This is a genomic window from Actinokineospora globicatena, assembly GCF_024171945.1.
GTDB lineage: Bacteria > Actinomycetota > Actinomycetes > Mycobacteriales > Pseudonocardiaceae > Actinokineospora > Actinokineospora globicatena.
In genome coordinates this window covers 692,060-749,730 of sequence record NZ_JAMTCR010000004.1, presented here as the reverse complement: position 1 = coordinate 749,730, position 57,671 = coordinate 692,060, and the positions used below count along the sequence as shown (strand labels likewise).

General features: G+C 70.7%; 54 protein-coding genes and 1 riboswitch (2 of these 55 running past the window's edge). Of the genes, 23 read left to right on the top strand and 31 right to left on the bottom strand.

The genetic code is table 11. From position 1 onward, the window contains the following. Window positions 1-603, bottom strand: partial view of a MerR family transcriptional regulator gene (locus LV79_RS22290; protein WP_253840122.1) — the 5' portion only. 294 nt of this gene lie to the left of the window's left edge; only the first 603 of its 897 coding nucleotides appear in the window; it begins with the start codon at window positions 601-603; the stop codon falls past the left edge of the window. Between the two features lie 55 nt (window positions 604-658). Next, entirely contained in the window at window positions 659-1,456 is a 798-nt protein-coding gene (locus LV79_RS22285) for a metallophosphoesterase (protein ID WP_308208956.1), read from the bottom strand. 214 nt (window positions 1,457-1,670) lie between these two features. Between LV79_RS22285 and LV79_RS22275 the strand changes: the two genes are divergently transcribed. Beyond that, a complete protein-coding gene (locus tag LV79_RS22275; protein ID WP_253840121.1) occupies window positions 1,671-3,239 on the top strand; it encodes an ABC-F family ATP-binding cassette domain-containing protein in 1,569 nt (522 codons plus the stop codon). Between the two features lie 87 nt (window positions 3,240-3,326). Further along, entirely contained in the window at window positions 3,327-4,442 is a 1,116-nt protein-coding gene (locus LV79_RS22265) for a MerR family transcriptional regulator (protein WP_308208955.1), read from the top strand. A 1-nt stretch (window position 4,443) separates the two neighbouring features. On the opposite strand, the gene LV79_RS22260 is transcribed toward LV79_RS22265, so the two are convergent. Then, entirely contained in the window at window positions 4,444-5,733 is a 1,290-nt protein-coding gene (locus tag LV79_RS22260) for an NlpC/P60 family protein (protein WP_372495393.1), read from the bottom strand. Window positions 5,734-5,961: 228 nt separating this feature from the next. Here LV79_RS22260 and LV79_RS22255 point away from each other — a divergent pair, with 228 nt between their 5' ends. The 4 genes from LV79_RS22255 to LV79_RS22240 all read left to right on the top strand — a co-directional run bounded on the left by LV79_RS22255 (window position 5,962) and on the right by LV79_RS22240 (window position 13,340). Continuing rightward, window positions 5,962-6,441: a hypothetical protein gene (locus LV79_RS22255; RefSeq protein ID WP_253840120.1), complete on the top strand. Its 480-nt coding sequence runs from the start codon at window positions 5,962-5,964 to the stop codon at window positions 6,439-6,441. After that, window positions 6,438-7,898 (top strand): proline-rich domain-containing protein, encoded by a 1,461-nt coding sequence (locus LV79_RS22250; protein ID WP_253840119.1) that lies wholly within the window; start codon window positions 6,438-6,440, stop codon window positions 7,896-7,898. The genes LV79_RS22255 and LV79_RS22250 overlap by 4 nt, the downstream gene beginning before the upstream one ends. Before the next feature lie 287 nt (window positions 7,899-8,185). After that, on the top strand, window positions 8,186-11,005 hold the full coding sequence (gene acnA / locus LV79_RS22245; RefSeq protein ID WP_253840118.1) for an aconitate hydratase AcnA: 2,820 nt from the start codon (window positions 8,186-8,188) through the stop codon (window positions 11,003-11,005). Between the two features lie 469 nt (window positions 11,006-11,474). Then, on the top strand, window positions 11,475-13,340 hold the full coding sequence (locus LV79_RS22240; protein ID WP_253840117.1) for a P-loop NTPase family protein: 1,866 nt from the start codon (window positions 11,475-11,477) through the stop codon (window positions 13,338-13,340). Between the two features lie 444 nt (window positions 13,341-13,784). Here LV79_RS22240 and LV79_RS22235 read toward each other — a convergent pair whose 3' ends face one another. From LV79_RS22235 to egtA, 5 genes are all read right to left on the bottom strand, one after another. After that, on the bottom strand, window positions 13,785-15,386 hold the full coding sequence (locus LV79_RS22235; RefSeq protein WP_253840116.1) for an alpha/beta hydrolase: 1,602 nt from the start codon (window positions 15,384-15,386) through the stop codon (window positions 13,785-13,787). Between the two features lie 237 nt (window positions 15,387-15,623). After that, window positions 15,624-16,604 carry an L-histidine N(alpha)-methyltransferase gene (gene egtD, locus LV79_RS22230; protein ID WP_253840115.1) on the bottom strand — a complete coding sequence of 327 codons (981 nt, stop codon included), beginning with the start codon at window positions 16,602-16,604 and terminating at the stop codon, window positions 15,624-15,626. Then, window positions 16,585-17,370 (bottom strand): ergothioneine biosynthesis protein EgtC, encoded by a 786-nt coding sequence (gene egtC / locus LV79_RS22225; RefSeq protein WP_253840114.1) that lies wholly within the window; start codon window positions 17,368-17,370, stop codon window positions 16,585-16,587. Before egtC ends, egtD begins: the two co-directional genes overlap by 20 nt. Window positions 17,371-17,374: 4 nt before the next feature. Continuing rightward, a complete protein-coding gene (gene egtB, locus LV79_RS22220) occupies window positions 17,375-18,679 on the bottom strand; it encodes an ergothioneine biosynthesis protein EgtB (protein WP_253840387.1) in 1,305 nt (434 codons plus the stop codon). A 47-nt stretch (window positions 18,680-18,726) separates the two neighbouring features. Then, complete coding sequence (gene egtA / locus LV79_RS22215) at window positions 18,727-20,079, bottom strand: ergothioneine biosynthesis glutamate--cysteine ligase EgtA (RefSeq protein ID WP_253840113.1); 1,353 nt, start codon at window positions 20,077-20,079, stop codon at window positions 18,727-18,729. 176 nt (window positions 20,080-20,255) lie between these two features. Here egtA and LV79_RS22210 point away from each other — a divergent pair, with 176 nt between their 5' ends. From LV79_RS22210 to LV79_RS22180, 7 genes are all read left to right on the top strand, one after another. Then, a complete protein-coding gene (locus LV79_RS22210) occupies window positions 20,256-20,855 on the top strand; it encodes a TetR/AcrR family transcriptional regulator (protein WP_253840112.1) in 600 nt (199 codons plus the stop codon). Window positions 20,856-20,933: 78 nt separating this feature from the next. Then, window positions 20,934-22,118, top strand: coding sequence for an MFS transporter (locus LV79_RS22205; RefSeq protein ID WP_253840111.1), 1,185 nt, complete (start codon window positions 20,934-20,936; stop codon window positions 22,116-22,118). Window positions 22,119-22,128: 10 nt separating this feature from the next. After that, window positions 22,129-22,701, top strand: a complete 573-nt coding sequence (locus LV79_RS22200) for a TIGR03086 family metal-binding protein (protein ID WP_253840110.1) — start codon at window positions 22,129-22,131, stop codon at window positions 22,699-22,701. 194 nt (window positions 22,702-22,895) lie between these two features. Further along, the gene (locus tag LV79_RS22195; protein ID WP_253840109.1) at window positions 22,896-24,218 is read left to right on the top strand and encodes a hemolysin family protein; all 1,323 of its coding nucleotides are present in this window, start codon (window positions 22,896-22,898) and stop codon (window positions 24,216-24,218) included. Continuing rightward, the gene (locus LV79_RS22190) at window positions 24,215-25,264 is read left to right on the top strand and encodes a hemolysin family protein (protein ID WP_253840108.1); all 1,050 of its coding nucleotides are present in this window, start codon (window positions 24,215-24,217) and stop codon (window positions 25,262-25,264) included. Before LV79_RS22195 ends, LV79_RS22190 begins: the two co-directional genes overlap by 4 nt. Then, window positions 25,251-26,138, top strand: a complete 888-nt coding sequence (locus tag LV79_RS22185) for a 3-methyladenine DNA glycosylase (protein ID WP_253840107.1) — start codon at window positions 25,251-25,253, stop codon at window positions 26,136-26,138. Before LV79_RS22190 ends, LV79_RS22185 begins: the two co-directional genes overlap by 14 nt. Then, window positions 26,119-26,523, top strand: a complete 405-nt coding sequence (locus tag LV79_RS22180) for a DUF1801 domain-containing protein (RefSeq protein WP_253840106.1) — start codon at window positions 26,119-26,121, stop codon at window positions 26,521-26,523. Before LV79_RS22185 ends, LV79_RS22180 begins: the two co-directional genes overlap by 20 nt. Before the next feature lie 56 nt (window positions 26,524-26,579). Here the strand turns inward: LV79_RS22180 and LV79_RS22175 are convergent, their stop codons facing one another. The 8 genes from LV79_RS22175 to gcvP all read right to left on the bottom strand — a co-directional run bounded on the left by LV79_RS22175 (window position 26,580) and on the right by gcvP (window position 36,604). Then, complete coding sequence (locus tag LV79_RS22175; protein WP_253840105.1) at window positions 26,580-27,308, bottom strand: PaeR7I family type II restriction endonuclease; 729 nt, start codon at window positions 27,306-27,308, stop codon at window positions 26,580-26,582. Then, window positions 27,305-28,975 (bottom strand): Eco57I restriction-modification methylase domain-containing protein, encoded by a 1,671-nt coding sequence (locus LV79_RS22170; protein WP_253840104.1) that lies wholly within the window; start codon window positions 28,973-28,975, stop codon window positions 27,305-27,307. The genes LV79_RS22175 and LV79_RS22170 overlap by 4 nt, the downstream gene beginning before the upstream one ends. A gap of 306 nt (window positions 28,976-29,281) precedes the next feature. Further along, entirely contained in the window at window positions 29,282-29,815 is a 534-nt protein-coding gene (locus LV79_RS22165; RefSeq protein ID WP_301321565.1) for a sugar O-acetyltransferase, read from the bottom strand. A gap of 28 nt (window positions 29,816-29,843) precedes the next feature. Continuing rightward, on the bottom strand, window positions 29,844-30,287 hold the full coding sequence (gene rnhA / locus LV79_RS22160) for a ribonuclease HI (RefSeq protein WP_253840102.1): 444 nt from the start codon (window positions 30,285-30,287) through the stop codon (window positions 29,844-29,846). Then, window positions 30,284-30,838 (bottom strand): SecDF P1 head subdomain-containing protein, encoded by a 555-nt coding sequence (locus LV79_RS22155; protein ID WP_253840101.1) that lies wholly within the window; start codon window positions 30,836-30,838, stop codon window positions 30,284-30,286. The genes rnhA and LV79_RS22155 overlap by 4 nt, the downstream gene beginning before the upstream one ends. A 54-nt stretch (window positions 30,839-30,892) precedes the next feature. Then, entirely contained in the window at window positions 30,893-32,620 is a 1,728-nt protein-coding gene (locus tag LV79_RS22150; RefSeq protein ID WP_253840100.1) for a vWA domain-containing protein, read from the bottom strand. A 153-nt stretch (window positions 32,621-32,773) separates the two neighbouring features. Further along, the gene (locus LV79_RS22145; protein ID WP_253840099.1) at window positions 32,774-33,601 is read right to left on the bottom strand and encodes an aldo/keto reductase; all 828 of its coding nucleotides are present in this window, start codon (window positions 33,599-33,601) and stop codon (window positions 32,774-32,776) included. 129 nt (window positions 33,602-33,730) lie between these two features. Further along, window positions 33,731-36,604 (bottom strand): aminomethyl-transferring glycine dehydrogenase, encoded by a 2,874-nt coding sequence (gcvP, locus tag LV79_RS22140; protein ID WP_253840098.1) that lies wholly within the window; start codon window positions 36,602-36,604, stop codon window positions 33,731-33,733. Window positions 36,605-36,789: 185 nt separating this feature from the next. Beyond that, window positions 36,790-36,891: riboswitch (glycine riboswitch) on the bottom strand. A 79-nt stretch (window positions 36,892-36,970) separates the two neighbouring features. Between gcvP and LV79_RS22135 the strand changes: the two genes are divergently transcribed. Further along, on the top strand, window positions 36,971-37,750 hold the full coding sequence (locus tag LV79_RS22135) for a GNAT family N-acetyltransferase (RefSeq protein WP_253840097.1): 780 nt from the start codon (window positions 36,971-36,973) through the stop codon (window positions 37,748-37,750). A 12-nt stretch (window positions 37,751-37,762) separates the two neighbouring features. On the opposite strand, the gene LV79_RS22130 is transcribed toward LV79_RS22135, so the two are convergent. The 8 genes from LV79_RS22130 to LV79_RS22095 form a co-directional block, all read right to left on the bottom strand. After that, window positions 37,763-38,323 carry a MerR family transcriptional regulator gene (locus tag LV79_RS22130; protein WP_285469915.1) on the bottom strand — a complete coding sequence of 187 codons (561 nt, stop codon included), beginning with the start codon at window positions 38,321-38,323 and terminating at the stop codon, window positions 37,763-37,765. 266 nt (window positions 38,324-38,589) lie between these two features. Further along, entirely contained in the window at window positions 38,590-39,063 is a 474-nt protein-coding gene (locus LV79_RS22125; protein WP_054046144.1) for a bifunctional nuclease family protein, read from the bottom strand. Window positions 39,064-39,237: 174 nt separating this feature from the next. Continuing rightward, a complete protein-coding gene (gene ftsR / locus LV79_RS22120) occupies window positions 39,238-39,945 on the bottom strand; it encodes a transcriptional regulator FtsR (protein WP_253840096.1) in 708 nt (235 codons plus the stop codon). 6 nt (window positions 39,946-39,951) lie between these two features. Next, a complete protein-coding gene (gene garA / locus LV79_RS22115; RefSeq protein ID WP_253840095.1) occupies window positions 39,952-40,404 on the bottom strand; it encodes a glycogen accumulation regulator GarA in 453 nt (150 codons plus the stop codon). A 143-nt stretch (window positions 40,405-40,547) separates the two neighbouring features. Continuing rightward, complete coding sequence (gcvH, locus tag LV79_RS22110; RefSeq protein ID WP_253840094.1) at window positions 40,548-40,928, bottom strand: glycine cleavage system protein GcvH; 381 nt, start codon at window positions 40,926-40,928, stop codon at window positions 40,548-40,550. Between the two features lie 40 nt (window positions 40,929-40,968). After that, window positions 40,969-41,502, bottom strand: coding sequence for a cardiolipin synthase ClsA (clsA, locus tag LV79_RS22105; RefSeq protein WP_372495423.1), 534 nt, complete (start codon window positions 41,500-41,502; stop codon window positions 40,969-40,971). 219 nt (window positions 41,503-41,721) lie between these two features. After that, window positions 41,722-41,940 carry a hypothetical protein gene (locus tag LV79_RS22100; RefSeq protein WP_253840092.1) on the bottom strand — a complete coding sequence of 73 codons (219 nt, stop codon included), beginning with the start codon at window positions 41,938-41,940 and terminating at the stop codon, window positions 41,722-41,724. 140 nt (window positions 41,941-42,080) lie between these two features. After that, window positions 42,081-42,638: a type 1 glutamine amidotransferase domain-containing protein gene (locus LV79_RS22095; RefSeq protein ID WP_253840091.1), complete on the bottom strand. Its 558-nt coding sequence runs from the start codon at window positions 42,636-42,638 to the stop codon at window positions 42,081-42,083. Window positions 42,639-42,696: 58 nt separating this feature from the next. On the opposite strand from LV79_RS22095, the gene LV79_RS22090 reads away from it, so the two are divergent. Together LV79_RS22090 and LV79_RS22085 are read left to right on the top strand one after the other, a co-directional pair. Further along, window positions 42,697-44,085, top strand: coding sequence for an FAD-binding oxidoreductase (locus tag LV79_RS22090; RefSeq protein WP_253840090.1), 1,389 nt, complete (start codon window positions 42,697-42,699; stop codon window positions 44,083-44,085). Between the two features lie 37 nt (window positions 44,086-44,122). Further along, window positions 44,123-44,788, top strand: a complete 666-nt coding sequence (locus LV79_RS22085) for an SAM-dependent methyltransferase (protein ID WP_253840089.1) — start codon at window positions 44,123-44,125, stop codon at window positions 44,786-44,788. Here the strand turns inward: LV79_RS22085 and LV79_RS22080 are convergent. Together LV79_RS22080 and LV79_RS22075 are read right to left on the bottom strand one after the other, a co-directional pair. After that, window positions 44,777-46,474 (bottom strand): AMP-binding protein, encoded by a 1,698-nt coding sequence (locus LV79_RS22080; protein WP_253840088.1) that lies wholly within the window; start codon window positions 46,472-46,474, stop codon window positions 44,777-44,779. The two genes, LV79_RS22085 and LV79_RS22080, sit on opposite strands and share 12 nt — an antisense overlap. 65 nt (window positions 46,475-46,539) lie before the next feature. Further along, window positions 46,540-47,358, bottom strand: a complete 819-nt coding sequence (locus LV79_RS22075) for a crotonase/enoyl-CoA hydratase family protein (protein WP_253840087.1) — start codon at window positions 47,356-47,358, stop codon at window positions 46,540-46,542. A 128-nt stretch (window positions 47,359-47,486) separates the two neighbouring features. Here LV79_RS22075 and LV79_RS22070 point away from each other — a divergent pair, with 128 nt between their 5' ends. From LV79_RS22070 to LV79_RS22060, 3 genes are all read left to right on the top strand, one after another. Then, window positions 47,487-47,651 (top strand): hypothetical protein, encoded by a 165-nt coding sequence (locus LV79_RS22070; protein ID WP_253840086.1) that lies wholly within the window; start codon window positions 47,487-47,489, stop codon window positions 47,649-47,651. Window positions 47,652-47,746: 95 nt separating this feature from the next. Beyond that, on the top strand, window positions 47,747-48,268 hold the full coding sequence (locus LV79_RS22065) for an ArsR/SmtB family transcription factor (RefSeq protein ID WP_253840085.1): 522 nt from the start codon (window positions 47,747-47,749) through the stop codon (window positions 48,266-48,268). Next, window positions 48,265-49,494: an MFS transporter gene (locus LV79_RS22060; protein ID WP_253840084.1), complete on the top strand. Its 1,230-nt coding sequence runs from the start codon at window positions 48,265-48,267 to the stop codon at window positions 49,492-49,494. The genes LV79_RS22065 and LV79_RS22060 overlap by 4 nt, the downstream gene beginning before the upstream one ends. A gap of 652 nt (window positions 49,495-50,146) precedes the next feature. On the opposite strand, the gene LV79_RS22055 is transcribed toward LV79_RS22060, so the two are convergent. Beyond that, window positions 50,147-50,608 (bottom strand): MarR family winged helix-turn-helix transcriptional regulator, encoded by a 462-nt coding sequence (locus LV79_RS22055; protein ID WP_253840083.1) that lies wholly within the window; start codon window positions 50,606-50,608, stop codon window positions 50,147-50,149. 90 nt (window positions 50,609-50,698) lie between these two features. Here LV79_RS22055 and LV79_RS22050 point away from each other — a divergent pair, with 90 nt between their 5' ends. After that, window positions 50,699-51,346, top strand: a complete 648-nt coding sequence (locus LV79_RS22050; protein WP_253840082.1) for an FMN-dependent NADH-azoreductase — start codon at window positions 50,699-50,701, stop codon at window positions 51,344-51,346. 6 nt (window positions 51,347-51,352) lie between these two features. Here LV79_RS22050 and LV79_RS22045 read toward each other — a convergent pair whose 3' ends face one another. Next, complete coding sequence (locus LV79_RS22045; protein ID WP_253840081.1) at window positions 51,353-51,601, bottom strand: hypothetical protein; 249 nt, start codon at window positions 51,599-51,601, stop codon at window positions 51,353-51,355. A 293-nt stretch (window positions 51,602-51,894) separates the two neighbouring features. On the opposite strand from LV79_RS22045, the gene LV79_RS22040 reads away from it, so the two are divergent. Continuing rightward, window positions 51,895-52,500, top strand: a complete 606-nt coding sequence (locus tag LV79_RS22040; protein ID WP_253840080.1) for a hypothetical protein — start codon at window positions 51,895-51,897, stop codon at window positions 52,498-52,500. 144 nt (window positions 52,501-52,644) lie between these two features. Here the strand turns inward: LV79_RS22040 and uvrB are convergent, their stop codons facing one another. Both uvrB and LV79_RS22030 read right to left on the bottom strand, forming a co-directional pair. Beyond that, complete coding sequence (uvrB, locus tag LV79_RS22035) at window positions 52,645-54,819, bottom strand: excinuclease ABC subunit UvrB (RefSeq protein WP_253840079.1); 2,175 nt, start codon at window positions 54,817-54,819, stop codon at window positions 52,645-52,647. Window positions 54,820-54,867: 48 nt separating this feature from the next. Beyond that, window positions 54,868-56,010, bottom strand: a complete 1,143-nt coding sequence (locus LV79_RS22030) for a DUF5685 family protein (RefSeq protein ID WP_253840078.1) — start codon at window positions 56,008-56,010, stop codon at window positions 54,868-54,870. A 129-nt stretch (window positions 56,011-56,139) separates the two neighbouring features. Between LV79_RS22030 and LV79_RS22025 the strand changes: the two genes are divergently transcribed. Together LV79_RS22025 and LV79_RS22020 are read left to right on the top strand one after the other, a co-directional pair. Next, a complete protein-coding gene (locus LV79_RS22025) occupies window positions 56,140-56,721 on the top strand; it encodes a ribonuclease FAU-1 family protein (RefSeq protein ID WP_253840077.1) in 582 nt (193 codons plus the stop codon). Between the two features lie 144 nt (window positions 56,722-56,865). Then, on the top strand, window positions 56,866-57,384 hold the full coding sequence (locus tag LV79_RS22020; protein ID WP_253840076.1) for a ribonuclease FAU-1 family protein: 519 nt from the start codon (window positions 56,866-56,868) through the stop codon (window positions 57,382-57,384). Here the strand turns inward: LV79_RS22020 and coaE are convergent. Then, window positions 57,381-57,671: the 3' end of a dephospho-CoA kinase gene (gene coaE, locus LV79_RS22015; protein ID WP_253840075.1), read on the bottom strand. Its footprint extends 882 nt past the window's final position; the window shows 291 of its 1,173 coding nt (coding positions 883-1,173); its start codon lies beyond the right edge, outside the window; its stop codon occupies window positions 57,381-57,383. The two genes, LV79_RS22020 and coaE, sit on opposite strands and share 4 nt — an antisense overlap.

The window sequence follows — 57,671 nt, the reverse complement described above, 5'->3', positions numbered from 1 at the left end:
GGTCACCGCCATCTGCCGGACCCGGCGTTGGAAGTCCTCGTCGGCGACGAGGCCCGCGAGTTCCACCCAGGCGTCGACCTGGGCGTCGGTCGGGTCGTCGGGCAGGTCCGCGGGCAGTTGCCGCATGGCCGTCGCGATGCCCGCGCCCGGTGCGCCCTCGTCGACCCCGGCGAAGGTGCGGTCGACGAACTCGTCGATCACGCGCTGCCGCTCCCCCGCCGACAACCTGGCCATCTCGTGCATCAGTCTCATCTCCTCGGTTGTGCTTCCCCGGCGGGCGACCGAGCGCAGGACCGCGCGCCGGACCCGCAACGCCCGGATCTCGGCGTCGATGGCCCTGGCGTGCGCCGCCGCCACGTCGGCGACGGTGACCTGGCGGTGCAGCACGTCGCGCACCGTGTCCAGGTCCAGTCCAAGTTCCCGCAGCGTCCGCACCAGGTCCAGCCGCGCGACCGCCTCGGCGTCGTAGAGCCGGTAGCCCCCGTACGACCGGGTCGTCGGCGGGACCACCCCGCTGTCGGACCAGAAGCGGATCGTGCGCACCGACAACCCGGTGCGCGCGGCCAACTGCCCGATGGTGAACAGCTCGCTCGGATCACCCATGGCAGCAGCGTCCACCCTCCACCGACTGGAGACTCAACCCGATTCGAGTATCGGCCTACTCGACCAACGTGGCACCGGGCAGGACCAACGGGTGCCACCGCTCAGCGCCGGTCCGCCCGTGCCCGGGGTCGACGCCGGTGAACACCCGCCCACCGACGCGCACCCGCACGTGCCGCGCGTCCCAGTCGACCGCCGCGCGCTGTCGCACCCGCCCCGTCACCCGCCACCCCCGATCGGCGAACCGGACCACCGTCGAATGCCCGTGAACCTGGCCGAACGGCACCACACCGGCATACCCCATCCACGGCTCGTGCAGCGCCGCCCCCGATTCCGCCCACAACGGACCCGCCGCCGCGTCCCGCCCGTGGTCACCGACGCGCCAAATCAGGTCCGGCCGCCGATTGAGCACCTCCGCCGCCTGCCCCGCCGACCCGGGCTCCGCCAGCTCCTGCCACCCCGCGAGAGTCAACCCGGCGTGGGTGATCAGCAGCTCGTCCCCCTCAGCCGTGCGCACCGCAGCGGCCACCCGCAGACGCCCGTCCGCCCACCACTGCCGCAGCCGAGTCACACCGTCGTCACCGAGCGGGTCGGCCCAGAACACCTCGCCACCAGGCAAGTACTGCGCCTCATGGTTGCCCGTGAGCTGAATCCACTGCCCCGGCTGGCGTTCCAGAAACCCAGCCACAACGCCAAGCACACCCTGGCTGTCCGGTCCACGATCGACAAGATCACCAACCTGGACCACCACCACCCCCGGCGGCAGCACCCCACCTCCAGCACCAAGGCGCTCCAACGCCCCCCGCAACTGATCCGGGTGTCCCCCGACATCCCCGATGACAGCGACCAGGCCCATTCCCACTCCCCGAAGACGATCGGCAAGACCAGCCTACGGATCGACGAGGGTGACGCGGGTGCACCGGAAAACCGGGTGTGCGGCGCGTGGGCGCCGCCTACCCTGGGCCGGGTGACGCAGCAGCTGTTCTTCCTCTGAGGGGCGACGCCTCCACCGGTGCCCGGCGCACCGGGGTTCGCCCTTCCCTGCTCATCACCTCCGGAGGCACGTCTCCATGTCAGCTGTCCTCGTGCGCGCCGCGCACGTCCGTCTCAGCGATGTCCACGTCTCGTTCGGTGGACGACCCGTGCTCGCCGGTGTCGACCTCGTCGCCGCCGCGGGCGACCGGGTCGCCATCGTCGGCGAGAACGGCCGCGGCAAGACCACTCTGCTCCGGGTGCTCGCCGGTGACCTCCCGGTCGACCGGGGCGAGGTCCACCGCGCGGGCTCGGTCGGTGTCGCCGACCAGCAGATCCGGCTCACCGCGACCGACACCGTCGGTGCCCTGGTCGACCTCGAGCTGACCGCGGCACACGCCGCCCTCGCCCATCTCGATGAGGCCACGGCCGCGCTAGCCGAATCCCGTCCCGGTGCCGACGACTCTTATGCTGCCGCGCTCGCCGAGGTCGAGACTCTCGACGCTTGGGACGCCGAGCGGCGAGTGGAGGTGTCACTGGCCGCGCTGAATGCCATCAACGACCGCTCACGCCCTCTTGGCACTCTCTCAGTCGGGCAGCACCACCGCGTGCGTTTGGCCTGTCTGCTCGGGGCAGGTCATCCCGTCCTGCTGCTAGACGAACCGACGAACCACCTGGACGCGAGCGGCCTCGCGCACCTCACCGAACGACTCCGCGCGCACCCGGGCGTGGTCGTCCTGGTCAGCCACGACCGCGCGCTCCTCGCCGACGTGGCCACGACAGTCGTCGACCTGGACCCCTCCAGCGACGACCGACCCCGCGTCTACGGCGGCGGCTACTCCGCCTACACCGAGGGCCGGCAGGCTGAACGGGCCCGATGGGAGTCGCTGCACGCGGACCAGGTCGCTGAACACCAACGCCTCGCGGATGACCTCGCCGCGGCCCAGAACCGGCTGCGCGACAACTGGCGTCCCGGCAAGGGCCACGGCAGGCACACCCGCGCCACCCGCGCGCCCGGTCTGGTCCGAGCCGTGCACCGGCGCCAAGAGGACCTCGCGGAGCACGTGGTCGCGGTCCCGCGGCCACCGACCCGGTTCACCATGCCAGACCTGCCGCGCCACCCGTCGCCGCTGCGGGCCGCCGCTGTGAGCGTCAAGGGCAGACTGGCGCGCCCGGTGGACCTCACGCTGGCCCCCGGCGATCGGCTGGTGGTGACCGGTCCCAACGGCGCGGGCAAGTCGACCCTCCTGGCCGTCTTGGCAGGCGACCTCACCCCGACCACCGGCACCGTCACGCACGCTCCGCCGGTCCGAATCGGACGGTTGGCCCAGGAGCCCGACCTGCCAGGCGACCGCACCGCGGCGCACTTGTGCGACCAGGTCGAGCCCGGCTTCAGCCCGACCGACCTAGGACTGCTCAGCGCACACGACGCCAACCGCCCCACGGCTGAGCTGTCCGTGGGTACTCGCCGCAGGCTGGACCTGGCACTACTGCTGGCCGCTCACCCGCACGTGCTCCTGCTCGACGAACCCACCAACCACCTCTCCGCCGCCCTCGTCGACGACTTGTCCGCCGCCCTCCAGGTCACCCCGGCCACCGTCGTCATCGCCACCCACGACCGGCAACTCCTCCGCGACACCAGGTCGTGGCCCCGACTCGCGCTCTAGCGCGAACGACGCCCAAACGTCCATTGTGGAGTAGATCGCGCGGGAGGTGCTTGACCCTCACCCGACGTGATGCCCCATGGTCACACCATGGAAGAGCACCTGACCGTGGGGCGAGTGGCCGACCTGGCCGGTATCAGCGTCCGAACGCTGCATCACTACGACGAGATCGGCCTGGCGCGCCCGTCCGCACGGACAAGCGCCGGGTACCGGGCCTACTCACCAAGTGACGTGGAGCGGCTGCGCGAGGTTCTCACCTACCGCCGGTTGGGGTTCGGGCTGCGCGAGATCGCGGACCTAGTCGACGACCCGACGACCGACACGGTCGCGCACCTGCGAAACCTGCGCAGCCTGCTACACGAACAACGCGACCGCACCGCCGCGATGGTCGAGGCGATTGACCGGGAACTGGAGGCAAGGGCGATGGGAATCAGGACGACGCCAGAAGACCAGCTGAAGCCGCTCGGCGCGCGGCTCTACGACGACATCGGACACGCCTACCCGGTCACGCGCCGCACCGAGCCGCGGATCGCCGCGCAGGTCTGGGCCGCGTTGGGGGACGCGCGGACGGTGCTCAACGTCGGCGCGGGTACCGGCTCCTACGAACCGTCCGACCGCGACGTCACCGCGGTCGAGCCGTCGGCGGTGATGCGGGCGCAACGGCCCCCGGACGCGGCGCCGTGCGTGGCCGCGACCGCGGAGAACCTGCCGTTCGCGGACCAGTCCTTCGACGCGGCGATGGCGTTCAGCACCGTGCACCACTGGCGGGACCCGATCGCCGGGCTGCGGGAGTTGCGCCGGGTGGCCAGGCGGGTGGTCGTGTTCACCCACGACGACAGCGACGCGGGGTGGCACCGGCGGTTCTGGCTCAGCCGCGACTACCTGCCCGAGGTCGCCGACCTGGTCACCGGCAGGCCGTCGGTGGACGAGTTGGCCGCCGCGGTCGACGCGCGCATCGAGCCGGTGCTCATCCCGTGGGACTGCGCCGACGGGTTCTTCGAGGCGCACTGGCGCAGGCCCGAGGCCTACCTGGACGAACACGTGCGACGCGCGGTGTCGGTGTGGACGAGGGTCGGGCCGGAAGCCGAACGCCGTGCGGTGACCCAGCTCCGCGAAGACCTCACCACCGGCCGGTGGGCCGAACGCAACCGAGAGCTCATCCACCTGCACGCGGCGGAACTCGGACTGCGCCTGCTCGTGGCCTGAGCTACAGCACCCGGGTCGCGTGCGCCACGATGCCGCCGTAGCGCACGGGCGAGATGCGGACGACGGACCCCGAGTACGGGGCCTCCACCATCTGACCGTCGCCGATGTAGAGGGCCACGTGGTGGATCCGGCCGTCAGTGGACCAGAACAGCATGTCGCCGGGCTGCATCTGCGACAGCGGGACCTGGCGGCCGGACGTGGCCTGGTAACCGCTGTAGTGCGGCAGGGGGACGCCCACACCGGCGAAGGCGTAGATCATCAGGCCGGAGCAGTCGAAGCCGACCTTGGCGAAGTCCCCGTAGGAGTCGGCGACACCACCGTCGCGGATGCCCCGGGTGGGCCCCTTGCTGTTGCCGCCGCCCCAGGCGTACTCGACGCCGAGCTGGGACAGTGCGCGCTCGATCACCGTGCGCGCACGGCCCGCCGAGGGCCCTGCTGTGGGACGGCCGGAAGCCGCCTGGCGCGCGTTCTCCTCGTCCTCCCGCTGCTTGGCCGCGAGCCAGCGCTGGTAGCGCTCCCGCTGGCTCTCCAGTCCCCCGACCTCGGCCTGCGCTTCCTCCAACTGCCGCTCGAAGGAGGTGCGGTCGGCCAACAACTGCCGCGAGCGCGCCAACTGGTCCTGCTGCGCGCGCTGGGCCGTCGCGGTGGCCTCGTCGGCGACGCGCTTGGCCTCCTCGGCCTCGGTCTGTCGCCGCGTGGCGACGTTCAGCGCCGCTCGCGCCCGGGAGTCGGCGTTCGCCTTCTGGGTGCGGGCGCGTTCCATGTTGTCGAGCGCGTCGAGTTCGCTGCCGCTGACGGCGTTGAGCAGGTGCGCGCGGTCCAAGAGGTCCTCTGGGGACTTCGCACCCAGGTACGCGGTCAGCGAGCCGACGGTCGTTCCCTGCTTGTAACTTCCCGCCGCGAAGTCGTCGAGCAACTGCCGTGCGTCACCAACGGCCTTGTCCGCACCGGCGGATTCCCGCCGCGCGGCGTCCGCGTCGGACCGGGCGGCGGTCGCGGCGTCCTCGGCGGCGTGCAGGTCGACCAGGGCCTTGTTGGCGTCCTCCAGCTTCGCCTCGACCTCGGCCTGCAACCGCATCAGCTTGGACTCGGCCTCGGCGAGCTGGTTGGTCAACCGGCCGACCTCGCCCGCCTTCTCCTTGGCCGAGGCGCGGCTGCCCTCGAGCTCGGCGTCGCTGGGGTTGGGCGGCGGCGGGGGCACGGCGGCGGCGACCGCGGTCGTCGTCATCGCCGAGACCAGCGCGACCGAGGTGACCACCAGCCCGAGCGGGAGCGTCCGTCGTACGGCCACCGCTGCCTCCTCCTTGCGCGGGGGCGGTTCGCCCCGCCCAGCTCCTCCCGACTGTGCCACTTGGGACACTCGACAACCAGCCGTACCAGCAGAAACATCGTGCTCGGGGACATCACCCCGGCCAGTATTCGACGCAGCGTGTCGCGCGTCCGTCGAAAGAGGACGGTCGCCCCCACTCGAACGAGGGCGATGTAACCCGACCGGGTCGACAGGTGCGAGCATGGTGCCGTGTCCGAACGGAACTCCCGCGTGCTGACGACCGCGTTGCCCGCCGCCATCACCGCGGTGGGCCTGCTGGCCGTCGCCGTCGGGGTGTTCCTGCCGTGGTTCCGCTCGGGGGCCGTGCTGCGCGACAGCTTCCAGGCGGTCGGGGTGATCACCACGCTCGGTTTCCTTGACGGGACCGCGCTCGAGGTGCTGCTCTACGCCTGGTACGGGGTGGTCCCGGCGATCACGCTGAGCATCGTGTCGTACGCGCTGGGCATGCGCGCGACGGCCGCAACGATCGGGGCGTTCCTGGCGATAGTCACTGGAACCGTTTCGGGTGGGGCGACCGTCGAAAGCAGTGGCGGCGACAGCCCGCTCGGCATCGCGGCGGCCGGACCGACGACCACGCTCATCGGCTCGGCGCTCGCCGTGCTCGGCGCGGTCTTGATCGTGGTGAACGGGCGCAGAGGCGCCAGCAGGATCGCAGGAGGGGAACCGTGACGTATCCACCCGGAGGCGGCGGCCAGTGGCCGCCGAACGACCCGTACCAGCAGCAAGGGGGTCCGGGCAGCGGCGGTTTCCCGGCGCAACCCCACCCCGGCTACCCGCAGACCGGGCCGCAGCAGGCCCAGGGCGGCTTCCCGCAGGGTGGCTTCCCGCAGACCGGCCCGCAGCAGGCGCAGCCGGGCTTCCAGTTCCCGCAGCAGCCCTACGGCGGCGGGCAGTACGGCTACCCGGTGCCGCCGGAGGCGCCGAAGAAGCGCAAGGGCCTGATCATCGGGGTCGTCGTCGCGGTGCTCGCGGTGGCCGCGGGCGCGGGCGTCACCGTGTGGGCGCTCAACCGGGGCAGCACGCAGGCGGGCGCGCAGAGCCCGACCGCCGCGGCGACCAACCTGGTCAACGCCATCGGCAAGGGTGACGTCTTAGGCCTGTTAACCGGGCTGGCCCCGGCCGAGCGGGACCTGATGACGACGCTCAACGCGGAGACGACCAAGGAGCTCAAGCGGCTCAACGTCTACAAGAAGGACGTCGACCCGAACCAGATCAACGGCTTCGAGCTCAAGACCGAGAACCTGCAGTTCGACGAGGGCGGCGCGGAGAAGGTCAACGACCACCTGACCATCACCAAGCTGGTCGGCGGCAAGGTCACCATCTCCTCGGACTCCAGCAAGCTGCCGCTGACCGAGGAGTTCATCGACCTGGCGTTCCCGCGCGGCATGACCGACGCCCCGCAGACGCAGACCTACGACGTGGCCGACCTGGTCAAGGAGAACAAGGGCGAGCCGATCCGGATCGCCACCGTCAAGGTCGACGACGAGTGGTACCCGAGCCTGTTCTACACGATCGCCGACTACGCCCTGGCCAGCGAGAAGCTGGACTGGCCGAAGCAGTCGATCGCCGCGCGCGGTGCCGCCTCCCCCGGTGACGCGGTGCGCGAGCTGGCCGAGGCGTCGGTGAACGCGGACCTGTCGCGGGTCATCGAGCTGCTGCCGCCCGACGAGATGGCCGTGCTGCACGACGTGGGCCCGGTGCTGGTGGAGGCCGCGGGCAAGCAGAAGCCCGCCGAGGTCGAGATCGTCAAGCTGGAGACCGAGACCCAGGACGTCGAGGACGCCACCAAGGTCCTGCTCAAGGAGCTCGAGGTCCGGGCCGAGGGCCAGACGGTCAAGGTCACCAAGGACGGCGAGTGCTACGCCGCCGAGGTCGAGGGCCAGCGCGAGCAGATCTGCGCCGACGACCTGGCCGCCAAGATCGGTGGCCGGTCCATGTCGGCCGACGCCAAGAAGGCGCTGACCAACCTGGTCAAGGGCATGATCGCCAACACCGGTGTGGTCACCACCGAGGTGGACGGCAAGTGGTACGTGAGCCCGATCCGCTCGGTCACCGACCTGCAGATCACCGCGCTCAAGAGCCTGCAGCCCGAGGACATCAAGGCGCTGCTCAAGCTCGCCAAGTAGTCGCACCCGAGCACGACCGCCGCGGCCCGCTCCCGATCTTCGGGGGCGGGCCGCGGCTCGTCGCGCCTCGGTGCGCCGACGGCACCGGCGGTCACCGCCGGGTGGGTGCAGGATGGGGGCTGGATCACACGGATCAGCAGGCCGAGACCCGGCGTGCCCCCTTGAAGGGCTATACAGGACAAGCGTACTGTTTGAAGGGTGAGGCCGTCGCCGCACTCCCCCCGGGGGTGCGCGAGACTCACCGTCGAGTAACCCGGACTGACTTTGCGCCGCCACTGGAGTTGGACGTGACCACACCGAGTAAGGACAGCTTCGGCGCCCGCGCCACGCTGAAGGTCGGGGACGCCTCGTACGAGGTGTTCCGGCTGGACGCGGTGGAGGGTGCCGAGCGCCTGCCGTACAGCCTGAAGATCCTGCTGGAGAACCTGCTGCGCACCGAGGACGGTGCCAACATCACCGCCGAGCACGTGCGCGCCCTGGCCTCCTGGGACCCCACGGCCGCCCCGTCGACGGAGATCCAGTTCACCCCCGGCCGCGTCGTGATGCAGGACTTCACCGGCGTGCCCTGCGTGGTGGACCTGGCCACCATGCGCGAGGCCGTCACCCAGCTCGGCGGTGACCCGGACAAGGTCAACCCGCTGGCGCCCGCCGAGCTGGTCATCGACCACTCGGTCATCGCCGACATCTTCGGCCGCCCGGACGCCTTCGAGCGCAACGTGGACCTGGAGTACGAGCGCAACAAGGAGCGCTACCAGTTCCTGCGCTGGGGCCAGAGCGCGTTCGACGAGTTCAAGGTCGTCCCGCCGGGCACCGGCATCGTGCACCAGGTCAACATCGAGCACCTCGCGCGCGTCGTGATGGTCCGCAACGGGCAGGCCTACCCGGACACCCTGGTCGGCACCGACTCGCACACCACCATGGTCAACGGCCTCGGCGTGCTGGGCTGGGGCGTCGGCGGCATCGAGGCCGAGGCCGCCATGCTGGGCCAGCCGGTGTCGATGCTGATCCCGCGCGTGGTCGGCTTCAAGCTGCACGGCGAGCTGCCCGCGGGCGCCACCGCGACCGACCTGGTGCTGACCATCACCGAGATGCTGCGCAAGCAGGGCGTGGTCGGCAAGTTCGTCGAGTTCTACGGCTCCGGCGTGACCGCGGTCCCGCTGGCCAACCGGGCCACCATCGGCAACATGAGCCCGGAGTTCGGCTCGACCGCGGCGATCTTCCCGATCGACGCCGAGACCATCGAGTACCTGCGCTTCACCGGCCGCTCCGCGGAGCAGGTGGCGCTGGTCGAGGCCTACGCCAAGGAGCAGGGCCTCTGGCACGACCCGTCGATCGAGCCGGTCTTCTCCGAGACGCTGGAGCTGGACCTGGCGACCGTGGTGCCCTCCATCGCGGGCCCCAAGCGGCCGCAGGACCGCATCGAGCTCTCCGCCGCCCGGGAGTCGTTCCGGGCCGCCCTGGGCAGCTACACGACCGACGTGGCCACCTCCGCGGTCGACGAGGCGGGCCAGGAGTCCTTCCCGGCCAGCGACGCCCCCGCGGTGAGCAGCGGCAACGGCTCGGGCGCGCCGGTCGAGCAGCACTCGGCGGCGCGCGGCGCGCAGGGCAGGGCGAGCAAGCCGACCAAGGTGACCCTCGACGGCGTGGAGTTCGAGCTCGACCACGGCGCGGTGGCCATCGCGGCCATCACCTCGTGCACCAACACATCGAACCCGTCGGTGATGATCGGCGCGGCGCTGCTGGCGAAGAAGGCCGTCGAGCGCGGCCTGTCCCGCAAGCCGTGGGTGAAGACCACCCTGGCGCCGGGGTCCAAGGTCGTCATGGACTACTACGACCGCGCGGGCCTGACCCCGTACCTGGACAAGCTGGGCTTCAACCTGGTCGGCTACGGCTGCACCACCTGCATCGGCAACTCCGGCCCGCTGCAGGACGAGATCTCCGCGGGCGTGCAGTCCGCGGACCTCGCGGTCGTCTCGGTGCTCTCCGGCAACCGGAACTTCGAGGGCCGGATCAACCCGGACATCAAGATGAACTACCTGGCGTCCCCGCCGCTGGTGGTGGCCTACGCGCTGGCCGGGTCGATGGACATCGACATCACCACCGAGCCGCTGGGCACGGGCTCCGACGGCGAGCCGGTGTTCTTGAACGACATCTGGCCGTCGCCGCAGGAGATCGCCGATGTGATCGCCTCCGCGCTGTCGGCGGAGAGCTTCGCCAGCAGCTACGCCGACGTGTTCGCGGGCGACGAGCGGTGGCAGTCGCTGCCGACGCCGACCGGCAACGTGTTCGAGTGGGACCCGAAGTCGACCTACGTGCGCAAGCCCCCGTACTTCGAGGGCATGGAGATGACCCCGGCGCCGGTCACCGACATCCGGGGCGCCCGCGTCCTGGCGCTGCTGGGCGACTCGGTCACCACCGACCACATCTCCCCCGCCGGTGCCATCAAGCAGGACACCCCCGCGGGCAAGTACCTCACCGAGCACGGCGTGGAGCGCAAGGACTTCAACTCCTACGGCTCCCGGCGCGGCAACCACGAGGTGATGATCCGCGGCACCTTCGCCAACATCCGGCTGCGCAACCTGCTGCTGGCGGGCGAGAACGACGGCCAGGGCGTGCAGGGCGGCTACACCCGCGACTTCACCAGGGGTGGCGAGCAGGCGTTCATCTACGACGCCGCGCAGAACTACGCCGCCGAGCAGACCCCGCTGGTCGTCCTGGCGGGCAAGGAGTACGGCTCGGGCTCGTCGCGCGACTGGGCGGCCAAGGGCACCTCGCTGCTGGGCGTGCGGGTGGTCATCGCCGAGTCGTTCGAGCGCATCCACCGCTCGAACCTGATCGGCATGGGCGTGCTCCCGCTGCAGTTCCCCGAGGGCGAGACCGCCGAGTCCCTCGGCCTCGACGGCACCGAGCTGTTCCTGGTCACGGGCGTCACCGCGCTCAACGAGGGCAAGACCCCGAGCACGGTCCGCGTCTCCGCGGCCCGCGACGGCAGCTCCACCACCGTCGACTTCGACGCCGTCGTCCGCATCGACACCCCCGGCGAGGCCGACTACTACCGCAACGGCGGCATCATGCAGTACGTGCTGCGCAAGATGGTCACCAGCTGACCCTGCTCCACGCTCTCCCCGGCGGGGGTCGCCTACGGGCGGCCCCCGCCGTCGTCCGCACTAGGCTTGATCACCCTTGACCTCCTGGGGGTGGCGTGACGGACAACAGCGGACTCGACGACGCCGAGTGGAACGGCGCCAGGGCCGGGTTGCGGCAGTTGCTGCTGGAGGCGCTGGGCCGCTGGAACGCCGTGGAGCTCCTGCGGGGCACCGAGGTGACCGGGTACGACCTGGTGGCGGACCTGGAGCGGGATCCGGCGCTGCTGGCCAGGGTGCGCGCCGCGCAGGAGCAGGAGGGTCCACTCGTCCGGTTCGGCGGGCGGCGCGAGGACAGCGTCTGGCGGGACCTCGTCCCCGTCGCGCGGTGGAGGGTGTGGCCGATGGCGCGCACCGTCGTGGCCGCCGCGGCCTACGTGGTGCTCACCGTGATGGCGCTCCCCGCCCTGTCGTTCGGCTCCGGGTGTTCGGGGTGGTCGGCGCCCTGTGCGCGCTCGTCACGGCTCTGCGGGCGCTGGACCGCTACGGACCCGAGTTCGGGCGCGCTCTGCGCGGCGAGACGGACGTCGTCCGGGATTGGGCGGCGCACCGGCTCGCGGGCAGCTGGGAGGCCCTGGTGGCCACCTCGATCGGGCCCGCGATCCACCGGTACGCGCGTGGGCAGCGGATCCCGGTGCGCGGCAGGCCGTTGGACGTGCACCCGACCCACGCGCTGTACCAGGAGGACGAGGACGAACCGGACCTGGTCGAGACGGAGTCGGTGCGGCGGCTGACGCGCGTGCTCGAGCGGTCCGACTCGGGCGCGGTCGCGCTGGCGGGCAGGCGCGGTGTCGGCAAGTCCACTCTGATCAGGGCGCTGGCGTCCGGAGCGGTGTCGGCGAGCGGGACGCCGCCGTTGACCGTGATCGCCTCGGCGCCCGCCGCGTACGACGCCCGCGACTTCGTGCTGCACCTCTACGCGCTGCTGTGCCGCCAGGTCATCGCCGCGGTCGACGAGCGCGGGCACGGCACCGGCGTCGACCCGCTCACCCTTGCCGGGGCGCGGCTCAGGCGGCGGGCATCATTCATCCGCCGTCTCTTGTGGATGATCGCGCTGGTGCTTGGTGCGGCGGGCAGCGTGGTGGTGCCCGCGGTGGCGACGGGCACCTCGGTGCTGACGACCGCCAAGGACCTGGCGTCGCAGGTGTACGCCCCGGACCGGGAGGCCACGATCGGCGCGGCGGTGGCCGCGGTCCTCGTCGGGCTGCTGGTCATCGAGGTCGCGCGGTTGGCGCTGGCGGGCGCGCGGTCGGCGTTCGAGCGCCTGTTGGCGGCGGTGCGCTCCGACGACGACCTGGCGGTGTTGGGCGCCGTGGCCCGCGAGCACCTGGACCGGGTGCGGTTCCTGCAGACGTTCACCACGGGGTGGTCCGGGAAGGTGAGCCTGCCGCTGCAGGGCGAGGTTTCCCGGACCAGGCAGGCGCAACGGGCCGAGCAGCCGCTCACGCACCCGGAGGTCGTGGCCGACTTCCGGCTGTTCGCGGGCCAGGCGGCGAGGGTGTTGCGCACGTGGGGGCGCGGGGCCCGAGTGGTGATCGCCGTCGACGAGGTGGACAAGATCGGGCAACCGGAGAAGGCGCACGAGTTCGTCAACGACATCAAGGGGGTCTTCGGGATCCCGGGATGCCTGTTCCTGGTGTCGGTGTCCGACGACGCGGTGGCCGCGTTCGAGCGGCGCGGGATCGCGGTGCGCGACGCGTTCGACAGCGCGTTCTCCGAGATGCTGGTGCTGCGGCCGTTCTCGCTGGACGAGAGCGCGCAGTGGTTGGGGGACCGCGTACCCGGGCTGTCGCGGGAGTTCGTGATGTTGTGCCACTGCTTGTCGGCGGGGGTGCCGCGCGAGTTGCGGCGGCACGCCATCGAGATGGTCGACCTGACGGCGGACTCCTACCGGCCGGATGTCGCCTCGGTCGCGGACCTGCTGGTGCGCGCCGATGTCACGCGCAAGGCGGCCGCGTTCGCCGATGTGGCCGCGGGGATCGAGGATGATAGGACGCCTGAGTTCCTGTCCTGGGTCGAGGCGCTGCCCGCTTTCCACGGCCCGGTCGACCTGGCCGTGCTGGCCGACCCGAACCGCTACCGGGACTCGGGGTTGTGGCGGGTCAACGGCCAGGCCGCGGCGCTCGCGCTGCTGTCGGCGACGGTGTTGGCGGTGTTCACCGACGAGTTCGATGTCTTGCGAAGCAAGGGTTTGGTGGACGACCTCGTCCTGGCGCGGCGGCAGGTGGGCGCGGACTGGCGGGTCGGGCTGGAGACCGTGCGGCGGGTGCGGGCGGCACTAGACCTCCAGTCGTCCTAACTCCCCCTGTGCCGCAAGAGTTCCCGCACGCGGGGTGAGAGTGGTCATACGGAGGTTCGTTCGATCGGCCCCTAAGTGACATCACGCTGTGTCAGGATGGTTTTGGGGGAACGAGGGATTGGGGGATCCTTTGGAAAACAGGAAGTTCCACCTGGGAATCGCCGCGACGGGCACCGTCGGACACGGTATCTCGTTGGCGGCGCGTGGATCGACTGGGGATGACCGGGAGTGGCTCGGCGTCGCGGCGGGACCGCGGCGCACCACCCCGGCCGCGAAGGGGGTATCGGCACTCTAGTGGGTGAGCCCGGGAGCCCAGGTGCGCGCGGTGTCCTGCTGACACCGCCCCACCTGGGCTCTCGTGTGCCACCAACGGGTCTGATTCCCGCGAGCCCTGGTCACCGATAGCGGACGGCGCCGTCTCGGGGGACGGCGCCGTCTGTCCTATCAGGTCACCGGAGTCCGGAAGATCGGCAGGTCCGGCGCGCACACCTGTCCGGGCGCGGGCGCCGTGAGGTTGACAAGGTAGTCGGCGGTGATGCGGTCCACACAGGTGCTCTCACCCAGGACGCAGTGCCCGAACGCGTCCACGCTCACCAGGCGCGCGTTGCCCAGCTGGGCGGCCATGCGCTTGGCGAAGTCGTAGCGGGTGGCCGGGTCGTAGTAGTTGCCCACCACCAGCACCGGGTTCGCGGTCTTGCGGTTCCACGGACCCGAGTAGCGGTCGGCGGCGGGCCACGGCGGGCACGTCGCCGCGTCGGCCCAAGCACCGTAGCGGCCGAAGGTGCTCATGGCGCGGTCCCACCGGTCCGCGATCCCGGGCACGTCGGACAGCCGGTTCGTGAAGGGCTTGTCCGAGCAGTTGACCGAGGCGTACGAGTCCTCGCCGGTGTACGGGGTGTCCGGTCGGGTGTCGGTGCGCGGCGACACACCGGTGGCGAACAAGCGCGCCCTTGGCTCGGGCGCGACCCTGAGCTGTCCCGGCTGGATCGCCAAGTGCAGGTGCTGCAACAGTTCCGCGAAGGTCGCCAGGTAGGCGCGTTGGTACAGGAAGCTGCCGGTCGCCGCGACGAACCGCTCGTAGTCGACGAAGGTGCCGTCCGGCAAGGTGACCGGGCCGTGGCTCTTGAGGTGCTCCCGGCTGGCGTCGTACTTCGCCCGCGCCCCGCCGCTGTACGCGCACAGCGGGCCGACCCGGTCGCACTCCGCCAGGAACGCGGACAACGCGATCTCGAAGCCCTCCGTGCGCTGCCGGTCGTAGGCCAGGCCGTCGGAGGCGCGCAGCCGCGGGTCCACACTGCCGTCGAGGACGATGGCGCGCGCCCGCTGCGGGAACAGGTTGACGTAGGTGGCGCCGAGGAACGTGCCGTAGGAGAAGCCGACGTAGGTGAGCTTCTCGTCGCCGACCCCGGCCCGCAGCAGGTCCAGGTCGCGGGCGACCGCCTCGGTGGACATGTTCGCCAGCAGCGGACCGGCGAACCGGTCGCAGTACCGCGCGTAATCGCGGCGCGCGGCGCTGGTCTGGCGGATCTGCTCGGGGGTGCGCGGGATGAGCGTCCCCCGGCGCTGGAGCGCGTCGGCGTCCTCCTGGGTGGCGAAGCAGCGGACGGCGGTGCTGCGGCCGATGCCCCTCGGGTCGAACCCGACGACGTCGAACCGGTCCAGCACGGACGCTTGCAGGAATCCCGCCGCCCGCAACGGCAGCACCGTGCCAGGGCCACCGGGACCACCGGGGTTGACGAAGATCGAGCCGACCCGGGCACTCGGTACACCGGCGGCGCGGCGCAGCAGGGCGATGTTGATGGTGCCGAGTCCCGGCCGGTCGTGGTCGAGCGGAACGGTGTAATCGGCGCAGCTGAACCGGAACCGCTCGGCGGGCGGCACGTCGGCCAGTTGGTCGGCGGCGCAATCCCGCCACACCACGGGAGTCGCGGGTGCTTGCGGGACAGGAGCTTGCGGGATGGCGGCGGCGGGTAAGACCAGTGCCCCGGCCGCCAGCACGACCGCCACGCCCACCGTTGTGGCGCGCGGCATTGAACGAACAGTCACGTGTTTCCCCCTAGACACATCGACAACTGTGACCCCTTGAGGCTCACACGCCTGTGCGGGAAGGGAAATCACCTGGTGGGCCCAACCAGGGCGGCCTTGCGGCGGCTGTCGACGGGCAGGGGCCGATCGGGTAGCGGACCTGACGAAAGTTCAGCCACCGCGAATGAACCACGGTCGAGATGAAACGACCGCCCCGCCCGCGCACCAGCACGGACGGGGCGGTCACGGCACAGCGGACTAGTCGGCGCGCGCCAGCGACAGCGCGAACCGTCCGGCCTCGTCGGTCCACCAGTGCTCGAGCGAGAACCCGGCCGCGCCCAGTTCGCTGACCACCCGCTCCCGGCGGAACTTGGCCGAGATCTCGGTGCGCACGTCCTCGCCCTCGGCGAACTCGACGGTCAGGCCGAGCTCGGCGATCGTCGCGGTCAGCGCGCGCCTGGCCCGCAGCCGCATCTCGATCCACTCGTGCTCGGGGTCCCACCTGGCCACGTGCTCGAAGTCGGCCGGGTCGAAGTCGGCGCGCAGTTCCCGGTTCAGCACGTGCAGCACGTTGCGGTTGAACTCGGCGGTCACGCCCTCGGCGTCGTCGTAGGCGCGGACCAGGGTGTGCTCCTCCTTGACCAGGTCGGTGCCCAGCAGCAGCCACTCCCCCGGCTTGAGCACCGCGCGCACGGCGGTGAGGAACTCGGCGCGCTCGGCGGGCAGGAAGTTGCCGATGGTGCCGCCGAGGAAGGCCACCAGCCGGGGCGGGTCGCCGGGCAGCAGCCCGAGGTGCTCGGTGAAGTCACCGACCACACCGCTGACCTGCACGCCCCCGTACTCGGCCGCCAGCGCGGCGGCGGCGTCGCGCAGGGCGGTCTCGGAGACGTCGAGCGCGACGATGTGCGCGAGGGTCCCGGCGCCGCGCAGGGCGTCGAGCAGCAGCCGGGTCTTCTCCGAGGAACCGGACCCGAGTTCCACGAGGGTGTGCGCGCCGGTGGCGGCGGCGATCTCGTCCGCGCGGGCGGCCAGGATCTCCCGCTCCGCCCTGGTCGGGTAGTACTCGGGCAGCCGGGTGATGCGCTCGAACAGGTCGCTGCCCCTGGCGTCGTAGAACCACTTGGGCGGCAGTGTCTTGGGGGTGGCGGTCAGCCCCACGCGGGCGTCCTCGGCCAACGCGCGCGCGGCGTGGTCGTCGGGCAGGTGCACTTCCACGGGATCAAGCCGGGAGTCGGTCATCTGCTTCCTTGTCTGCACTGCCGAGCGCGCGCACGCGGACGGCGGGAGTGGGGGTCAGGGTGGCCGTTACCAAGCAGCGATCGGCGATCGGCGCCCACGCCGGGTCCGCGGACCACGGTTCGGACGCCAGCACGACGAAATCGGGGCCGGTGAGCGCGGACAACGAGTGCCACCAGGTGGTGGCCGCGATGGTCACGCCATCGGTGAGCATGAGGTTGAGCCGGGAGTCGGGTGCCGCCGCGGCGACCGCGGTGACCACGTCGGCGAGCGCGTCGGCCATCGGGGTCCCCGCCCGCAGCGCGCGCCGCACCAGCGCCCACAGCACCGCGCTGTCGGTGGGCGCGTCGAGCGTCATCAGCTCCACAGCGGACAACGCGCCCGCGAGCGGGGCGAGGCTGTCCGGCCAGCCGGTGACCCTGCCGTTGTGGCTGAACAGCCAGCGCCCGTCGGTGAACGGGGCGCACGCGGTGTCCACCACCGGCATGCCGATGGTGGCCGAGCGGGCGGCCGCGAGCACCGCGTGGCTGCGGGTGCTGGCGGCCACCTGCGCGAACGCCTGGTCGGTCCACATCGGAACGGCGCGCCGGTAGCGCACCGGGTCCGACTCGGCGTCGGTGTACCAGCCGACGCCGAACCCGTCGACGTTGACCGTGCCCCCGCCGCGCATGTCGGCGGGGGCCCAGGTCTGGCGCAGCAGCCCGGTCGGCCCGTCGAGCAGGCCGGCGACGGGCACGGCGGGACCGAGGTACCCCAGGTGGCGGCACATGCGGTCAGCTGGCCGGGCGGGCGTCGCGGGCGCAGCGGAACCCGGAGAAGATCTGCCGCCGGATCGGGTGGTCCCAGTTGCGGAAGGTGCCGCGCACGGCGGCGGAGTCGGTGCCGAACGACCCGCCGCGCAGCACCTTGTAGTCGCCGCCGAAGAACACCTCGGAGTACTCCCGGTACGGGAACGCCGCGAACCCCGGGTAGGGCTGGAAGTCGGAGTCGAGCCACTCCCAGACGTCGCCGATGAGCTGGCGCACGCCGAGCGGGGAGGCGCCCTTCGGGTACGAGCCGACCGGGGCGGGCCGCAGGTGGCGCTGGCCGAGGTTGGCGTGCTCGACGCCGGGGTCCTCGTCGCCCCACGGGTAGCGGCGGGACCGGCCGGTCGCCGGGTCGTGCCGGGCGGCCTTCTCCCACTCCGGCTCGGTCGGCAGGCGCTTGCCCGCCCACTTCGCGTACGCGGCGGCCTCGTGGAAGCAGACGTGCACGACGGGTTCGTCCACCGGGACCGGCTCGACCACGCTGAAGCGCGTGCGCAGCCAGCGGTCGCCGTCGCGCTGCCAGAACCGCGGCGCGGTCAGCTTCGCCTTCTGCCGGTAGGCCCACCCGACCTCGCTCCACCAACGCGGGTCGTCATAGCCACCGGCGTCGATGAAGGCTAAGTAGTCGCCGTTGCTGACCGGGACGGTGTCGATGTAGAACGCGTCCACGTGCGTCTGGAACGCGGGACGTTCGTTGTCCAGCGCCCACGGCTCGGTGGACGTGCCCATGGTGAACTCCCCAGCCGGGACGAACACCTCCCTGGCGCCGATCGGCGCGACCAGGGCCGGGTCCGGGTCCGGGGCGTGCAGCACCGGGGCGCCGACCCGCAGCTGGTGGGTGGCCAGCATGGTCTCGTCGTGCTGCTGCTCGTGCTGCACGATCATGCCGAACGCGAACCCGCCGTCGACGAGCCTGCTGCCGTGCAGCGGGACCCGGTCCAGGACGTCGAACACCTTGTCGCGCACCTGGGCCACGTAGGTGCGCGCCTCGGTCGGCGACAGCAAGGGCAGCTCGGTCCGGCTCGCCCGCGAGTGCTGGAACGCGTCGTAGAGCTCGTCGATGTCGGAGCGGACCGGCTCACGGCCGCCCACGTCGCGCACCAGCCACAGCTCTTCCTGGTTGCCGATGTGCGCCAAGTCCCACACCAGCGGCGACATCAGCCTCGAGTGCTGGCGCACGAGGTCGTCGTCGTCGACCGCGTCGGTCAGCAGGGTGCTGCGGGCCCGGGAGCGCAGCAGCGCCTCGGCCACCCGCTCCCTGGCGCGCTCCACCTCGGTGGCGGCTCCACCGGGGAGACCGCTGCTCTGGTCGGTGGTGGTCACGACTTCCTCCCGTTCGTCGCTTCCGGTGTGCCCGCTTCCGGTGAGCCCGCTCCTGGTGCACCCGGCTTGGGGGTGCCCGCCCCTGGCGTGGTCGTACCGCGCGTGGTCGTACCGCGGGTGTCCACTCCCGGGGTGTCCACAGCGGCGCGCAGGGCCACCAGCCGGCCGGTGGTGTTGGCGGCGTGCGGCGCGGGTAGGTCGAGGGCCGCGACCGCCGGGATGCCCAGGTCCAGCACCTGGCGGGCGGCGCGGCGCAGGTCCGGGTCGGCGAGGCCGAGCCGGGCGGCGTCGAGCCACCGGTCGGCGACCGGCTCGCACGCGGCGACCACGGCGTCGACCGTGGCCCGGTCGTCCATCAGCGCCACCAGCAGCGCCGCCGGTGCCACCCAGTCGTCGCCGTCCTGGGCGTCGAGGTAGCGGACCTCGAAGTAGCCGTGCGGGCGGACCGGCGGGAACAGCGTGGAGATGTGGTAGTCGAGGTCGTCGACGGTGGGCGGGTGCTCGAGCGCGCCACCGATCCAGTCGGCGAAGGTGACCCCGCTCGGGGCGTCCCAGGCCCCGTCCGGCCGCCGCACGCACAGCAGCGGCGCGTCGAGCACGTACTCGGCCCAGGCCTGGGCCGGGTCGTCGGTGATCGGGACCGGCCGGGACCGGCGCGGGTCGACGCCGAGCACGTGCAGCGTCCGCGCGGACGCCCAGCCGGTCGGTTCCCCGGCCAGGTCGGGCGAGTTGGCGAACAGTCCGATCAGGACGGGGCCGAGCGAGTTGAGCGCGGCCCACCTGGCGGGCACGTCGGCGGGTAAGCCGACGTCCAGGCAGACCTGCAGGCCCGCGCTGGCGCACATCATGGTGATGCCGTGCTCGCCGATCGGGGCGAAGGCGCGTTCCATCGCCGCGTAGCGGGGGGTGTCGAGGACGCGGCGCGGGGACCGGTGCGCGTCGAGGCCGCGGCCACCGAGCACGAGGCCCGCGCGGCCGAGGAGGTCGGCGAGGTAGCGGTGGTCGGCCGTGACGACGTCGACCAGGCTGCCGAGGGCGGGTGCGGGGAGCGAGGAGATCTCGACCTGGCCACCTGGCTCGAGGGTGACCGGGGAGCCCGATGGCAACGGGAGCCAAGGGCTGTCGGGGCGGAGCGTCGTGGGGCTGTGCTGGCCGAGCGCGGCGGCGAGGTGGTCGGGGTCGAGTCGCCGCCCGGGGTCGTCGCGGTGGTGCACGACCCACTCCAACTCGACGCCCAGCAGACAGGGCGGTCCGTGCTTGAAGCAGACCGAGGCGACATACGCCTCGGCCTCCACTCTGGCCCGCAACCGGCTGCGCTCAGGCGCCGCGGTCTCGCGCGAAGCGGACATAAGGTGATCACTCCTTTCTTTCCCGCTGTACCGGGAATCGACGCTACACGCGGGCACCGACAGCCGCACGAACCCGCTGGGCCGATCGGGTTTCCGGTGGTGGGCGTGATGTGCGCCGCTATCCCAAAACGTACGTACGGATTGCTTCGCCGCCGCCGGGCTGACACCATCGACGGGTGCCCAGGGTGAGCCAAGACCATCTCGACGCGCGACGGCGCCAGATCCTCGACGGGGCCCGGTCGTGTTTCGCCCGCCACGGGTACGAGGGGGCCACCGTCCGCAGGCTGGAAGAGGCTACCGGACTGTCCCGAGGTGCCATCTTCCACCACTTCCGCGACAAGGAGTCCCTGTTCCTCGCCCTCGCTGAGGACGACGTGCTCCGGATGACCGAGGTGGTGGCCGCCCAAGGCCTCGTGCAGGTGATGCGGGAGCTGCTGTCGTCCACCCCGTCGGCCAACGGCGCGGCGCTCAACCCCGCCGACTGGCTCGGTACGAGGCTAGAGGTGTCGCGGCGGCTGCGCACGGACCCGGAGTTCCGGTCCCGGTGGGCGGAACGCTCGGAACAGCTGACCGTCGCGACGCGCGAGCGCCTGCTGCGCCAGCGCGAGGCGGGCAACCTGCGTGACGACGTGGACGTCGACGTGCTGACCGCGTTCCTGGAACTGGTGCTGGAGGGCCTGGTGTCGCACCTGGCGATGGGCCTGCCCGCCGACGACATGGACCCGGTGCTCGACCTTGTGGAGGAATCCGTTCGACGGCACCGGCGCGCGACCTAGACGATGCCCGCGTGGCAGATCCCAGTACGGCATCAGCGCAGCGATATAAGTGGACTCAGGGATGACGGCGACTCGGGGATGACGGTTTCCTTGCGCGCGTACGTCGCCGCGGCCGCCTTGGCGCGGGTCGCCGACGAGATGGTCGCGGTCGCGGTGGTCCTGTTGGTCTTGGACCGCACCGGCAGCCCGGCGCTGGCGGGGGCAACGGTGACCGCGTACACGCTGCCTTCCATTGTGTCCGGTCCGGTTCTCGGGGCCTGGCTGGACCGCGTGCCGTACCGGCGGGGTGTGCTGGCCGCCGGTGGCGTTCTGTTGGCGCTGACCTGCGTCGGTTTGGTGTCCACTGTCGGCAGGGTCCCGGTGGTGCAGTTCGTACTCGCGGCACTGACGGGGTTGGCGCTACCGCTCACCAGTGGCGGTTACTCCAGCCTCGTCCCGAAGTTGGTCCCATCGGAACGGCTGCCCAGGGCTAACGCGGTGGACGCGGCCACGTTCAACATCGGCGCTATCGCCGGTCCCGCTATGGCTGGGACGGTGGCGGCTGTAGCGAGTCCGGCGGCGGCGGTCTGGCTGATCGCGGCGTTGGCGCTATCCGGCTCTGTGTGCACGTTGTTCCTACCGCCGGTGTCAGGCGTGTCCGATGACCACCACCCGTCGCTGCTGCGGACAGTCCGAGCGGGACTGACCCACTTGGTCCATACCCCTCCCCTGCGTGGCGCGACACTGACGACCGTCATGGGCTACGGGTCGGTTGGTGTGCTCGCGACAGCGCTACCGCTGCGGATGCAGGACTTGGGCCAAGACCGCGCGGCCGCTGGTTATGTGTGGACGGCGATGGAGGTCGGGTGCCTCGTCGCGGTGGCCACGCTCGGCAGGTTCATCGCGGGCCCACGCCCTCAAATGACCGTTGTGGTCAGCACGGCCACGTTCGGCGCGCTGATGTTGGCCTGGCCGGTCGTGGACAGTGTCATCTGGACGCTCGCGTTCGCCGCCGCCGCGGGTCTGGCCGAGGGGTTGGCGCTGCCCGCGATCATGGCGACCCGGCAGCGGCACACCCCCGGCACGCTGCTGGCCCAGGTGTCCACCACGGGCGCCAGCCTCAAGATCGGCGCCTTCTCTCTCGGCGCCGCAGCGGGCGGGTGGCTGGTACCCGCGGTGGGGTCGGCGACCGCGATCACCGTCACCGCCTGCCTGCAACTGCTCGCTGCCGGGGTCGGGGTGCTGGCCGGGGTGCGTCGGGCGGGACCCGCCGGAGTTTGCTGAACTGGGGACCATGGAACCGAGCGCCGCCCACGACCAGGCCAGGGACGTGTTCGACCGGGCCGCGCACCAGGTGACCGACTGGTCGGCGCCGACCCCGTGCGCGGACTGGTCGACCAGGGAATTGGTGAACCACCTGGTGTCCGAGCAGCTCTGGGTGCCGCACCTGGTGGCCGGGGAGACCATCGAGCAGGTCGGCGACCGCTACGACGGCGACCTCGTCGGCGACGACCCACTGGCCGCCTGGACCTCCGCGTCCGAGGTGTCCCGGCGGGCCTGGGACGGGGTGCCCGATGACCGCGAGGTGCACCTGAGCAGCGGTTCCAGCCCGGCGGTGGACTACCGCTGGCAGATGGTCCTCGACCTGGCCGTGCACGGCTGGGACCTCGCGACCGCCACCGGCCACGACGCGGTGATCGGCGACGACCTCGCGCTCGCGCTGCTCGCGGAGTTCACCGACCAGGTCGACCAGTGGCGGGACGCGGGCATCTTCGGTCCGCCGGTGCCGGTTCCCGCCGACGCCGACCCGCCGACGCGGCTGGTCGCGCTGCTCGGCCGGGACCCGCGGTGGCACCCATCGGGTTGATCGCGGCGTGTCGCACGCGACTCCACCCACGCCAACCGGGGTCCGATCGCTCTAGACTGGGCCGGTTCGTCAGAACAAACCCGAGGAGTGCGGCTTCCCGTGCGCAAGGCGCAGAAGAAGAGGCCGGGCCGCAGTAGCGGGCCGGGAGAGAGTCCCGGCGGCCAGCTAGGCCAACAACCCGAGCGGGGTGCTCGGTGACCGCGTTCCTGCTCAGTGCCCTCGGGCTGCTCGCGGTCTGCGGGCTGACCGCGGGCACGGCGTTGTTCGTCGCGGCCGAGTTCTCGCTGACCACGCTCGAGCGCAGCCAGGTCGACCACCACGCCGAGCAGGTCGGCGACCGGCGGGCGCTGGCCATCTGGCGCGCGCACCGGTCGCTGTCGTTCCAGCTCTCCGCCGCCCAGCTCGGCATCACCATCACCACGCTGATCACCGGCTACATCGCCGAACCGGCGCTGGCCGCGCTGGTCGAGCCGCTGCTGGCGCTGACCGGCATGGGCGAGACCGCGGTGGACGCGATCGGGCTGGTGATCGCGCTGTTGGTGGCGACGTCGCTGTCGATGGTGTTCGGCGAGCTGGTGCCCAAGAACCTGGCCATCGCCCGGCCGCTGCCCACCGCGCGCGCGGTCGCCGGCGCCCAAGCCGTGTTCGCGTCGGTGTTCCGCTGGCTGATCAACGCGCTCAACGGGTCGGCGAACTGGATCGTGCGCGGCCTCGGCGTCGAGCCGCAGGAGGAGCTGCGCTCGGCGCGGTCCCCGCAGGAGCTGGGTGGTCTGGTCCGCTCCAGCGCGGCGGCCGGCGCGATCGACACCGGCACCGCGACCCTGCTGAGCCGGTCGCTGCGCTTCGGCGACCGCACGGCCGACGAGCTGATGACGCCGCGGGTGCGGGTGCAGGCCCTGCGCGCGGACGCGACCGTGGTCGACCTGGTGGACCTGGCCCGCAGCAGCGGGTTCTCCCGGTTCCCGGTGCACGGCGGCGACCTCGACGACGTGCACGGGGTCGTGCACGTCAAGCAGGTGTTCGGCGTGCCGCGCGAGCAGCGGGCCGTGACGACGGTGGCCGCGCTGGCCAGGCCGGTGCCGACGGTGCCCGAGACGCTGGGCGGTGACGTGCTGCTCGACCGGCTGCGCGGGTCCGGCCTGCAGGTCGCCGTGGTGGTCGACGAGTACGGCGGCACGGCGGGGCTGGTCACCCTGGAGGACCTGATCGAGGAGATCGTCGGCGACGTGCGCGACGAGCACGACCGCGGCGAGGTCAACCCGGTCCGGCCGCTGGGCCGCGACAGCTGGCTGGTCTCCGGGCTGCTGCGCGACGACGAGCTGGCCGAGGCGACCGGGTTCCGGATGCCCAGCGGGGAGTACGAGACGGTGGCGGGCCTGGTGCTGACCAACCTGGGGCGCATCCCCGAGGTCAACGACGAGATCCGGGTCGACGGCTGGCGGATCACGGTGCTGCGGATGGACCGGCACCGGGTCGCCGAGCTGCGCGTGGCGCGGCTGCCGGGGGTGAGCACGTGAGCGACGTGCTGGCCCTGGGTGCCACCCTGCTGCTGTTGCTGGGCAACGCGTTCTTCGTCGGCGCCGAGTTCGCGATCATCACCGCGCGCCGCGACCGGCTGGAGGCGCTGGCCAGGGACGGCGACACCCGCGCGGCCGCCGCGATCGAAGCGGGCAGGCAGCTGCCGCTGCTGATCGCGGGCGCGCAGCTGGGCGTGACGGTGTGCTCGCTCGGGCTGGGCGCGCTCGCCGAACCGGCCATCGCGCACCTGCTCGAAGGTCCCTTCGGGGCGCTCGGGCTGCCGGAGGCGGTCGTGCACGGGGTGGCGTTCGCGCTGGCGCTCGGCGTCGTGGTCACCCTGCACACGGTGCTGGGCGAGATGGTGCCCAAGAACCTGGCCATCGCCGGTCCGGAACGCGCCGCGACCACGCTGGTGCCGGTCCACCTGGCGTTCTGCAAGCTGGTCCGCCCGCTGCTTGGCATGTTCACCACGATCTCCACCGCGGTGCTGCGCCGCTTCGGGGTGGAGCCGCGCGAGGAGCTGGAGAACTCCTACACCTCCGACGAGCTCGCCACGCTGATCGCCGAGTCCCGCCGCGAGGGCCTGCTCGACGACTCCGAGCACCGGCGGCTGACCAACACGCTGTCCTCGGCCGGGCGCACGGTCGCCGAGGTGCTGGTGCCGCTGGAGAAGCTCAAGACGGTGCCGCACCCGCCGACGGTGGGCGCGGTCGCCGACGCGGTCGCCGAGACCGGCTTCTCCCGCTTCCCGGTCCGCATGCCCGACGGCGCGCTCAACGGCTACGTCCACGTCAAGGACGTCCTGGACCAGGTCGACTCCGACCCGGCCACTAGGGTGGCCTGGTCGCGGGTGCGCGGGCTGCCGGAACTGCCCGCCGACTCCCGGCTCGACGAGGCGCTCGCCGCGCTGCGGCGGACCCAGAGCCACCTCGCCAAGGCCGTCTCGGCCGACCGCGAGGTGCTCGGCGTGGTGGCGCTGGAGGACCTGGTGGAGGAGTACGTGGGCACGGTGCGCGACGGGACACACATCGGTGACGGCTCCTGAGGGCGTGCTGCCCGAACCCGCCTGGCACGCCCTGCGCGAGGCCCACGTCGCCCGCGTGCGCCAGTGGACCGACCCGCACCAGGAACGCAGGCGGCGCAAGGAGAAGCACCCGGTCCTGGACTTCCTGTTCACGTACTACTCGCACCGGCCCGCCCACCTGGAGCGCTGGCACCCCGGCCCCGGTGTGGTCCTGGCGGGCGACTCCGCCCGTGACTACCTCCGCTGGTCCGCCTACCGGGAGACCGCGGACGGTGTGACGCTCGGCCCGCTGTCCCCCGGTCGCAAGGCCACGGCGGAGTTCGTCCTCGCCCTGCTGTCGGCCACCGCTTCCCGCCCTCCGCGCCTGGGCTGCTTCGGCCTGCACGAGTGGGCAATGGTCTACCGGACCCAGGACGTGCGCCACGCCTGGCCGCTCCGCCTGGGACCGACCGGGACCGACGACGTCGTGGAGTCGTCCACCATCAAGTGCAGCCACTTCGACGCCTACCGGTTCTTCACCCCGCCCGCGCGTCCGCTCAACACCCTGGAGCCCAGCCGGGAAGCGCAGGTGGAGCTGGAACAGCCGGGCTGCCTGCACGCGAACATGGACCTGTTCAAGTGGGCCTACAAACTCGACCCGTTCACGCCGTCCTCGCTGGTAGCGGACTGCTTCGACCTGGCCGTGGACGTGCGGACGCTGGACATGCGCGCCAGCCCCTACGACCTGTCCGACCTGGGCTACGAACCCGTGCGGATCGAGACAGAACGGGGCCGGGCGGAGTACGTTCGCGCGCAGTCCGCGTTCACCGAACGCGCGACCCCACTACGAGCCCGGCTGATCACCCTGTGCCGCGAACTGTTGAGCGAGGTCGACGGTGGAACCCACCACGAGTGACGTCCCCGAGTTCCTGACCACCATCCCGGACGCCCGCCGCCGCGCGGACGCCGAGTCGCTGGTGGCGCTGATGACCGAGGTGACCAGCCACCCGGCGGTGCTGTGGGGAACGTCGATCATCGGCTTCGGATCCCGCCACTACCGCTACGAGACCGGCACAGAAGGCGTCACGGTCGCGGTCGGCTTCTCCCCGCGCAAGGCCCAGACAGTGCTCTACCTAACCGGTTCCCTGGACGACTACGCGGACCTGCTGACCACCCTGGGCAAGCACAGCACCGGCAAGTCCTGCCTCTACCTCAAACGCGTCGACGAGGCCGACCCAACGGCCCTGCGCGCCATCATCGCCCGCTCCTACCGAGCCGCGGGGACCGACGGCGGCGAGTAGATCATGAGAGCGAATTCGACGAGGGCTCAGGGGGCAGAAATCGCTGACAGAGCGAACTAAGCCAGCCCCTTGATGTACGCGATCCGTTCCGCGATAGCCTCCGCAAAATTGCGTGTAGAAACTTCCGCAATTGGTTCACTATGAATACCCTCACCTTTTACCGAGGTGACGAGGCAGGCGGCATCGTACAATCGTTCACGGACCAGGCGCTGAAGCAGTATCTGATAGCGACTCACATATGAGGATCCGTCAAACAAGGGATCGGCTCGATATATCGCCCTCCCGCCCTTGTTGAGGTCAATCAGAGTCGAGTCCGGCGCATGTTCAATCACAAACACGAACCCGATCCATGGTTCGAGAGGGCCAACAAGTCCGGCCTGGTAAGCACGCCGTAAATCTACAGCGTTGCCAATGGCTTCCTCGGTCCGATTATTAAAGTTTTTGCCAAACGAACCGACCTGCGACTTACACTCAATAGCCGCCACCAGAATACCTTTGTAGGTCACCACAACGTCCCAACTCTTGGTACGTCGGTAGTACCCGGGAAGCGGAATGGCACCCTTGTAACGAATAGCAACCTCAGAGACATCGATGCCGGTTTCGGCAAGCGGATAAAACTCGCGCGCGATCAACTGCTGCAGTGCCGCAAGATGTTGTCCACCAGTCACAGATCCGCGAGTGCCCGCATCGGCCCTACCCGATTCAACCTGTTTTTGCGCCTGCAGGTCACGTCCCGCCCAGAACGCCCGGATCGCCAAATCATAGTCCTCGTAACTGGTCGTCACGCCTCGTCCTCTGCGTTGATAGTAGGCCCCAGTTCCCAATCTTGCAGGTCGATGCCATAGGCAGCGGCTGCCGCCCTCGTCGCAGCCAACGAATCCCGACTCCGGAACGCCAAACGCAAAGCTTCCTGGATGGGCGGGGCGATACCGTCAGGCCTGGGAACCCGGATACGTTTGAGATACTGGGCTTGAAAACGGAGAGTACCACCGCGCATCCGCACGCAGTATGCCTCGATGAACGCCTGCGCGATCCGCGACAGCAGCAGGCCGCCAAGTATTTCCATGTCCCACACATCCGAAATAACATAGTAGAGATTGTGATGCGGATAGTGACCACCTACATCCAACACCGGATGAATGGTAGTTTTCATATCCTGAATCAACAGCTTCGGCCTGTCCACGAGCCCGGGTTGCACTTTATCGATAGTTCGATACCACGACGCTGAATCTTTCTTGGCCACAAAGCGATCGCGCAAACTCGGATATTTCGAAAGATAGGCATTCATACGTGGGTAGTCACTCAATGAAATCAGAGTTCCGTCATCTCTCCACGGATTGAGCAAATAATTGCCCTGCCATTCGAAGACACCAGACGCGAGATCGCAACGCATCGCCAGAGGCAGGATGCGATCCGGTTCGGCAATGGCGGAATCCTTTGTGACATATATCTTGTCCGCACCAGTAGCAACACCGATGGACACCTTTGTTCCAGTTGTCGCATCGTGCAAAGGATAGAATCGATCGTTCAAATACTCGATCAACGCGAGGCGGGCCGGAGAACCGGTCGGCCACAATTCACCACCATCAAACCAATGCGGGAGTCGGTGCGCCTTCACCCCAATATCGGAGAATTCCCGAAAGTCATCAGCTTGAGCCGCTTTCACAAGTGCGCACGCGCTTGAAGCCCCGAACTCGCCGGTAGTGTCTGCCACCACAACTGGGCCTTGGGCACGATTGCCGAGCACTATTATCGCCGGGTACGCCGAAACCCTCAACTCGAACGCATCGACGTCGTGCATCGTCCAGACGTGCTCCACGGCGTAATCCCGAGCCACCAACTCGCGCAAGTCCGCCCCGTACTGGTTCCTCATCCACCGGTCGGCGCAGATCAAGCCGACCTTGCCGCCGGGCTTCAGCAGCCGCAACGACCGTTCGATGAACCCGACGTAGATGTCGCCTCGGCCGCGCATCGTCGGCCAAGCGCGGCGGTACTGCGCTGCTAGACCATCGGGGAGGTCGTCGTAGCGGATGTACGGCGGGTTTCCAACCACGACATCGGCAGCGTGTCCATCGACCTCGGGCAGCAGGAAGTCGGCCTCGTTGATCCACTCCTCGACGAGACTGGTTGCCGTGGGTCCGGGCACGCCAGCGGTGATCAAGCGATCACGACAGAGCTCCTGGGAGACTTTGACGTGGTCGGCTTGGACGTCGTACGCCCTGAGCGCACCACCGAGCGAGGAGAACTCGCGTTCATGAGCTTTTGCGCTCGCCACGAGGCGTTCTACTACGGGACCAAGGAAAGCCCCGGAGCCACATGACGGCTCCACCAGGCGCAGGGAACCAAGATCACGCTCAACGGTGTAACCAGTCAGGTCGAGCAGCACCTCAACCACCCACCGGCGGGTGAAGACCACGCCGTAGTTCTGGATATCCGGGATCTGGAGTGTCACCGGCACAGCCTAGGGCTCGGCGAGCATGGCACCCGACAGTGACACAGGTGTTCGATCAAAGTCACCCAAGGGCTGCGGTGGTGAACACTGGGTGACCTAGCTCGTTGATGTTGACCTGGCATCCGCCCGGGTCGGTGCGCCAGATCGGAGCACGGGGCCGACGGTGCCGAGTCGACCAGTAGAAGATCATCAGCGCGACACATGTGCCTCTTCCTAGACGCTCCCGAGCGTATCGAATGCCGCCTTGATCGCGAGCAAGTGCCTTCTCGTCGTCGAATTCGCACTGGCCTAAATGGACGATCCCTGTCAAAGCCGCCTGACGACCCGGGCAGGGTTACCGACGGCCAAGGCGTGGCCGGGGATGTCGTGCGTGACGACGCTACCCGCGCCGACCACCGCGTTATCGGCGATGCGGACGCCAGGGCAGACGATGACGCCGCCGCCGAGCCAGGTGTTGTCGCCGATGGTGATGGGGAGCGGGCGTTCCCAGCCTTCGCGGCGGCGGTCGTGGTCGGTGGTCGGGTGGGTGGCGGTCAGGAGTTGAACTCTAGGGCCGATGCGCACGTCCGCGCCGATGGTGATGCCGCCGTCGTCCATGAAGAGGGCGTCGCTGTTGACGAAGGTTCTAGCGCCGACCCGGGTCAAAGTGCCGTAGCTGCACTGGAAGCGAGGTAGCACTACCGCGCCGGGACCGAACTCCGCGAAGAGGCCGCTGAGGATCTCTTGGCGCAACTCGTCATCATCCGCGCCCGTGGCGTTGAAGCGGTCCAGCTGCCGCCAGCACTGTCGGCGTTCCTCCGCGAGCGCGGGCGAGTCCAGGTACCACTCGTGCCCGAGCATGCGCGCCTTCGAGGCGTCCACCGGCGGATCACCCACTCGCGAGTACCGCGCGCATGCCCGCGACCGCGAGCTGGTCGGCGCGTTCGTTCTCCGGGTGGCCGCTGTGGCCCTTGACCCAGTGCCACTCCACGTCGTGCTTGGCGACGGCCTCTTCCAGGCGCTGCCACAGGTCGACGTTCTTCACCGGTTCGCGCGCCGAGGTCTTCCAGCCGTTGGCCCGCCAGCGGCTCACCCACTTGGTGATGCCGTTGCGCACGTACGTGCTGTCGGTGTACAGCCTCACCGTCGACCGCCGGGTCAGCGTCTCCAGCGCCTGGATCGGCGCCATCAGCTCCATCCGGTTGTTCGTGGTCTCCTCGGCCGACCCGCCGGAGAGCTCGCGCTCGTGGGTGCCGTAGCGCAGGACCGCGCCCCAGCCGCCGGGGCCGGGGTTGGGCGCGCAGGCGCCGTCGGTGTAGATCTCGACGATCACGAGCCGGTGATCTCCGCGACGAGGCGCTTGGCCGACTCCTCGGTGAAGTTGCCGGAGATCTGCACCGAGCCCCCGGTGATCGGCGCCTGGATGGTGGGCGCCGACACCATGGTCCCGTCCACCATCACCGCCAGCTGCTCGCCGACGTGCGCGGTCGTCCACTGGGCGAACACCGCCGAGGTCGCCGCGGTCAGCTCGATGGTGACCACCCAGCCGAAGTCCGTCCGCTCCGCGCGCACCGACTTGAACTCGGGGAACTGGCCGATCGACGGCCCCAGCGTGTAGACGGTGTCGTCCGGGCCGATCACCTGGTCCGGACCGGACACCTCCATACCCGGCTTGACCGAGACCACCGGCCGCAGCTCCACCGGCACCTTGGCGGTGACCAGCCCGCTGCCCGCGGGGTTGCCCGCCGACGAGACCGGGGCCGACTCCGAGGCAGATGCCCCTGGGCCAGGAGACCCCGTCGGGGTGCTCGCCGCGTCCGAACCGCACGCCGCCACCGCGAGCAGCGCGGCGACGACGAGCGCGTGGATGATCGGTTTCCGCATGCCCTGGATCCTAGGGCCAAGCCCCGAGCGGCCGTCGCCGTTCATCCACAGGGGTCAGTCCCGGACGGTGACGGCCTGCCCCAGCGCGCCGACGACGCCCCGCGCGTCCGGCAGCACGGTCAGCGTCCCGCCGGTCGACGTGGCCAGGTCGCGCAGCGCCGCGCGGTCCGGGTCACGGCCGATGGCGATCACGTCGACCGGCACCGGCTTGTCCTTCTCCGACACGCGCCGGATCGCGGCCTTGGCCTGGGACAACGACATCGCGCCGTCAGCGCCACCGTCGGTGATGACCACCAACTGGTTCCGGCGCCCGGGAACGTAACCCTGAACGGCAGAGCGGTATCCAGCGGCCACCGACTCATAGAAGTCCGTGGCACCGTTGGGTGTAAGACCGTCGATCGCGACATGTAGCGACGCACGCCGGTTGGTCACAGGACCTGTCGGTACCGCTACCGCGTAAGGCTTTCCCTTCTCAAGGGAGCGCGAGAACGGCCACAGGCCAAGAGAGCCGGAGACGGTGTAGTCCGTGTAGCCCTTCAGCGCGTCCTTGACCCAGTCGAGCCTGCTCCGCCCGTCGCCGCCGTCGCCGCCCATGGTGCGCGACACGTCGACCATGATGGTCACGATGCCGCCGCCCTCCACGGCGTTGGCCCACGTGGTCGCGATCCGCTGCGTGGTGTTGGGGTCCGACCTGGCGAACCCGGGCACGACCTCGCCCCAGCTCATGCCCATCGCCGCCGTCGGCCGGTCCGGGGCGTCCTTGCCGCGCAGCCCGGCGCGGGAGAACTCGCGCTGCTGCTCGGGCGCCTGCAGGAACGCGCGGAACCGGTCGGCCGCCTCGGTCCGCACCGGTCCCACGTCGGCGCCGGTCAGCGCCACGAACGGGAAGTCCGCCACCGGCGTCGGTCCCGTGGCGACGACCTCCCACAGCGGCCGCTTCGACGCGGGTCGTCCGTCGTCGCCGAGGTTGCGGCGGAACAGGTCGACCTCCAGAGTCGCGACCGCGCTGTACGGGGCGTCGGCCATGTCCGGGCTCTCGCCCAACGCGGCCAACGCGGCCCGAGTCGTGTCAGGCACGTCAGACGGTTGTGCCCGCGCCAACGCCCCCAACGCTGCCTCAACCGGTTGTCTAGCAAGCACGTTCTGCGTAACCGGGCTCTCTTGCGCCACACCCACGAGCGCGCTCTGCACCGCTAGAGCGCTCGCCGGGTTGGTCAGCGGCGACGGCAACGCGACCGTGAGCCGACCCCAGTCCGGTTTGCCGAACCGGGTCCAGCCACTGGTGTCCGAGGTCAGCCCGGCCAGCTCCGACCACCGGAACCGCGCGGCGTTCGTGAACACCGTGGCCGCGGGTTCCGGCGCGGCGAGCACGACCGGGCTGCTGGCGACCGGCTCCGGCGCGGCGGCGAGCAGCGCGTCGTCGGTGGCGGCGAGCCGGTCGGTCCACAGCGACGACTCCGGCAGCCACGCGTCCGGGCGGTCGCCGAGCTCCCGGGTGTTCCACTCCCCGGTGAGCCCGGCGTAGGCGCGCGGCGACTCCGCCGAGCTGATGTTGACCCGCACGCAGTGCTCGCCGACCACGGTGGACCCGGAGTTCCACCGGTTGGCGGCCTCCCGGACCGGCCGCTCGGCCGAGGGGGTCACCGCCACCCGGAGCACCTCCGCGCCCGCCGGGCAGCCCTGCTCGCGCGCGGCCGCCCGGTCGAAGTGGTCACCGATCCACCCCCACCCGGCCCAGCCGAGCACCAGCAGGGACACCAGCCCTAACGCGATCACCCCCACGCTCACTCGTCTGCCGCTCACATGCCCCCGATGTCGTGACATCACGTCCTTTCCGCGCGACGGATATGCCGGTCCGTGTCCGCGCCAGGCGCAATGCACTCTATTAGGGGTTGGAAATGCGTCAACCCGAGTGATGCGGGAGGAAATTCACCGTTACCCGTTGAACCGCTCGGGGTCCGGGCCGACCCGCTGCCCGTTGTCCAGCCCGGCCAGCACCGCCAGGTCGTCGGCGTCGAGCTCGAAGTCGAAGACCTCGATGTTCGCGCTGATCCGGGCCGGGGTGACCGACTTGGGGATCACCACGTTGCCCAGCTGCACGTGCCACCGCAGCAGCACCTGCGCGGTGCTCTTCCCGTGCTTGTCGGCCAGCGCGGTGACCGCCGGGTCGGCCAGCAGCGCGCCGGAGGCCAGCGGGCTCCACGCCTCAGTCGCGATGCCGTGCTCGGCGTGGAAGGCGCGCAGCTCGGCCTGCGGCAGGTTCGGGTGCAGCTCGACCTGGTTGAGCACCGGCACCACGTCGGTCTCGTCGAAGAGCCTGCGCAGGTGCGGGACGTGGAAGTTGGAGACGCCGATCGAGCGGGCCCGGCCGTCGGCGCGGATCTTCTCGAACGCCCGCCAGGTGTCGACGTAGGTGTCGCGCGAGGGGGTGGGCCAGTGGATCAGGTACAGGTCCACCTGCTCCAGGCCGAGGCGCTGCAGGCTGGCGTCGAAGGCGCGCAGCGTCGGGTCGTAGCCCTGGTCGGTGTTCCAGAGCTTCGTGGTCACGTAGATCTCGTCGCGCGGGAGGCCGGACTCGGCGATGGCCTTACCGGTGCCGGTCTCGTTGCGGTACGCCGCGGCGGTGTCGATGCTGCGGTAACCGGCCTCGAGCGCGGTGCTGATCGCGGCGCCGACGACGTCATCGGGCACCTGCCACACACCGAAGCCGAGCTGCGGGATGGTGGTGCCGTCGTTGAGCTTGACGCCAGGGACGTTCGGCATGGGGTTCCTCGTCGTTCTCGGGGACAGTCCTCAGTGGCACCCAACACCGTGGGGCAGCGCTATCTTCCCCCGGTGAAACGGGAGTGGCCCGCCGACAACCACTCGGCGGGCCACCCTCGACAAAGCGCGTCAGCTGCTGTAGGCGTCCAGCGGCGGGCAGGAGCAGACCAGGTTGCGGTCGCCCTTGGCGCCATCGATGCGGCGGACCGGCGGCCAGATCTTGGGCGCGCCGTGCCCGGCCGGGAAGACCGCCTCTTCGCGCGTGTACGGGTGGTTCCACTCCCCTGCGATCGACTCGGCGGTGTGCGGGGCGTTGGCCAGCGGGTTGTCGGCCAGCGGCCAGTCCCCGGCGGCGACCCGGTCCACCTCGTGCTTGATGGCGATCATCGCGGCGCAGAACCGGTCGATCTCGGCGAGGTCCTCGCTCTCGGTCGGCTCGACCATGAGCGTGCCCGCGACCGGGAAGGACATGGTCGGGGCGTGCAGGCCGTAGTCGGCGAGGCGCTTGGCCACGTCGTCGACGGTGATGCCGGTCGCCTTGGTCATCGGCCGCAGGTCCAGGATGCACTCGTGGGCCACGAAGCCGCCCGCGCCGGTGTAGAGGACCGGGAAGTGCTCGTCGAGGCGGCGGGCGATGTAGTTGGCGGAGGCGACCGCGGTCAGCGTCGCCCGGCGCAGGCCGTCGGCGCCCATCATCCGCACGTAGGCCCACGAGATCGGCAGGATCGACGCGCTGCCCCACGGCGCGGCGCTGATCGGGCCGACGCCGGTCTCGGGGCCCGCGGTGGGCTGCAGCGGGTGGTTGGGCAGGAACGGCGCGAGGTGCCCGCGCACGCCGATCGGTCCGACACCGGGGCCGCCGCCGCCGTGCGGGATGCAGAACGTCTTGTGCAGGTTGAGGTGCGAGACGTCCGAGCCGAACTTGCCGTAGCGGGCCAAGCCGATGAGCGCGTTGAGGTTCGCGCCGTCGACGTAGACCTGGCCGCCCGCGTCGTGCACCAGGCCGCAGACCTCGCGGACGGTGTCCTCGTACACGCCGTGCGTGGACGGGTAGGTGATCATGATGGCGGCGAGGTCGGCGCTGTGCTCGGCGACCTTCTTGCGCAGGTCACCCAGGTCGATGTTGCCGTTGTCGTCACAGGCGACGACGACCACGCGCATACCGGCCATGACAGCACTAGCGGCGTTGGTGCCATGCGCGCTGGACGGGATAAGACAGATGTCGCGCTCACCGTGGCCCTGAGACCGGTGGTAGGCGCGGATCGCCAGCAGACCGGCGAACTCGCCCTGGCTGCCCGCGTTGGGCTGGAGGCTGACGGCGTCGTATCCGGTCAGCTTCGCCAGCCAGTCCTCCAGGTCGGAGATGATGGTGAGGATGCCCTTGGCGTCCTCCACCGGCGCGAACGGGTGCAGGTCGGCGAAGGCGGGCCAGGTGATCGGCTCCATCTCCGCGGTCGCGTTGAGCTTCATCGTGCACGAGCCCAGCGGGATCATGCTGCGGTCGAGCGCGACGTCCTTGTCCGAGAGCGCCCGCAGGTAGCGCAGCAGCGCGGTCTCGGAGCGGTGCGTGGAGAACACCGGGTGCGTCATGTACTCGCTGGTGCGCACCAGGTCGGCGGGCAGCGCGTCGCCGGTCTCGGCGTCGAGCGCGTCGACGTCGCCGCTGACCCCGAACGCCTTCCACACCAGGTCGAGGTGGGCGCGGGTGGTGGTCTCGTCGGTGGCGATGCCGACCGTGTCGGCGTCGGCGAGGCGCAGGTTGACGCCGAGGCCGCGGGCGGCGGAGACGACGTCGGCCGCCCGGCCGGGCACCTTCGCGGTGACGGTGTCGAAGAACGCGGCGGCGGTGATCTCCACGCCGCCGCGGCGCAGGCCCTCGGCCAGCACGGCGGCCATGCGGTGGGTGCGGGTCGCGATGGCGCGCAGGCCGTCGGGACCGTGGTAGACCCCGTACATCGAGGCGACGACGGCCAGCAGCACCTGGGCGGTGCAGATGTTGGAGGTCGCCTTCTCGCGGCGGATGTGCTGCTCACGGGTCTGCAGCGCGAGCCGGTAGGCGGGCTTGCCGTCGGCGTCGGTGCTGACGCCGACCAGGCGGCCGGGCAGCTGGCGCTCCAGGCCCTTGCCGACGGCCATGTAGCCCGCGTGCGGACCGCCGAACCCCATCGGCACGCCGAAGCGCTGGGTGGTGCCCACGACGACGTCGGCGCCGATCTCGCCCGGCGCCTGCAGCACGGTCAGCGCGAGCAGGTCGGCGGTGAAGGCGACCTTGGCGTCGCGGCCGTGCGCCTCGCGGGTCAGCTCGGCGAAGTCGCGGACCTCGCCGGAGGCACCGGGGTAGGAGAACAGGACACCGAAGAAGTCCTCGACCGGCAGGCCCTCGGCCAGGTCGTGCACGACGACCTCGATGCCCAGCGGCTCGGCGCGGGTCTCGATGACCGCGATGGTCTGCGGGAAGGTGTCGGCGTCGATGACGAACCGGTTGGACTTGGAGCGGCCCGCGCGGCGCAGCAGGGTCATCGCCTCGGCGGCGGCGGTCGACTCGTCGAGCATCGACGCGTTCGCGGTGGGCAGCCCGGCCAGGTCGGCGACCATGGTCTGGAAGTTGAGCAGCGCCTCCAGGCGGCCCTGGCTGATCTCCGGCTGGTACGGGGTGTAGGCGGTGTACCAGGCCGGGCTCTCCAGCACGTTGCGCCGGATCACCGGCGGGGTGTGCGTGCCGTAGTAGCCGAGGCCGATCATCTGGGTCAGCGTCTGGTTCTGCCCGGCCAGCTCGCGCAGCTCGGCCAGCGCCTGCACCTCGGTGGCCGGGGCGGGCAGGTCGATGGCCAGGTCGCCCTCGCGGATGGACTCCGGCACCGCGTGCTGGGCCAGCTCCTCCAGCGACCCGACACCGACGACGTCGAGGATCCTGGCCAGCTCGGCCGGGCGGGGGCCGACGTGGCGGTCGGCGAACGGGGTGCCGTGCTCGAGCGCGGCGAGCGGGATCCGGTCGGTCGTCATGGGTCTCCTCGGGGCGGTGCAGCAGGGGTCGGGCCTGGCACGGGCGGTCCGCCCGTGTGGCCCTCCCCCTCTGTCCGTGCCCGAAGGCGCCTGAGAGCTTCACCGCACGCCCGGAAGCGGGCATGCGACTTGCACCTTCGGCGGGGCTCCCCGGTCGTGCCGGGTCGCCCGCTTTCCAGAGGCGTCTCACCCGCACGGTCCGTTTGCCTGAGAGGTTCCGGGGAGGATTTGCTCCTTCGGCGCCGATCCGGTCTGGTGGACCGGTCGGACTCTCCCGCACGGGTTCAGCGACGCGAGGACGAGTCTAACCCGTCCGGGGTGCAATTCGATTGCGGACGGGGTGCGGTTCGCGGTCGACTGCCGGACATGGGCTCCGACCTGGACATCGCCGCCGTGCGCGCCGCCATCGACCACCAACTGCGCCGTCACCTGGCGCCCTCCGGGCCGGGCGGGAGCGCCGAGCGCACCGACCTGCTGACCAGACACCTCGGCGTCGGTCGGGACAGCTGGTCCGGGGTGGTCTGGTCGTCACTCGACGAGTCGACCGCCGATCAGGTGATCGAGGCGACCGTCGCGTGGCTGCGCGGCGTCGAGGGTCACGGCGAGTGGAAGCTCTACCACCACGACTCCCCCGTCGACCTGGCCGACCGGCTGACGGCCGCCGGGCTGGTGGGTGGGCCCGCGGAGGCGGTGATGGTCGCCGAGGCAGCGTCCGTGCCGCACTTCGCGCCGCCGGAGGGCGTCGAACTGGTCCCCGTGACCTCCGACGCCGACGTCGACCGGGTGGTCCGGGTGCACGACATCGCCTTCGGGGCGGATCACAGCAGGCTGGGGGCGCAGATGCGCGCACAACTCGCCGTCGGAGAACTGGACGCGGTGCTGGCGGTGGCCGGGGACGAGCCCGTGAGCGCCGCCCGGACGAGCTACCACCCAGGTACGGACTTCGCGGGCCTGTGGGGCGGTGGAACGCTAGAGGCGTGGCGGGGACGTGGGATCTACCGGTCGCTGGTGAGCTACCGCGCCCGTAGGGCTGAGCAGCGCGGGGTGCGCTATCTGCAAGTGGACGCGCTACCCACGAGCAGGCCGATCCTGGAGCGCGTCGGCTTCACCTGCGTCGCGCTCACCACCGCGTACACGCTGCCCTAGGGCTCTAGAGCCTCACCCGGCGTTGCGGGCCTTGCGGCGCTGGGTGAGCTCGTCGTCGGCGGGGATCTCGACGCCGTCGGCGCGCTCGGCGGGGAACTCGTGGATGGTGCCGCTGATCTCGCGGATGGCGCCGCTGACCGCGATGCCGAACACGCCCTGGCCGCCTTGGAGCAGGTCGACGACCTCCTCGGGCGAGGTGCACTCGTAGACGGTGGTGCCGTCGCTGAAGAGGGTGATCCTGGCCAGGTCGCGGACCCCGCGCCTGCGCAGGTGGTCGACGGCGACCCGGATGTTCTGCAGGGACACCCCGGTGTCGAGCAACCGCTTGACCACCTTCAGGACCAGGACGTCCTTGAACGAGTAGAGCCGCTGCGAGCCGGAGCCGTGCGCGCTGCGGACCGTGGGCACGACCAAGCCGGTGCGCGCCCAGTAGTCGAGCTGCCGGTAGGTGATGCCTGCGATCTGGCACGCGGCGGGACCCCGGTAGCCGACGAGCTCGTCGGGCAGCGAGGCGTCCGGGAACAGTTCGCCCTGCTCACCGGAGTCAGCCCCGACGGGACCATCCTCGAACACGCCTGCCTCCCCTCGTCCGGCCACCGATGGCCGGCGAACGAGACCGCCCGTTCCGCTCTGGGGAACCGTCGGCCGAGCGGCACACACACGGGGCGTCGGTCGGTGCTACCGCTGGCGGTAGCACTACCTGCGACCTCGGTGTGTTTCGCTCGTCTGTGACGGTAAAACGGGCACGCGAGGAGGTCAACGCGACGCGCGGGGACGGGGCTGAGTCACTGGGGCACCTGGCTCGCGGGGGACGTCCCCACGGAGTTGACCCACCCCGGCTACGTATCCGCGCCGCGGAAGTCCTCGGGGGAGACCGAGTCGAGGAACTCGCGGAACTTCTCCACCTCGTCCTCCTGCTCGTCCGGGATGATCAGCCCGGCCTCCTGCAGCACCGAGTCCTCGGCGTGGATCGGCACGCCGACCCGCAGGGCCAGGGCGACCGAGTCGCTGGGTCGCGCCGAGACGCGAACGTCGCCGTCGAAGACCAGCTCGGCGAAGAAGGTGCCCTCGCGCAGGTCGGTGATCCGCACCTGCTCCAGTTCGCGACCGAGCGCGCCGATCACGTCCTTGAGCAGGTCGTGGGTCAGCGGCCGCGCGGGCCGCACCCCCTGCTGCTCGAGGGCGATCGCGGTGGCCTCCACCGATCCGATCCAGATCGGCAGGTACCGCTCTCCCTCGGTCTCACGCAGCAACAAGATCGGCTGGTTCGCGGGCAGCTCCACCCGGACCCCCACGACGCGCATCTCGCTCATCGGGCTCGCCTCCCTCCGCTCGCTGGGGCATCGGCGTCCCGTTGCATCGAGGATCGCTCATCGCCTGGTTCGACGCTACCCGCCATCTGGTCCCCACGCCCGCCTATCTCACGTCTATTCCACGGTGATCGGTTCAGCACCGGTGGCCGCGCACGCGATCTCGCGAGCACCGCGCTACTTCTGCGTCACTCTGCGCAAACCGGTCCGCACCAGCAGCGAGTGCAGGGTGATCGCCAACGCCGCCAGGTCGTCGGCCGACTCGTCCGCGCGCGCCCGCGCAGCGGGGTCGCGCTGGCGGAACACCGGGGCCAGGACCTGTTCGAGCAGCGCCACTTCCCGGTCGGCCGCGGCGCGGAAGGCGCGCAGGTGCCGGGGTTCGATGCCGTAGTCGGCCAACGCCGACGCGGTGGTGGCCACGGCGAGCGCCTCGGCGTCGAACGCGCCGTCGGCGGACGCGGCCAGCAGGCCGTACTGCTCGAGCTCGGCCAGGATCCGCTCGGGGATCCTGGCCCGGTCGAGCAGGTCGTCACGCGACATCGGCGCGACGGTGGCGACCGGTTCCGGCAGCGCGGGTACCGCGATGAGACCGCGCGCCGGGCGGGCCACCTGCTCGGGTGGCCCGCCCGGGCGGTCGAGTTGCTCTTTGATGACCTTGAGCGGGAGGTAGTGGTCGCGCTGCGCGGCGAGCACGAAGCGCAGCCGCGCCACGTCGGCCGCGGTGAACCGCCGGTAGCCCGACGGCGTGCGCTCCGGGCTGACCAGCCCCTCCGCCTCGAGGAAGCGGATCTTGGAGATGGTCACGTCCGGGAACTCCGGCCGTAGCTGCGAGAGCACGGCGCCGATGCTCGACCCGGCCCGCGACGCCCGACCGGCGGCCGTCACGCGCCCCTAGGCCCCCGCGCCGGGGCCGGTGAGGAACACCAGGCGGAACTTGCCGATCTGCACCTCGTCACCGCCCGCGAGGACGGCCTGGTCGACCGGTTCCCGGTTGACGTAGGTGCCGTTGAGGCTGCCGACGTCGATCACGACGAACTCCCCGCCCTCGCGGCGGAACTCCGCGTGCCGCCGGGAGACGGTGACGTCGTCGAGGAAGATGTCGCTGTCGGGGTGCCGACCCGCGCTGGTGGTGTCGCGGTCGAGCAGGAAACGCGACCCCGCGTTCGGACCGCGCTTCACCACGAGCAGCGCGGAACCGGACGGCAGGGCGTCGACACCGGCCACGGCGGGCTCGGGCGCCGGAGCGACCTGGGCCTCGGGGTCGGTGAGGAAGTCGGCCCGGAAGACCGAAGTCCGTTCCGGAGACTGCTCCGGCGGGACGCCGGGCCCGTCGTTGGTGCTCACCTGAGCTCCTCCTGCTGGTCAGTTCCGCTGAACAAGTGCCAACGTACCGTGCGCGATCAGGCGCCGGACCGGTGGTACCCCCTGGGGGGTCGCGGCGGGCCCACCCGGGCCCACCGCGCTCACCAAGATCGTCTCACGCCGGGTCAGGCCCGGGTGAGCGCCTGGTAGGCGTCGGCGTCGAGCAGCGCCTCGAGCGCCTCGGGGTCGTCGACCCTGATCTCGAAGAGCCAGCCCTCGCCGTAGGGGTCGTCGTTGAGCAGGTCGGGCTGCTCGGCGGTGGCCTCGTTGACCGCGACGACCTCGCCGGAGAGCGGGGCGTAGAGGTCGGAGACGCTCTTGGTCGACTCGACCTCGCCGATCGGGGCGCCCGCCTCGACCCGGTCGCCGACCTCGGGCAGCTGGACGAACACCACGTCGCCGAGCTGCTGCTGGGCGTACTCGGTGATGCCGACGCGCACCAGGTCGTCGGCCTTGGTCGCCACCCACTCGTGCTCGTCGGTGTAGCGCAGTTCTTCGGGGATCACGCGGTGCCCTCTTTCGGACCGGGATGTGGTGGCGCAGAGCTTAAACGGCGGTGGTGGGCGCCAACCGCAGCGCCGCCCGTGTCTGCACCAGGTAGAGCAATCCGGACCAGATGAACAAGAGGCCGCCCCAGACGATGAACGCGTAAGCGACCGGTCGGACGACCGCGGCGAAGGTAGAGCCACCTTGCGCGAGCAGCAGAAGCGGGAACGCGTACATGAGGTTGAACGTGGCCGCCTTGCCCACGTAGGTGACCTCTGGAGGGGCGAAACCCGCCCGGCGCAGCACGAGGATGCACCCAGCTACCAGAACGTCCCTGGCGAGCAGCAGGGCGGCGACCCACCACGGCACGATGTCGCGCACGACGAACGCGACGAGGGTGGCGATCGTGTAGAGCCGGTCGGCCGCCGGGTCGAGCAGGGCGCCGAGCTTGCTGGTCTGGTCCAGCCACCGGGCGATCTTGCCGTCGAGCCAGTCGCTGAGGCCGCTGAACAGCAGCACGGCCAGCGCCCAGCCGTCGGCCTTCGGGACCAGCAGCAGGTACAGGAACAGCGGGACCCCGGCCAGCCGCAGCATGCTCAGGATGTTCGGGATGGTCCACACGCGGTCCGACACGCCCGCGCCGGACCCGTCAGCGCCCAGTGCACCAGCGCGGTCTGGTTCCCCCACTCGCGCGGTGCCGTCCACCGGGTCCGCCCCCTCTTCCCGCACGTCAGCCATGCGGGAAGAGTAGGGCAGCACTATCCGATGGCTCTTATCCCCAGTCCCCAGTTAGTCGTATCCGTGCTGGTCGGCTCAGCCCTCGCGGTGCTGCGTCCACCCCTGGCGCTCGAGCGCGGCGGGCGTGAGCGCGGTGGGCCTGCCGAAGGCGTCCAGGCCGACCCAGCGGCCCGCTCCCCCGGTGTACTCCAGCACGTAGGCGTGCCCGTGGCTCCAGACAACGCTGCACGGCGCGGTCGGCAGTGTCGGTCCGGAACCGGGTCCGGCCTGGTGAGAGATCGTTTCGGTGCTCATTGGCTTACCTCCGCTCCGGACGTCGGCAGCCGGGCAGTGTGTGTTAGCTCTCTTGGCCGCCGAATCGAACTGAATCGATGCGTTCCCACCCCGTGATCGCGCTAAGCCAACGGCTTGCGCGCGGGGTGGCCGCTCTGCGTTCAGTTCCGCGACCCGGCGACGGCCTTGATCAGCGCGGAGCAGAAGGCGGGCAGGTCATCGGGGTTGCGGCTGGTGATGAGCGGGGCGCCGGCGGTGTCCACGACGACCTCTTCGTCGACCCACTCGGCACCGGCGTTGCGCAGGTCCGTGGCCAGGCTCGGCCACGATGTCATCTTCCTGCCACGCACGACATCCGCCTCGACGAGCGTCCACGGGCCGTGGCAGATGGCGGCCACTGGCTTACCGGAGTCGAAGAACGACTTGGTGAACGCCACCGCGTCCTCGTCCGTGCGCAGGAAGTCCGGGTTGGCCACGCCGCCGGGCAGCACGAGGCTGTCGAAGTCGGCGGCGTCCGCTTCGCGCACGGTCTTGTCCACGGGGAACTTGTCGGCCTTCTCCAAGTGGTTGAAGGCCTGCACGTGACCGGACTCAGTGGACACGAGCACCGGCTTGCCACCCGCGCGTTCCACCGCCTGCCACGGTTCAGTCAGCTCTACCTGCTCGATGCCCTCCGGCGCGACGAGGAACGCGATCGTGCGGTCGGTCAGAGCTGCCATGTCGACTTCCTTCCACTCGGGTACGTGAAGTGGGTTCCCATCCGGGACGATTCAAACCATGTGCGCTGCGAGCAGTGAGGTCGTCGACCGGCTCATCGATCGGCTCATCGATGTGGTCGGGGCGGGGCACGTCCTGACCGATCCCGATGTGGTGGCGGGGTTCGCGACGGATTGGACCGGGAGGTTCACCGGGTCCGCGCGGCTCGTGGTGCGACCGGCCGACCGCGACGAGGTCTCCGGCGTGCTCAAGGTGTGCCACGAGTTGGGCATCGCGGTGGTGCCGCAGGGCGGTAACACCGGGCTGGTTGGTGGCGGAATCCCTTACCGGGGCGAGGTTGTACTGAGCTTGACCCGATTGACCTACCTGAGCCCGGTAGATCCAGTGACACGTCAGGTGACAGCTGGGGCGGGGGTGACGCTGTCGGCTCTTACGGCTCACGCAGCCGAGGCGGGTTTGGACTTCGCGATCAACATCGCGTCTAGAGGCAGCGCGACTGTCGGTGGGTTGGTAGCGACCAACGCGGGCGGTCTGCGGGTCCTGCGGTGGGGTTCTATGCGCGACCAGGTTGTGGATGTCGAGGCTGTCTTGGCCAACGGCGATGTGGTCGGCAGGGCTGTCGGACTTCCCAAGGACAGCACGGGGTATGACCTAGCGGGGTCACTCGTGGGCAGCGAGGGAACACTCGCCGTGGTGACCGCCGCACGGTTGCGTCTGATTCCCGCGTTTGCCGAACGAGCGACAGCCACATTGGCATTTGACCGAACAGAAGATGCCGTTGCGGCGATCGGCGCGCTTCGCGTTCTGCCCTCTCTCACCTCCGCCGAGGTCTACTACGACGCTGGCCTAAAGCTCGTCTGCGCGCATCGACAGATAGCGCCACCGTTCGCCGAGTCGTACGAGGTGTATTTGCTCGTGGAGTGCACGGCGGATGTAGACCCGACGGAGGCGTTGGGCGAGGTAGTGGAAACGCTGCCAGGGCTGAGGAATTCCGCTCTTGCGGTAGACGAGTCGTCGCGCAGGACACTGTGGACACACCGCGAGGCACATGCCGAGGCGATCAACGCGTTGGGTCCACCGCTGAAGTTGGACGTAGGTGTGCCGACCGCGCTCGCGGCCGAGTTCGAGCAAGAGGTGCGTTCGATCGTCACCGAGGTAGCGCCATCGGCCACTCTTGTCCTGTTCGGACATCTAGCCGAGGGCAACTACCACGTGAACGTGGTCGGCGCGGGTGACGCGGAGGATGAACTGACCGACCGAGTGCTGCGCGCGGCGGCGGCCAGGGACGGGACCATCTCGGCCGAACACGGCGTCGGCGTGGCCAAGGCGCGCTGGCTGGAGTTGACCCGCTCCCCCGTCGAACGCGCCCTCTACCGGGCGGTCAAGCTGGCCTGGGACCCGGGTGGACTGCTCAACCCGGGCGTCCTTGTTGCTGTTCCGGCAACATAAATCGCCGTCGTCGCCGGGGCGCGCGCATCATCGGCCCATGACTGAGACCCACGCGCACCGGCACGCGACCGAGACCGCCGCGGTTCCCGCGGCCGAGTTCTGGGAGACCTTCTACTCCGAACGCGACCAGATCTGGTCGGGCAAGCCCAACGACCTGCTCGTCCGCGAGGCGAGCGACCTCCCGCCCGGCACCGTGCTCGACCTCGGGTGCGCCGAGGGCGGCGACGCCGTGTGGCTGGCCGAGCGCGGGTGGAAGGTGACCGGGGTGGACGTGTCCACGACCGCCCTGGCGCGCGCCGCCCAGCTCGCCGCCGAGCGCGGGGTGACCGACGCGATCACCTTCGAGCGCCACGACCTCGCCACGTCGTTCCCCGAGGGCCGGTTCGACCTGGTCAGCGCGCAGTACTTCCACTCCCCCGTCGAGCAGGCCGGTGAGCGGGAGCAGGCGCTGCGCCAGGCGGCAGGCGCGGTGGCCCCGGGCGGTGTGCTGCTGGTCGTCGGGCACTTCGGCTGGCCGACGTGGATGGCTGAGCCCAAGCACGACTACCACTTCCCCACCACCGACCAGGTGCTGGCGTCGCTGCGGCTCGACGACCGCTGGGTGGTCGAGCTGCAGGACGTCGTGCACCGGCCGTCGACCAGCCCGGAGGGCGTCGAGGGCACCCGCAGCGACAACGTGCTCCGTGTGCGGCTAACCGCGTAGCTCGGGGAAGTCGTCCTCGGTGAACTCCCCCGCCGGGCTCGCGCCGCCGCCGCGGATCTCGTGCTCGCGGCCGCGCAGCTCGACCCGGCGGATCTTGCCGGAGATGGTCTTGGGCAGGTCGGCGAACTCCAGGCGCCGGATCCGCTTGTACGGGGCGAGGTGCTCGCGCGCGAAGGCCAGGATGGACCGGGCGGTGTCGGCGTCCGGTCCATGGCCCGCGGCGAGCACCACGTAGGCCTTGGGGACCGCGAGGCGGATGGGGTCCGGCGAGGGGACGACGGCGGCCTCGGCCACCGCGGGGTGCTCGATGAGGACGCTCTCCAGTTCGAACGGGGAGATCCTGTAGTCAGAGGCCTTGAACACGTCGTCAGCGCGGCCTACGTAGGTGATGTAACCGTCCGCGTCTCGCGATCCGACGTCGCCGGTGTGGTAGCGGCCATCGCGCATGGCGTCGGCGGTGCGGTCGCCGTCGTTGGCGTAACCGGTCATCAGGCCCACGGGCCGGTCGGCGAGCGCGACGCAGATCTCGCCCTCGTCGCCGGGCTCGCCGGTGGCCGGGTCGACCAGGTCGATGGTGAAGCCGGGCAGCGGCCTGCCCATGGATCCCGGCTTCACCGGCTGACCGGGGGTGTTGGCGACCTGCACGCTGGTCTCGGTCTGGCCGAACCCGTCGCGGATGGTCACGCCCCACGCGCGCGAGACCTGCTCGATGACCTCGGGGTTGAGCGGCTCGCCAGCGCCGACGACCTTGGTGGGCGGGGTCTCGAGCCGGGTGAGGTCGGACTGGATCAGCATCCGCCACACCGTCGGCGGGGCGCAGAAGCTGGTGACCCCGCAGCGGTCCATCTGGGCCATGAGCGCCGCGGCGTCGAACCGCGTGTAGTTGTAGATGAACACCGTGGCCTCGGCGTTCCACGGGGCGAACACGTTGCTCCAGGCGTGCTTGGCCCACCCGGGCGACGAAATGTTGAGGTGCACATCCCCCGGCTCTAACCCGATCCAGTACATCGTGGACAGATGTCCGACGGGGTAAGAGAGGTGGCTGTGCTCTACCAGCTTGGGCTGCGCGGTAGTGCCAGAGGTGAAGTAGAGCAAGAGGGTGTCATCGGACTTCGTAGGACTATCGGGCATGAAGTCCGTTGGCGCGTCAGCTGAGTCGGCGTAGTTAAGGCAACCGTCGACCGGTTCTCCTACCGCGATCCGCGTGTAGCCGCCCGGGACGTCGTCGAACTTCGCTGCGTCAGCCGAGCGGACCACGACGTGCCGGGCGCCGCCGCGGTCGATCCGGTCCCGCAGGTCGGCCGGGCCGAGCAGGGTGGACGCCGGGATGACGACCGCGCCCAGCTTGATCGCGGCCAGGATCGTCTCCCACAGCTCGCCCTGGTTGCCGAGCATGAGCACGAGCCGGTCGCCGCGCGCCACCCCCCGCGCGCGCAGACAGGCCGCGACCTGGGCGGACCGGCGCGACAGCTCGGCGAAGGTCCACTTCCGCTCGGTCCCGTCCTCCTCGACGATCCACAGCGCCAGCCGGTCGGCGGTGGGGCCGTCGGCGGCGACCACGTCGAACCAGTCCAGCGCCCAGTTGAACTCGGCTGGCCTGGGCCAGGCGAACCCCGAGCGGGCGGCGTCGTAGTCCTCGCGGTGGTCGAGCAGGAAATCCCGGGCAGCGCGGAAGCTCGCGGTCACGGCGGCTCCTCCTGTGGTCGGCTGGCCCCGAGCCTGCCGCAGGCGCGGCGCGATGGCCAGCAGCGCTACTGGCCGGTGAACTCCGGCGGCCTGCGCTCCAGGAAGGCCTGGACGGCCTCGCCCAGGTCCTTGCTCGGCAGGAACGCGGCGTTCCACGCGGCGACGTAGCGCAGGCCGTCGGCGACCCGGCGCTCCCGTTCGTGGCCGAGCACGTCCTTGGTGCCCTGCACGGCCAGCGGCGGGTTCGCGGCGATCTCGGCCGCCGTGGTGCGCGCGGAGGCGAGCGCGGCCTCTTGGTCCGGGAACACGTCGTTCACGAGCCCGATCCGGAGCGCGCGCTCGGCATCGATGTCCTTACCGGTGAGCGCCAGCTCGCGCAGGTGCCCCTCGCCGATGACGCCGACGAGCCGCTGGAGGCTGCCCAGGTCGGCGACGATAGCGACCTTCACCTCGCGCAGGCTGAACCGGGCGTCCGCGCTGGCCACCCGGATGTCGGCGGCGGCGATGACGTCGAGCCCGGCGCCGATGCACCAGCCGCTGATGGCCGCGACCACCGGCTTGCGGCAGGTGGCCACGGCCGTCACGGCGCCTTGGAGCGCGCGGATCTCCGCCAGGAACCGGGTGCGCGGCGCGGCCAGGGCACCCTCGGCGAGCACCTCGCCCCAGGTCGGCATCATCGCGGGCAGGTCGAGCCCGTAGGAGAAGTGGGCGCCACTACCGGTCAGCACGACCGCGCGCACCTCCGGGTCGGCGTCCAGCTCGCCGAACACGACCGGCAGTTCCCGCCAGAGGTCCGGCCCCATCGCGTTGCCCTTGCCCGGTCCGAGCAGGGTCACCTCGGCCACGTGGTCGGACACGTCGACCCCCACCGACAGCAGCGTCATACCGGGTGACACTACTCGCCGGTAACCCACGGGCACACTTCCCCCGATCGTGTGGCGTCGTGATCACCGGGGCACGGCGGGGCGCGGGGTAGGTTCCTCGGCAAGCCAGGTAGCGAGGGAGACTGCGGATGGCCAACCAGGGCGCGATGTCGACGCCGATCTTCGACGAGCTGTTGCGCGAGATGACCGAGGGCGCGGCGGCCGCGGAGGCGCAACAGGGCGCGACCCCGCCGGAGGGCACCCCCGCACCGAAGCCCAGCCAGGGCGGGCGGCGCCGGGCCCGCACCAGCTAGCGGTGGGTAGCGCTCCCAGCCGCGGCGGCACCGGCACGACCGCACCATAGTCATTTGACACAGTCGGTCCGCATTCAGAAACTCGCTGTATGGACATGGGGGACACACGATCGACCCTGCACGGGATGCGCGCGCTCGCGCACCCGCTGCGGATGCGCATCCTGTCGCTGGTCACCGATCGCGCGATGAGCGCGGCCGAGGTGGCCAGGGAGCTCGGCGACAGCCAACCGAACATCAGCTACCACCTGCGCAAGCTCGCCGACGCGGGCTTGGTGGAGATCGTGGAGGAGGTCCCGATCCGCGGCGGCATCGCCAAGCGGTACCGGCACATCCCGCCCGCGGTCGCCGCGCCGCGCGAGCCGGGTGACTCCGACCAGCTGCTGGCCGAGGCGCTGGCCGCCGGGTTGGGGGTGCGGACCGCGCGGCGCAAGCAGGGCACCTCGGCCGAGACCGTCACCGACGCGGAGCTGTGGGTGGACCCGCAGGTCTGGCAGGACATGGTGGCGCACGCGCGGGAGCTGAGCCTGCGCCTGCGCGACGCCGCCCAACCGCCGATGACCCCGGGCACCGTCCGGGTCAGCACCACGATCTCGATGTTCGAGATGGACCGCTGTTGACCGGGTCGGCCGGGATCCTCGCCCCGCTGCGCGTGCCGCTGTTCCGCAGGCTGGCCATCGGCCGGGTGACCACCTACATCGGCAACGCCGTCGCGCCGGTCGCGCTGGCGTTCGCCGTGCTCGACCTGACCGGGTCGGTGGTGGCGCTGGGCCTGGTGGTCGGCGCGCGGTCCATCGCGACCGTGCTGCTGCTGCTCATGGGCGGGGTCCTGGCCGACCGACTTCCCCGCGGGGTCATCCTGCAGGGCGCGAGCCTGGCCGCGGCCGTCTCCCAGGCGGCGACGGCGCTGTCGGTGCTGCTCGGGTTCGCCACGGTCCCGCTGCTGGTCGTGCTCAGCGTGGTCAACGGCGCCGTCGCCGCGGTCTCGTTGCCCGCGGCGGGGGCGCTGACCCCGCAGACCGTGCCGCCCGCGATGATCCGCCAGGCCAACGCCGTGGTCCGGATCGGCATCAACGCGGCCCTGATCGGCGGCTCGTCCCTGGGCGGCATGCTGGCCGCGCTCGCCGGTCCCGGCTGGGCGATGGCCACCACCGCGGTCGTGTTCCTGGTCGCGTCGTTCTGCTACGCCAGGGTCCGCGCCCCGGAGATCGCCGCCACCGAACCCACCCGCCCGCTCGCCGACCTGCGCGCGGGCTGGAGCGAGTTCACCGCCCGCACCTGGGTGTGGACCATCGTGCTGGCGTTCATGGTGGTCAACGCCGCGGTCATCGGCGGCCTGCAGGTCCTCGGCCCGTCGATCGCCGACGCCACCTTCGGCAGGCTCGCGTGGGGCTTCATCCTCGGCGCGCAAACCCTCGGCGCCCTCTTCGGCGCCATCATCGCCAGCCGCTGGCAACCCCGCCGCGCCCTGCTCTTCGGCACCGCCCTGATCGTCCTCGAGGCCGTGCCCCTGCTCGTCCTGGCACACGCCCCCGCGGTCATCCCCATGCTCATCGCCATGTTCGTCGGCGGCATCGCGACCGAGCAGTTCGCCATCGCCTGGGACGTCTCCCTCCAGGAGAACATCCCCCAAGACCGCCTAGCCCGCGTCTACTCCTACGACGCCGTCGGCTCCTTCCTGGCCATCCCCCTGGGCGAGATCGCCGTGGGCCCCCTCGCCACCCAGTTCGGCACGGCCACCACCCTCACAGCCCTGGCCACCCTCACCGCCCTAGCCATCCTCGGCGCGGCACTGGTCCCCAGCATCAGATCCCTGACCCGCTCCCCGACCCCAGCCGTCGCCTAACCCGCATCTCCCCGCGCCCACATCTGGGGCACCCACTGGCGCAAAGCCGCACTTCGGCAAGGGCTCCACAACCCGCGGAGCCCGACCGTCCCAAGCAGACCCAACGCAATCCCTCGCGCTGCCCAAACGAGACAAGCCCACCGCAACCCTTGGCCTGCCCACCGCGATCCTGGGCTCTGCCCACCCCCAGGCAGACCTACCGCGATCCTTTAGCGCCGCCTACTCCTGGCAGATCCACCGCCACCGGCTAGCGCCACCTGCCCGAGTTAGTCCCACCGCGATCCCTTAACGCCGCCCAACCCGGGTAGGCCCACCGCGCCCCGGTAGCGCCACCTGCCCCAGGCAACCCCACCCGGCCGCTTCGCGCGCGCACGCGGTCCCGCCCCAGCCCGGCCCCCACCCTCTCCGGGGGGCGTCCCAGGTCCCACTCTACCGGCACCCCCCGACAGTGGATCTTGAAACGGGGGTCGCGGTGATCCACATGTGGATAACTTCTGTCACCCAGAAGAGGGGATTTCAACGCCCACGGGATCGGGGATCGCCTGGTAGAAAGCATAAGCGCCCACAAAAGGGAAGTCGCGCGGACCGAAGTCGTCCGGCGGGTGATCATCTAGTCGACGTCAAGCCGCGAAACTGTCCACAGTGGACAGGGCTAGCAAGGGCTGGCGAACTCACAGGGTGAGCCGGGTTCCTGGCGGGTGGCGAGTTTGCGGAGGAGGTCGCGCAGGAGGTCGCGTTCGGCGGGGGCGAGGGGGGCGAGGATCTCGTCCTCGACGCGGCGGAGGGCGGCGGCGGTTTCGGCGAGGTGGGCGCGGCCCGCGGCGGTGGCGGAGAGCAGGCGGGCGCGGCGGTCGGCCGGGTCGGGGCGGCGCTCGACGAGGCCCGCGCGTTCGAGGTCGTCGATCAGGTAGGTCATGACGGTCTTGTCGACGCCGAGGTGCCGGGCCAGGGTCTGCTGGCTGCACGGCTCGCCCGTGGTGGCGCTGGTGAGGACCTGGAACCCGCGCGGGCCGCCGGGCAGGTGCGCGAGGACCTTCTCGGCCGAGCGCACGTAGCCGCGGAAGACCGCGCCCAGTGCCCAGCCCAGGTCGGACTCGACGGCTGGTGTGGTCACCACCGCATCGTACCGAGCCGGGGTGGACAGCCACATGTTCTGCACGCAAGATAGTCTGAGTTACAGACGATCTGAACTACGGAGGACTCCATGGGCCTGTTCCGCCTCGACAGCAGCATCCGCCGGACCGACTCGGTCAGCCGCGCGGTGGCCGACACGGTCACCGAGAACTGGGTGGCCGCGAACCCGTCCGGCACCGTGGTGCGCCGCGACCTGGCCGTCGAGGGCCTGCCGGGCACCGCGTGGACCGACGCCGTCGCCGGTGTCTCGACCCCGGTCGAGCAGCGAACACCCACCCAGACCGCCGCGATCGACCTCGCCACCACCCTCGCCGACGAGGTCGCGGCCGCCGACTCGCTGGTCATCGCCACGTCGCTGTACAACTTCGGGATCTCGCAGCACCTCAAGACCTGGATCGACCTGGTCATCACCGACCCCCGGTTCGCGCCGGGCCAACAACCGCTCGCGGGCAAGCAGGTCGCGCTCGTGATCGCCCGCGGCGGCGGCTACGCGCCGGGCACCCCGCGGGCGGGCTGGGACCACGCCACCCCCTGGCTGGTCCGCATCTTCCAGGACGTCCTCGGCGCCGAGGTCACCCTCCTGGAGGCCGAGCTCACCCTCGCGGGCACCGTCCCCGCGATGGCCGAACTGATCCCGCTCGCCCAGCAGTCAGCCACCGCCGCGCACACCCTCGCCGCCAGCACCGGCAGGTCCTTCGCCACCAAGATCGCCGTCTGACGCCCTTCAGCGGTCCAGCGACGCGCGCAACCGCCCGATCGCGCGCAACACCTCGTCCCGGTGCCCGGCGGTCTTCATCCACACCGGCAACCGCGCCAACACACTCATCCCGCTCGGCGAGATCCGCCGCTCCCGGATCGGCGCCACGACGTAGTCCTCAATCAGGTCCACATGGGACTCGTTGAACGCCCACAGTGTGTTCCCGCCGCAGCACCACGCCCGCAGCCACAACGGCAACCGGAAGTGCGGATCCACCGGCCCGCCCCACACTGTGCCCCCAGGCACCCACACCGCCGAATGTCCACAAGCAACACAAGCCAACCGCCGCGGCGCCACGAACACACTCCGCCCATCCGCGTCCAGGGCCGCGCTCACAGCCCGCCCCTGACACCGCGGGCACACCACGTGGATGTCCTTGTCCGCCAACGAACACAACCGAACCGACGGATCCCCAACCCGCCACCGACCCCCCACCCGCTGCGTACTCACCACCCCATCGTCCCCGACGAGCACGCAGCGGGCATCCCATTTAGATCTCACGCACCCGTATGAGCGGCGCGCTCAGATACGACGTGCTCTACGCAGACGAGGCGATCGCCGAGTGCACCGCCGACATAGGGACTAAGCGCAGCAAGAAGATCGACTACGGCAGCCAGGTACAGGTCCTGGTCGAGGCCAAGAAGGTCAATGACCCGCTGCGGTTGGAACACGCCAGGCTGAGCAAGGAGGCGTTCGACCCCGACTCGGTGATCAGCGCGGCGGGGGAGCTGAAGTACATCGGGCAGATCAAGCGGGCGCTGGCGGCGGAGTTCCGGGAGCCGTCGGAGGGGTGGGTGCGGTACTTCACGACGAAGGTGTACGAGGGGTCGTTCACGCAGAAGGTCCGCGAGCAGTTCACCACGCTGGTGGACAAGGCAGGGTGCTGCTCGACGACAACAACCCGCAAGCCGATCGCGCGGTTGTGGTTCAACCGGTCGAAGAGGTACCTCGGGGTGTTCGACGAGCACAAGGTGGAGACGCGGGTCTTGATCGACCGGGTCGAGGACATCTACCAGTACGCCGACGCGTTGCGGGCGACGGTCGCGCGCTACACCGACTCGGCGGTGCGGCTTCCCCAGCCCGCGGTGCCCGCGGAGGCGGTCGCTGTCAACTAGGACGCTGGGGGCGGGCCACGGCACGCCCCCAGCAGCCTGCGAGGACAGAACTCACCCTTCAGCTGCCCGAACGGAGAGCACGGGCAGCGTCACTCCGAGGTCAGTGATCAGCGCGACCGCGCCCGAGGACCGGAGCCCCAACCACTAGCGGATGCCTGCGGCGTCCATGCCGCGGAGTTCGCGCTTGAGGTCGTGGATCTCGTCGCGGAGGCGGGCGGCCAGTTCGAACTGGAGGTCGCGGGCGGCGTTCATCATCTGGTCGGTGAGTTGTTGGACGAGGTCGGCGAGTTCGGCGCGGGGCATGGTCTTGACGTCGCGGTCGGAGACGATGCCCGCGGACTTGCCGGAGCCCGCCTCGCCGGTGGCGCGCTTGCCGCGGGAGGTGTTGCGGCCGGAGCCGCCGATGGGGACGTTGTCCGACTCGGCGGCCTCCTCGTAGACGCGGTCGAGGATGTCGGCGATCTTCTTGCGCAGCGGCTGGGGGTCGAGGCCGCGTTCGGTGTTGTACGCGGTCTGCTTGGCGCGGCGCCGGTCGGTCTCGTCGATGGCGTGCCGCATCGAGTCGGTGATCTTGTCGGCGTACATGTGGACCTGGCCGGAGACGTTGCGGGCGGCGCGGCCGATGGTCTGGATCAGCGAGGTGCCGCTGCGCAGGAAGCCCTCCTTGTCCGCGTCGAGGATCGCCACCAGCGACACCTCGGGCAGGTCGAGGCCCTCGCGCAGCAGGTTGATGCCGATGAGCACGTCGTACTCGCCCGAGCGCAGCTGGCGCAACAGCTCGATGCGGCGCAGCGTGTCCACCTCGGAGTGCAGGTACCGCACCCGGATGCCCAGCTCCAGCAGGTAGTCGGTGAGGTCCTCGGCCATCTTCTTGGTCAGCGTGGTGACCAGGACCCGCTCGTCGCGCTCGGCCCGCTCGCGGATCTCGTGCACCAGGTCGTCGATCTGGCCCTCGGTGGGCTTGATGACCACCTGCGGGTCGACCAGGCCGGTCGGCCGGATGACCTGCTCGACGAACTCGCCGCCCGCCTGCCCCATCTCGTACGGGCCCGGCGTCGCCGACAGGTACACCGTCTGGCCGATCCGCTGGGTGAACTCCTCCCAGGTCAGCGGCCGGTTGTCCACCGCGCTGGGCAGCCGGAAGCCGTGCTCGACCAGGTTGCGCTTGCGGGACATGTCGCCCTCGTACATGCCGCCGATCTGCGGGACCGTCACGTGCGACTCGTCGATGACCAGCAGGAAGTCGTCCGGGAAGTAGTCGATCAGGGTGGCGGGCGCGGTGCCGCCCGCGCGGCCGTCGATGTGCCGGGAGTAGTTCTCGATGCCGGAGCAGAACCCGACCTGGCGCATCATCTCCACGTCGTAGCTGGTGCGCATCCGCAGCCGCTGCGCCTCGAGCAGCTTGCCCTGCCGCTCCAGCTCGGCGAGGCGCTCCTCGAGCTCCTGCTCGATGCCGCCGATGGCGCGCTCCATCCGCTCCGGACCGGCCACGTAGTGCGTCGCCGGGAAGATCCGCAGCTCCTGGCACTCGCGGACCACGTCGCCGGTGAGCGGGTGCAGGTAGTACAGCTTGTCGATCTCGTCGCCGAAGAACTCGACCCGGATCGCCAGCTCCTCGTACGCCGGGATGATCTCCACGGTGTCGCCGCGGACCCGGAAGGTGCCGCGGGCGAAGGCGATGTCGTTGCGCGCGTACTGCACGTCCACCAGGGCGCGCAGGAACATGTCCCGGTCGACCTGGCCGCCGACCGACAGCCCGATCGAGCGGTCCAGGTAGGACTGCGGGGTGCCGAGGCCGTAGATGCACGACACCGAGGCCACCACGATCACGTCGCGCCGCGACAGCAGGCTCATCGTCGCCGAGTGCCGCAGCCGCTCGACGTCGTCGTTGATCGACGAGTCCTTCTCGATGTAGGTGTCGGTCTGCGGGATGTAGGCCTCTGGCTGGTAGTAGTCGTAGTAGCTGACGAAGTACTCGACCGCGTTGTCCGGGAAGAACTCGCGCAGCTCGTTGGCCAACTGCGCGGCCAGCGTCTTGTTCGGCGCCATCACCAGCGTCGGCCGCTGCACCCGCTCCACCAGCCACGCCGTTGTCGCCGACTTGCCGGTGCCGGTCGCGCCGAGCAGCACCACGTCCTGCTCGCCCGCCCGGATCCGCCGTTCCAGCTCGTCGATGGCGGCCGGTTGGTCGCCCGCGGGCTGGTAGGGCGCGGCCATCCGGAACGCCCCGTCGGAGCGCGGGATGTCGCTGACGGGCCGGTGCTCGGAGTGGGCGAGCACGGGTGCGTTCTGCTGGGATTTCTCGGTCGCGAAAGCCACGGGGACGAGGTTACGCCCGCCCACCGACAACCCGGGACGAGCCGCTGGTCAGCAGTCGCAGGAGCAGCAGCACCCGTCGCCGCAGGAGCAGCACTCGCAGCACGAGCAGTCGCCGCAGTCGCAGTACGACTGGGCGCACCAGCCGGACTTGGGCTCACCGGTCCACGGGTCGTGGTACGGGTCGGCGCAGCAGTACTGGCAGGTGCAGCACAGCACTAACGCGACACCGCACCCCGGCAGCGTCGACCGCTTCTTACCCCAACGCGGCATGTCCTTGGGCGGCGTAGGAGGTACGTGCCCAGGAGGCATCGGGTGCTGGTGACCAGGCGGGGGCGAGTGCTGGTGGCCGAAGGTGCGATTCACCGCCGCGTCCAGTTCGTGCACCAAGAGGGCGTGCACCAGACCTTGGTCGGCGAAGTCCGCCTCGCGTAGAGCCAACTTGACCCCGAGCACGGCGTCGTCACACAACCGGCGGGCCTCAACCAAGTTGGTGCCCGTAGCCGTAAGAGGGTTCCACGCTCCGGTCTCGGCGTCAGCGTCGATGTCCTCGACCGCGTCGAGCAGGTGCGCGACCCGCCCGAACAACTTCCCTGCCTCACCCAGCGCGGCAGCATTACCGGGCCGTCCGGCTAGGACAGCGGTATGCGCGAACGCGGCCGCCGTAGCCGTCTCCGTCGGCTCAGTGGCCAGCAACACCGACGACCCGGTCGCTAGGCCCGACTCCAGCTCACCCTGCCTACCGACGGCGTCGAGCAGGACAGCGGTAGAGAACCCGATCTGCTCCCCCGTCGCCGCGCCCTGCCGCGCCCACCGCGTCGCGACCCGCCTGGCCACGCCCGCGACCGGGGCCTTGCGGAACGCGCCGTCGCCGTCGTCGACGTGGTCGCGGACCTTCGCCGAGGCCAGCACCAGCGACACCGCGGCGGCCAACCGGGCGCCCGAGCCGTCGGCGACCGGGGCGCTGCGCATGCCGCGCAACGGGCACGGCCCGGCGACCCGGCGGGTGCCCACGGTCGGCGACTGGGCCTCGACCAGGGCGGACACCACCAGGCCGTCGTAGTTGGTGACCGTGCGGGCCAGCTGCCCGTGGTCGTCGCGCAGCGCCAGGCACAGGCCGCAGAGGTGGGCCATCCACGAGGTGCGCAAGGTCGGCGACAACCGGTGCCGACACGGCCGAAGGATTCCGAACACGCTGCCTGACCTCCACGAACTCCCGCGACCCGACCGGGGCGGGAGCCTAGCGCGCAGTCACCCGTACGGGGGGCAAAAATCCCCCAAAAGGTCTGGGCTTTCCCGGGGGTCGGTGGGCACCATGGCGGCATGCGCGCGCGTGTGGAGCCCGTTGTCGGTGACCTGCCCATCCCGGTGACCCGCCGGGACGAGACCTGCCACGAGGTCCACCCGCCCAAGGTGGAGCTGTTCGACCAGGTGGCGATGACCAACACCGACCCGAAGGGGTTCGTGCGCGTGGTCACCGAGTACCGCGAGGCCCCGCACGGCCTCTACATGTCGCGCCCGGTCGACGGCCACCCGCGGATCGCGCACTTCGAGTCGCTGCTGCTGCCCGAGGACGGGTTGCGCGTGTCGAAGTGGCGCGGGCGGCCCGGCGTCGACCTCGGCCACGACTTCTACCTCGACGTCGTCGACATCACCCGCGACGGCCGGGTGTGGCGGACGGTGGACCTGTACCTGGACGTGCTGGTGCGCACCGGCCGCGACGTGCGGGTCGAGGACAGCGACGAGCTGCTGGCGGCGTTCCGGGCCGGGCTGGTCGACCTGTCCACCGCCGAGCGGGCGATGGTCCGCACGCACGCCACCGTGGCCGGGATCGCCGCGGCCGGGCACGACGTGGACGCCTGGCTCGCCGAACGGGGGATCCCCGCGCCGTGGCAGACCCGATAGTGGTGGGGGCGACTCTGCGTCAATGGTTCGGCGCGGCGCGCGACCGAATATCGCCCAACCGATAGCTGAGCGCACACGATCTGTGACATAACGAATCGACCCTGGTAGTCACAGAACGCATGTCCGCGACTACGCTCTGGCCGCGTGGGCACGGCCATCACCCCGCAGCTGGTCGACATCGTCGACACGGTGACCGCGGTACGCAGCTACTCCTCCGGGATGACCCGGACCCTCCGCACCTGCCAGGTCGAACGCTGGGGCCTGCGCATGGAGTGCCCGACCCCGGAGGACCCGTTCTCCGACTCCGAGGTGACCTGGCTGCTGCCGCACCTCAACCTGCGGCTCACCCAGAGCAAGCCGCGCTCCCGGCACGCCAAGGGCGGCCCGAGTGTGCTCACCGCGGTCCGGGTGCTGCGCGACGGCCGCACCTGGCGCACCACCGACCTGCTGCTGGGCCTGGCCGCCCCGGGCGGGACCACGGCCAGGATCGTGCGGTCGGAGGAGTTCGCGGCCGCCGTCGCCGGTCGGGTGCTGCGGGTCGGGGACGCCGACCTCGCGCTGTGCACCGTGCACCAGACCCTCGAGGAGCTCAGCCGGTTCCGGCACGACCTGTCGTCGTGGCTGGCCTACAAGCACGTGTTCGAGGTCTGGCCGCCGTTCTAGTCGGCGCGCCAGCCGGTCGCCGCCGCCCACCGCTCGGCCCGCTGGATCGCCCCGTCGAACCACGGCTCCTTGGCGTCGCCGTAGGCGGGGATGTTCGCGTGCTGCCCCGCCAACCCGCGCTTGACCTGGGCGTACTCGGCGCGCGCCGAGTCGTCCGCGCGCAGCCAGGCCGGGAACAGCAGGCTGATCCTGGCGAACGGCGAGTCCTGGGCGCGCACGTGCACGTTGGCCCACCGGCCGGGGTCGACGCCGACGTGGACGTGCTTCGGGGTCTCCGGTGAGCCGGG

What these genes read in the sequence shown, in the direction of transcription:
- LV79_RS22285 (WP_308208956.1), bottom strand. Translation starts at nt 1,456, where the DNA reads ATGGGCCTGGTCGCTGTCATCGGGGATGTCGGGGGACACCCGGATCAG.
- LV79_RS22275 (WP_253840121.1), top strand. Translation starts at nt 1,671, where the DNA reads ATGTCAGCTGTCCTCGTGCGCGCCGCGCACGTCCGTCTCAGCGATGTC.
- LV79_RS22265 (WP_308208955.1), top strand. Translation starts at nt 3,327, where the DNA reads ATGGAAGAGCACCTGACCGTGGGGCGAGTGGCCGACCTGGCCGGTATC.
- egtD (WP_253840115.1), bottom strand. Translation starts at nt 16,604, where the DNA reads ATGACCGACTCCCGGCTTGATCCCGTGGAAGTGCACCTGCCCGACGAC.
- egtC (WP_253840114.1), bottom strand. Translation starts at nt 17,370, where the DNA reads ATGTGCCGCCACCTGGGGTACCTCGGTCCCGCCGTGCCCGTCGCCGGC.
- egtA (WP_253840113.1), bottom strand. Translation starts at nt 20,079, where the DNA reads ATGTCCGCTTCGCGCGAGACCGCGGCGCCTGAGCGCAGCCGGTTGCGG.
- LV79_RS22205 (WP_253840111.1), top strand. Translation starts at nt 20,934, where the DNA reads ATGACGGTTTCCTTGCGCGCGTACGTCGCCGCGGCCGCCTTGGCGCGG.
- LV79_RS22200 (WP_253840110.1), top strand. Translation starts at nt 22,129, where the DNA reads ATGGAACCGAGCGCCGCCCACGACCAGGCCAGGGACGTGTTCGACCGG.
- LV79_RS22165 (WP_301321565.1), bottom strand. Translation starts at nt 29,815, where the DNA reads ATGCTCGGGCACGAGTGGTACCTGGACTCGCCCGCGCTCGCGGAGGAA.
- LV79_RS22155 (WP_253840101.1), bottom strand. Translation starts at nt 30,838, where the DNA reads ATGCGGAAACCGATCATCCACGCGCTCGTCGTCGCCGCGCTGCTCGCG.
- LV79_RS22145 (WP_253840099.1), bottom strand. Translation starts at nt 33,601, where the DNA reads ATGCCGAACGTCCCTGGCGTCAAGCTCAACGACGGCACCACCATCCCG.
- gcvP (WP_253840098.1), bottom strand. Translation starts at nt 36,604, where the DNA reads ATGACGACCGACCGGATCCCGCTCGCCGCGCTCGAGCACGGCACCCCG.
- LV79_RS22135 (WP_253840097.1), top strand. Translation starts at nt 36,971, where the DNA reads ATGGGCTCCGACCTGGACATCGCCGCCGTGCGCGCCGCCATCGACCAC.
- LV79_RS22125 (WP_054046144.1), bottom strand. Translation starts at nt 39,063, where the DNA reads ATGAGCGAGATGCGCGTCGTGGGGGTCCGGGTGGAGCTGCCCGCGAAC.
- clsA (WP_372495423.1), bottom strand. Translation starts at nt 41,502, where the DNA reads ATGCTGCGGCTGGCCGGGGTCCCGCTGTTCCTGTACCTGCTGCTGGTC.
- LV79_RS22100 (WP_253840092.1), bottom strand. Translation starts at nt 41,940, where the DNA reads ATGAGCACCGAAACGATCTCTCACCAGGCCGGACCCGGTTCCGGACCG.
- LV79_RS22095 (WP_253840091.1), bottom strand. Translation starts at nt 42,638, where the DNA reads ATGGCAGCTCTGACCGACCGCACGATCGCGTTCCTCGTCGCGCCGGAG.
- LV79_RS22090 (WP_253840090.1), top strand. Translation starts at nt 42,697, where the DNA reads ATGTGCGCTGCGAGCAGTGAGGTCGTCGACCGGCTCATCGATCGGCTC.
- LV79_RS22085 (WP_253840089.1), top strand. Translation starts at nt 44,123, where the DNA reads ATGACTGAGACCCACGCGCACCGGCACGCGACCGAGACCGCCGCGGTT.
- LV79_RS22075 (WP_253840087.1), bottom strand. Translation starts at nt 47,358, where the DNA reads ATGACGCTGCTGTCGGTGGGGGTCGACGTGTCCGACCACGTGGCCGAG.
- LV79_RS22070 (WP_253840086.1), top strand. Translation starts at nt 47,487, where the DNA reads ATGGCCAACCAGGGCGCGATGTCGACGCCGATCTTCGACGAGCTGTTG.
- LV79_RS22065 (WP_253840085.1), top strand. Translation starts at nt 47,747, where the DNA reads ATGGGGGACACACGATCGACCCTGCACGGGATGCGCGCGCTCGCGCAC.
- LV79_RS22050 (WP_253840082.1), top strand. Translation starts at nt 50,699, where the DNA reads ATGGGCCTGTTCCGCCTCGACAGCAGCATCCGCCGGACCGACTCGGTC.
- LV79_RS22040 (WP_253840080.1), top strand. Translation starts at nt 51,895, where the DNA reads ATGAGCGGCGCGCTCAGATACGACGTGCTCTACGCAGACGAGGCGATC.
- LV79_RS22025 (WP_253840077.1), top strand. Translation starts at nt 56,140, where the DNA reads ATGCGCGCGCGTGTGGAGCCCGTTGTCGGTGACCTGCCCATCCCGGTG.